General features: G+C 51.1%; 34 protein-coding genes and 2 tRNA genes. 14 read left to right on the top strand and 22 right to left on the bottom strand.

The genetic code is table 11. The features are described 5' to 3' along the window. Positions 1-123 precede the first annotated feature (123 nt). Positions 124-237 carry a transposase gene (locus AS151_RS20550; protein WP_084639369.1) on the bottom strand — a complete coding sequence of 38 codons (114 nt, stop codon included), beginning with the start codon at positions 235-237 and terminating at the stop codon, positions 124-126. Between AS151_RS20550 and tnpA the strand changes: the two genes are divergently transcribed. Continuing rightward, on the top strand, positions 237-569 hold the full coding sequence (tnpA, locus tag AS151_RS20545; RefSeq protein WP_084639368.1) for an IS200/IS605 family transposase: 333 nt from the start codon (positions 237-239) through the stop codon (positions 567-569). The genes AS151_RS20550 and tnpA overlap by 1 nt on opposite strands. Before the next feature lie 353 nt (positions 570-922). Here the strand turns inward: tnpA and AS151_RS03250 are convergent, their stop codons facing one another. The 5 genes from AS151_RS03250 to pheT all read right to left on the bottom strand — a co-directional run bounded on the left by AS151_RS03250 (position 923) and on the right by pheT (position 6,740). After that, on the bottom strand, positions 923-1,798 hold the full coding sequence (locus AS151_RS03250) for a 6-carboxytetrahydropterin synthase (protein ID WP_071515632.1): 876 nt from the start codon (positions 1,796-1,798) through the stop codon (positions 923-925). 82 nt (positions 1,799-1,880) lie between these two features. Next, positions 1,881-3,200 (bottom strand): cytochrome P450, encoded by a 1,320-nt coding sequence (locus tag AS151_RS03245; RefSeq protein WP_071515631.1) that lies wholly within the window; start codon positions 3,198-3,200, stop codon positions 1,881-1,883. A 132-nt stretch (positions 3,201-3,332) separates the two neighbouring features. After that, entirely contained in the window at positions 3,333-3,842 is a 510-nt protein-coding gene (locus AS151_RS03240; RefSeq protein ID WP_071515630.1) for a Rieske (2Fe-2S) protein, read from the bottom strand. A gap of 91 nt (positions 3,843-3,933) precedes the next feature. Further along, positions 3,934-4,203: a YciI family protein gene (locus tag AS151_RS03235; protein WP_084639367.1), complete on the bottom strand. Its 270-nt coding sequence runs from the start codon at positions 4,201-4,203 to the stop codon at positions 3,934-3,936. An 83-nt stretch (positions 4,204-4,286) separates the two neighbouring features. Continuing rightward, complete coding sequence (gene pheT / locus AS151_RS03230) at positions 4,287-6,740, bottom strand: phenylalanine--tRNA ligase subunit beta (protein ID WP_071515628.1); 2,454 nt, start codon at positions 6,738-6,740, stop codon at positions 4,287-4,289. Positions 6,741-7,136: 396 nt separating this feature from the next. Here pheT and AS151_RS03225 point away from each other — a divergent pair, with 396 nt between their 5' ends. Further along, complete coding sequence (locus tag AS151_RS03225; protein ID WP_071515627.1) at positions 7,137-8,768, top strand: serine/threonine-protein kinase; 1,632 nt, start codon at positions 7,137-7,139, stop codon at positions 8,766-8,768. A gap of 21 nt (positions 8,769-8,789) precedes the next feature. Here the strand turns inward: AS151_RS03225 and AS151_RS03220 are convergent, their stop codons facing one another. Continuing rightward, entirely contained in the window at positions 8,790-10,412 is a 1,623-nt protein-coding gene (locus AS151_RS03220) for a CapA family protein (RefSeq protein WP_071515626.1), read from the bottom strand. 125 nt (positions 10,413-10,537) lie between these two features. Between AS151_RS03220 and rfbB the strand changes: the two genes are divergently transcribed. The 4 genes from rfbB (at position 10,538) to AS151_RS03200 (ending at position 14,606) form a co-directional block, all read left to right on the top strand. After that, entirely contained in the window at positions 10,538-11,626 is a 1,089-nt protein-coding gene (rfbB, locus tag AS151_RS03215) for a dTDP-glucose 4,6-dehydratase (RefSeq protein WP_071515625.1), read from the top strand. 175 nt (positions 11,627-11,801) lie between these two features. Then, positions 11,802-12,785 (top strand): zinc ABC transporter substrate-binding protein, encoded by a 984-nt coding sequence (locus AS151_RS03210; RefSeq protein WP_071515624.1) that lies wholly within the window; start codon positions 11,802-11,804, stop codon positions 12,783-12,785. Positions 12,786-12,956: 171 nt separating this feature from the next. Beyond that, positions 12,957-13,724: a metal ABC transporter ATP-binding protein gene (locus AS151_RS03205; protein WP_071515623.1), complete on the top strand. Its 768-nt coding sequence runs from the start codon at positions 12,957-12,959 to the stop codon at positions 13,722-13,724. Positions 13,725-13,754: 30 nt separating this feature from the next. Then, entirely contained in the window at positions 13,755-14,606 is an 852-nt protein-coding gene (locus AS151_RS03200; RefSeq protein WP_071515637.1) for a metal ABC transporter permease, read from the top strand. A 7-nt stretch (positions 14,607-14,613) separates the two neighbouring features. On the opposite strand, the gene AS151_RS03195 is transcribed toward AS151_RS03200, so the two are convergent. From AS151_RS03195 to acpP, 4 genes are all read right to left on the bottom strand, one after another. Then, positions 14,614-14,934: a hypothetical protein gene (locus AS151_RS03195; protein WP_071515622.1), complete on the bottom strand. Its 321-nt coding sequence runs from the start codon at positions 14,932-14,934 to the stop codon at positions 14,614-14,616. Positions 14,935-15,247: 313 nt separating this feature from the next. After that, the gene (gene tkt, locus AS151_RS03190) at positions 15,248-17,251 is read right to left on the bottom strand and encodes a transketolase (protein ID WP_071515621.1); all 2,004 of its coding nucleotides are present in this window, start codon (positions 17,249-17,251) and stop codon (positions 15,248-15,250) included. 255 nt (positions 17,252-17,506) lie between these two features. Further along, positions 17,507-18,781, bottom strand: a complete 1,275-nt coding sequence (fabF, locus tag AS151_RS03185; RefSeq protein WP_071515620.1) for a beta-ketoacyl-ACP synthase II — start codon at positions 18,779-18,781, stop codon at positions 17,507-17,509. 204 nt (positions 18,782-18,985) lie between these two features. Then, positions 18,986-19,234 (bottom strand): acyl carrier protein, encoded by a 249-nt coding sequence (gene acpP / locus AS151_RS03180; protein ID WP_071515619.1) that lies wholly within the window; start codon positions 19,232-19,234, stop codon positions 18,986-18,988. Between the two features lie 401 nt (positions 19,235-19,635). Between acpP and AS151_RS03170 the strand changes: the two genes are divergently transcribed. Further along, positions 19,636-20,532 (top strand): CoB--CoM heterodisulfide reductase iron-sulfur subunit B family protein, encoded by an 897-nt coding sequence (locus tag AS151_RS03170; RefSeq protein ID WP_071515617.1) that lies wholly within the window; start codon positions 19,636-19,638, stop codon positions 20,530-20,532. Between the two features lie 3 nt (positions 20,533-20,535). Here AS151_RS03170 and AS151_RS03165 read toward each other — a convergent pair whose 3' ends face one another. Then, on the bottom strand, positions 20,536-23,340 hold the full coding sequence (locus AS151_RS03165) for a GAF domain-containing protein (protein ID WP_071515636.1): 2,805 nt from the start codon (positions 23,338-23,340) through the stop codon (positions 20,536-20,538). 811 nt (positions 23,341-24,151) lie between these two features. On the opposite strand from AS151_RS03165, the gene AS151_RS03160 reads away from it, so the two are divergent. The 4 genes from AS151_RS03160 (at position 24,152) to larE (ending at position 28,642) form a co-directional block, all read left to right on the top strand. Then, positions 24,152-25,306: a quinone-dependent dihydroorotate dehydrogenase gene (locus AS151_RS03160; protein WP_071515616.1), complete on the top strand. Its 1,155-nt coding sequence runs from the start codon at positions 24,152-24,154 to the stop codon at positions 25,304-25,306. Between the two features lie 161 nt (positions 25,307-25,467). Then, positions 25,468-25,854, top strand: coding sequence for a hypothetical protein (locus AS151_RS03155; protein ID WP_071515615.1), 387 nt, complete (start codon positions 25,468-25,470; stop codon positions 25,852-25,854). A 1,095-nt stretch (positions 25,855-26,949) separates the two neighbouring features. Further along, positions 26,950-27,729, top strand: coding sequence for an ABC transporter permease (locus tag AS151_RS03150; RefSeq protein WP_071515635.1), 780 nt, complete (start codon positions 26,950-26,952; stop codon positions 27,727-27,729). 91 nt (positions 27,730-27,820) lie between these two features. After that, complete coding sequence (larE, locus tag AS151_RS03145) at positions 27,821-28,642, top strand: ATP-dependent sacrificial sulfur transferase LarE (RefSeq protein WP_071515634.1); 822 nt, start codon at positions 27,821-27,823, stop codon at positions 28,640-28,642. Between the two features lie 448 nt (positions 28,643-29,090). Here the strand turns inward: larE and AS151_RS03140 are convergent, their stop codons facing one another. The 8 genes from AS151_RS03140 to rimP form a co-directional block, all read right to left on the bottom strand. Further along, entirely contained in the window at positions 29,091-29,651 is a 561-nt protein-coding gene (locus tag AS151_RS03140; protein ID WP_071515614.1) for a DUF2996 domain-containing protein, read from the bottom strand. Between the two features lie 154 nt (positions 29,652-29,805). Further along, positions 29,806-30,081 (bottom strand): MoaD/ThiS family protein, encoded by a 276-nt coding sequence (locus AS151_RS03135; protein ID WP_071515613.1) that lies wholly within the window; start codon positions 30,079-30,081, stop codon positions 29,806-29,808. Positions 30,082-30,222: 141 nt separating this feature from the next. Next, complete coding sequence (gene thrC / locus AS151_RS03130; RefSeq protein ID WP_071515612.1) at positions 30,223-31,548, bottom strand: threonine synthase; 1,326 nt, start codon at positions 31,546-31,548, stop codon at positions 30,223-30,225. A gap of 323 nt (positions 31,549-31,871) precedes the next feature. Further along, on the bottom strand, positions 31,872-32,513 hold the full coding sequence (locus AS151_RS03125; RefSeq protein WP_071515611.1) for a low-complexity tail membrane protein: 642 nt from the start codon (positions 32,511-32,513) through the stop codon (positions 31,872-31,874). Between the two features lie 96 nt (positions 32,514-32,609). Next, complete coding sequence (infB, locus tag AS151_RS03120) at positions 32,610-35,756, bottom strand: translation initiation factor IF-2 (protein WP_071515610.1); 3,147 nt, start codon at positions 35,754-35,756, stop codon at positions 32,610-32,612. A 376-nt stretch (positions 35,757-36,132) separates the two neighbouring features. Then, complete coding sequence (locus AS151_RS03115; RefSeq protein WP_071515609.1) at positions 36,133-36,435, bottom strand: YlxR family protein; 303 nt, start codon at positions 36,433-36,435, stop codon at positions 36,133-36,135. A 73-nt stretch (positions 36,436-36,508) separates the two neighbouring features. Next, positions 36,509-37,735, bottom strand: a complete 1,227-nt coding sequence (gene nusA, locus AS151_RS03110) for a transcription termination factor NusA (RefSeq protein WP_071515608.1) — start codon at positions 37,733-37,735, stop codon at positions 36,509-36,511. Positions 37,736-37,939: 204 nt separating this feature from the next. Beyond that, positions 37,940-38,395, bottom strand: a complete 456-nt coding sequence (gene rimP, locus AS151_RS03105) for a ribosome maturation factor RimP (RefSeq protein ID WP_071515633.1) — start codon at positions 38,393-38,395, stop codon at positions 37,940-37,942. A 340-nt stretch (positions 38,396-38,735) separates the two neighbouring features. On the opposite strand from rimP, the gene AS151_RS03100 reads away from it, so the two are divergent. Then, the gene (locus AS151_RS03100; RefSeq protein WP_071515607.1) at positions 38,736-39,023 is read left to right on the top strand and encodes a YggT family protein; all 288 of its coding nucleotides are present in this window, start codon (positions 38,736-38,738) and stop codon (positions 39,021-39,023) included. Positions 39,024-39,034: 11 nt separating this feature from the next. Here the strand turns inward: AS151_RS03100 and accC are convergent, their stop codons facing one another. Next, complete coding sequence (gene accC, locus AS151_RS03095; RefSeq protein ID WP_071515606.1) at positions 39,035-40,396, bottom strand: acetyl-CoA carboxylase biotin carboxylase subunit; 1,362 nt, start codon at positions 40,394-40,396, stop codon at positions 39,035-39,037. Between the two features lie 266 nt (positions 40,397-40,662). Between accC and AS151_RS03090 the strand changes: the two genes are divergently transcribed. After that, positions 40,663-40,745, top strand: a tRNA-Leu gene (locus tag AS151_RS03090). A 142-nt stretch (positions 40,746-40,887) separates the two neighbouring features. Here the strand turns inward: AS151_RS03090 and AS151_RS03085 are convergent. Next, positions 40,888-40,961: transfer RNA gene (locus AS151_RS03085), tRNA-Val, on the bottom strand. 66 nt (positions 40,962-41,027) lie between these two features. Here AS151_RS03085 and AS151_RS03080 point away from each other — a divergent pair. After that, the gene (locus tag AS151_RS03080) at positions 41,028-41,186 is read left to right on the top strand and encodes a CPXCG motif-containing cysteine-rich protein (protein WP_071515605.1); all 159 of its coding nucleotides are present in this window, start codon (positions 41,028-41,030) and stop codon (positions 41,184-41,186) included. Positions 41,187-41,244: the final 58 nt, after the last annotated feature.

Here is a 41,244-nt window from a genome sequence, read left to right as displayed (position 1 = left end):
ACGTCCGGGCAGGGCGGAAAAATGCTCGTCGAGGGCAATGTCGCCGGGGATGGGTTAGCATAGCGAATCTATCTAGGCACACCCTATGAAGCGAGAATCTCACGAATAGAATTCGTGAGAGTGTCAATTGTCGTACCAGCGGTTGATGGACTTCAACTGCCGTCCATCAATGATGAAGCTATTGCCCTCAGTATCCACACAGGTCAGCCAGTTCTTTAAGCCGTGGTCAATCCCCAATGCCTTTTCAAAATCAACAGAGGACTCGACTTGCTCGTAGCGCTACACATCTACTGAACTATCACTTTGTCTGGATTCCCCGAAGGCGAAAGCCTGTGTTGCGAGGGGCGATAGCCAATCGTTGCAGGGAGTTGATATGGGATGCGGCGAAGGCTAATGATTGCCAGGTCGTATCCCTCGCCATTGAGCCAGATCGTGTGCATCTATTTATCAACTGTCCGTTAATGAAGATGCCTTCTATGTGGACATCTAGCTATTTTGTTTCAACGGCCGATCGTGTTAGCTGTGAGGTAATTCAGCGATATATTGAGGCTCAAGGGAAGAGTAGCTAGACTGAGCTGGGGGTAAAGCCCCAAGGTTGGCTGTATCCCCTGGCTGAAGCAGAGGGGTTTTATACCATTTCCTTAATAATATGCAAGAGATAATAGAGGAATTTTGGTAGGGGCGCAACGCGCGATCGCCCCTACCAGGGCAATTGAGGAATTCCAGACAATCGTTGTTTTTCAGAAATGGTATTAGTCTTCCCATGCTCTTTCTATGAAGAACCCCCTGGGAATTCCTTGCTAAGGGAAAAGCGCCCAGGGGGTGAGGATTTCCGCATTTTTTCCCCATCATCTGGGGAGGTTCTAGAAACGGGTCTGGGGTGGCAGTTGCATCTAGCTATCCGTGCCTACGTGGGGAATTGCTAGTTTCTGGCTAAAGCAGGTTCCTGCTGCTGGGAGGGAACGGCATCGGTTTCTGCCTGGCTAGCATAGACTTCGCAGGAATTATTGGGACTTTCGTATAGCTTAATTTTATAAAGTTGGGCGTCGGTTTGCTCTTGAATGGGGGTCTCCAGCAGCTGGCGAATGTAAACCGCAATATTTTCTGCGGTGGGCACCACTTGGGAAAAATAGGGAATATCGTAGTTCAGAAAATTGTGGTCGAACGGTTCCACCACATATTCTTCTACAATATTTTGCAGTTTTTCCAAATCGGCGACGGTTCCCAATCGGGGATGCATTTCTCCCTTCACCGTGACATCCAGGTGGTAGTTGTGACCGTGACCGTGGGGTCGGGCGCACTTGCCGTAGATTTCGTAGTTTTCTTCCAAGCTCAAATCCGGACGCGCTAGGCGGTGGGCGGCGCTAAAGTGGGTGCTAATGGTGAGATATGCTTCCATGCCGTCTCCGTAATATTCTGCCCAAAGTTGCGGGTGTTCGTAGACTTGAATTTTGACCAAGGGTAAGTGAGGGGACAAACGGTGCCAAATACTACGGGCTAAATTTTCCGTGGTTGGCAAGGTTTGCTGGAATTCCGGCCAAACATCGTTGAGATGGGAAAAATCCAGCTGCTCGGTGATTTCCTGACGAATGACGTGCTTGACCTCTGACAGGTTGAGGACCATGCCGTATTCGTCCAATTCGCCCACCATGGAAACGTACAGCACGTAGTTGTGTCCGTGTCCGGGAAAATTAGCAACGGGGCCAAATAAATCTCGGTTTTCTGCTTCGCTAAGTTCCGGCAGCCAATACCGATGGCTGGCAGAAAACTGCGCTCGGCGATTGATAATACATTTCATGAGAAATTGTAAAGGAACATTAACCAATTCCTTTTCTAGGATAAATCAACCCTTCCCTTTCTGGGGAAGATTGGCAGCATGGCTAGGAAGCATCAAGGCGATGGAAGTTCACCCGCAACCCATCCCGAGGACGAGGTGTCGGTGTAGAAACAATCTCTAAAGCCTTTTCGTCAAGCAGTTCCCATTGATAGTTGCGCAGCAAATGGGTGGCAAAAATTTTCATTTCCAACCGGGCAAATTCTTTACCCAAACATTCGCGGACACCGCCACCAAAAGGAACGTAACTAAACTGTTTGCCTTTCTCAGAACCATGAAAGCGATTGGGGTCAAATCGTTCCGGCTGCGGGTATACCCGAAGATCCTGATGGGTTTGGTCGATTTCATAAAGTACGTTCCAGCCTTGGGGAATGCGATAGCCGTGAAAATGGCACTCTTGCAAGACTTCTCGAAAACCACCGCCAACTGGCGGAATGAGACGCAGAACTTCCTGCAATACCTGTTCCAGATAGGTCATCTGTTTGAGTTTGTCTAAGGTTAAAGGTTCGCTGGCAGGGAATTGTTCTTGTTCGGCTCTGGCTTTGGCGAAAATACCTGGATGTTGTGCCATTAAGGAACAAAACGAGGCGAGGGAGGAGGTGAGGGTTTCGTGGCCGGCAAACAATAGCAACAGAATTTGGTCTTTTAATTCTGCCATGCTCAAGCGATCGCCGTTTTCATCCTCAGCTTGCAGCAGCAATCCCAAAGCATCGTTGCCCCAATCTTCTTGTTGTGGGCGCTGCTGGATAATATTTTCCAGTTCCACCAACAATTGGCGGCGACTTTGCCACGCTCGATAGAATTTCGTTCCCGGAAGGCGTAAGGGCAAAGAAAACAAACCTTGCACCCAAGTTTCAAATAAATTCCCCAATTGGCTTTGGCTACCCCGGTCTATCCCCACGAACAGCTTACAAGCAATATCCAACGTATAGTTTCTTAATTGTGGATACCAGGTCAACGTTTTTTGTTGTTCCCAATCCCGCAAATACTCCTGGGTGATGGCTTCCATGGTTTCGATGTAACCATCCAAAGCTCTGGGTTTAAAAGCCTGGCTTAACAGCTTTCGGCGTTGTTGGTGATGCCCTCCGGTTTGCAAGGCCAACGCCAACGGTCCCAGCAAAGCTTTCGTACTGGGGGGCCAGGTAACGGAAAAATATTTATTTTCGTTGGTCAGAACAAAGCGATTGGCTTCGGCCCCTTTGATAAATACAGTGGGCTTGCCAAACAAGCGGGTTTTAAAAATGGGTCCGTAACTTTGATGGCGCTTCTTAGCAAATTCCGAATCCCGTAAAAAGCTTACGGTCTTGCCAAGAATAGGCGCGCCTAAATCTCCGGGAGGCAAAGGGAGGGCTGTTTTTTGAGCCATAAAAACACTTCAATAATCAAGAGAAGGACAAAAACTAGAAGCAGATATATGTTTTCGGCTCTTAACGTAACATCAAAATTCGCCATCTGTCTGCGAGGGAGCTTCTAAGAAAAACAGCAATTGCCGGCGATTTTAGCTAACTTTCACTAAAACTTCTTCCCCCTCTACCTTGGTTTCGTAAGTAGCTAGGGGTTCCCGGGCCGGTCCTTCCAAAACGGCACCGTCAAAAGCAAATTCGGAACCGTGGCAGGGGCAAGAAAATTGCTGGGCTTCCGTTTGCCATTCCACTTCGCACTCCCGGTGGGGGCAAGTGGCGTTGGAGGCAAACAGTTGTTCGGGGTTGTCGGGATGGCGAACGACAATAATGGGGGTTTCGTTGATGGTGGCTGCTAGCCGACCTTCCGCATCTAGAGCAGCCAGGGTACCTACGGCTTGGAATCCGTTGCCATTGGCTGGGGCTTCCGTTTCGCTTTCTTGGGGATTTTCCGCAGTTTCCGCCGTGGCGGTGTTGTTGGCACGATCGCCATTGGTAGCTGGGGTTTGATTTTGCTGGTTGCCAGGGGTGCAAGCGGCTATCAAGCTAGGTAGGAAGGCAACCAACCAACCCAAGCCAAAGTAACTGAGAAAAGAACGGCGTTTCATAAATTGGGTTAGCTCCTTTTTGCCGACAGTCTCTATACTTTTAAATTGTAGAGATTTCTGTTCGAGTAGCAAGTTAGCTGGCAGCTGAGTGCTAAAAGGCCTGAATCCATTCTTTAACTTCGTATGCGGTCCAAATGCCGTTTTGCCAGTAGGGGTCCGACTCGATGAGCTGGCGAACGGTTTCTTCGCTGTCGGCTTCGTAGATGCCAAATACTTTGGTGTTGTCTTTGGTGGGTCCTAGGGTGATGAGGGTTCCAGCTTCTTTTTGCGCTCGCAAGCCGTCTAAATGGGCTTGACGGTAGGGCGTCCGTTTTTCCAGGGCATTTTCACAATAGCTGCCCCACATAATGTATTTCGGCATTGGCGTTTTCGATCGTTTCCTAACAAATGGGTTGGGGTAGCCGACCTCACTGGGGGCGGGTCTGACTACCCTACAACGTGATTTTAACTTCTCAAGGTGACGCCAAACTGGGAAGTCAGGCGATCGCGAATTTTCTGCTGCACCGGATCCACTTCTTCATCGGTGAGAGTGCGATCGCTGGCTCGATACAACAAACGAAAGGCCAAGCTGCGTTCCCCTTCCGGCACATTTTCACCACGGTATTCATCAAACAGCTCCACCGAAGCCAATAACTTCCCGCCAGCCTTGCGCATGGTTTGTACCAGCGACGCCACAGAAACATTCACCGGCACAAAAAACGCCAAATCCCGCTCAGTGGCAGGGAACGTCCCATACGCCTCAAATCGATTGATACGCTGGGCATAGTGTTTGTCAGCCCCCAACGCCGCCAGCAACACATCGCCGTCAAGCTGAAATACATACACCGGTACCGTCAATCCCCGTTCGGCAAGCAAGGTTGGGTGCAACTGACCGAAAACGCCGGCTTGCTGGCCGCGCAGGTGCAAAGAAGCGGTTCTGCCGGGGTGCAGGGAAACTTGATAACCGCTGCCGTCGTAGGGGCGATAGTCCCAAGAAATCCCCAACCGCTGGCAGGCATTTTCCAGAATTCCCTTGGCTTCGTACCATCCCAAAGGCTGTTCCTGACCGCTGCGTATCCAACGTCCTTGGGTCGGGTCACCTCCCATCACCCCAGCGATCGCATTTTTCTCCTGCAACTGGTCCCCTTGCTGGTAAAAAATCCGGCCAAGTTCAAATCCATGCAAAGCGCGGTTGCCCCGTTCCCAGTTGTATTGGAACGCATCCACTAACGCCGGCAGCATTTCCGCGCGCAAAGCCGAATACTCTGCCAGCAGGGGATTGGCAATTTCCACGCGGTTTTGATGGTCTGGTTTCACCAACGAATAATGGATCAGCTCCGTCAAACCGGCAGCACGAAAAGCCGCACGCATCTGCCGGGTGAGCTGCTGTTCGGCACCCAAATCCCCCGCCATGGCTGTTTTTGGTAAAGACGCCACCAAGCGGTCGTAGCCCACCATGCGTGCCACTTCTTCAATCAGGTCCACTTCCCGCTCCAAATCCCGGGCGCGATAGGGAGGAACCGTAACTTGCCAGGTGTCGCCTTGCGCGATCGCATCGCATCCCAAAGCCACCAAAGACCGTTCGATTTCTTGGCGACTCAACTCCGTAACTTCACCATCTTCCTGGCGTACGCAACCCAGCAGATCCCGCACCCGCGAAAGACGCAGGGGAATGGTATGGGTCATGTGGGCAACGCTACCGCGGCTATCGGCGCGGTCTTGCACGGTGACGCGACCCCCAGCCAACTCTACCATCAGGGCCAAAGCACGCTGGCAGGCATGGTCCAATTCCGCCTGGTTGACGCCCCGTTCGTAGCGCGTGGAAGCTTCCGTACGCAATCCGGCCGCTCTCGCCGAACGTCGTACGGTGACAGCATCGAACAAAGCGGCTTCTAGAAAAACATGGGTGGTGCTGTCGCTGACTTCCGTGGTTTCGCCCCCCATCACCCCAGCCAAGGCCACGGGTTGGTCGTTGGCGACAATGGCTAAGTTCTGGCTGCTGAGGGCACGTTCTTCGCCATCGAGGGTGCGCAGGGATTCCCCTTCCCGGGCGTAGCGAACGCCGATGGTGAGGGTTTGGCTGCCGGTTTCTTGCTGCAAGCGATCGCGATCGAAGGCATGTAGGGGCTGCCCCCACTCCCACAGCACGTAGTTGGTAATATCAACAATATTGTTAATCGGTCGCATGCCGGCAGCGTGCAGGCGTTGTTGCAACCAATCGGGGGAAGGACCCACTTGTACCCCTTCAATCAGGGTACCGATATACGCCGGGCAAGCTGGGGCGGTTTCCACCGAAATCCCTAGGGCCGGATTGGTTTGGGTGTCTGGAACTGGTGCCTCGGGCAAACGCAGGGATGTACCGGTAATGGCAGCAATTTCCCTAGCAATGCCCACCATGCTCAGGGCATCAGCGCGGTTGGCGGTGGAGGTGACATCTAAAATCACATCGTCCAATCCCAACCACGGACGAGCATCGCTGCCCACTTGGAGCGATTTGCTTTCGTCAAAAATATAAATTCCTGGAGATTCTTTTTCCAAACCCAATTCGGCTAGGGAACAAATCATCCCTTCTGAAGCCACGCCCCGCATTTTTCTGGGCTTAATGGTTAAATCGACAATGGGAAGATAGGTGCCGACTTGGGCCACCAGAACGTATGCCCCTGTACGGACGTTGGCAGCACCGCACACAATGGTGGAAGGACTGTCGGTGCCAATATCGACTTGGCAGACGCTCAATTTATCGGCGTTGGGATGGGATTGGCAATCGGTGACTCGACCGACCACCACACCCTCCGCCCACTGGCGGCGGTCTTCAATTTCCTCGACCTCAAATCCCGACATGGTCAAGGTTTCGGCTAGCTCTTGGGGGGACATATTGATGTCCACCAGCTCCTGCAACCATTTCAGAGATATACGCATCTTACGGCAGCACTGACGTTAGCCTGAATATTGTACCGCGCCTGGTTTTTTTTGACGGCGATCGCGAGGGAATGAATTCTGCCAACCGGCCAAATTTGTGGGGAAAGGGGATAGAATGGAAATGTTTTGCCACCCATATACGGCTGAGCGCATAGCCCCCTATAGCCAAGGGATAGAAATATACAGAACCACAAACTAGGTGGGGAAACTATGCCACAATGCTGTAGTTGTTTCGTTTTCATGGGAATTCTTATAGAGAAGTACAATCGTTGAAGAATCCTCGTTATCGGGTCGTGGTGGCCTTTATGGCATTATGGAGAAAATCTCCCGAGCGACGAGCAATTTTCTATTGCGGCTCTAAAGACACTTTTTATACATGATAGGCTGGTGAGTTGAATGAGCTATTGCGTCAATCCGATTTGTTCGGCACCGGAAAATCCGGAGGATGCCAAGACTTGTCGTGCCTGCGGGGGCAAACTAACCCTCAACGGGCGCTATCGAGTTTTGCAAGCTCTGGGTCAAGGGGGATTTGGGGCTACGTTTCTCGGCCGCGATCGCGGACTGCCGGGCAATCCCATTTGCGTTCTCAAACAGCTACGCCCGGCAGCTACTTCCACGCAGGTTATGGATATGGCGAGGGAGTTGTTCTTTCGGGAGGCCACCACCCTAGGGAAAGTGGGCGACCACCCACAGGTGCCGCGATTGTTGGATTATTTTGAAGAAAATACTCATTTTTATCTAGTACAGGAATACGTTGAAGGGGCTACATTAAAGCAAGAAGTCAAACGGGAAGGGGTCTTTAGCGAGGAAAAGGTCAAGCAGGTTTTGTACGAGCTGCTGCCTTTATTAAAATACCTGCACGGCCAAGAAGTCATTCACCGGGATATCAAACCAGCCAATATCCTCCGCCGCCAGATTGACAATCGTTTGGTACTCATTGATTTTGGGGCAGTGAAAGACCGGGTTACCCAAACGGCAATTGCTGCAGGGGAACAAAGTGCTTTCACTTCCTTTGCCATCGGTACGCCGGGATTTGCACCGCCGGAACAAATGGCTCTGCGTCCGGTATATGGCAGCGATCTTTATGCTTTGGGCGTGACTTGTCTGTTTTTGCTCACCGGCCAGTCGCCCAAAAAACTGGGATACGACCCCAATACCGGAGAAATTCATTGGAAAGACAAAGTTTCCGTTAGCCCCCACTTGGAAAACGTGCTGGCGAAAATGCTGGAAATTTCGGTACGCGATCGCTTCCAAAGTGCCGAACAAGTTTTGCAAGCCCTTCAGCAACCGCCACGGCAGGCACCGCCACCACCTCCCCAAGGCAAAAACGACAATCAAAACGACGATGACTTGAGTCAAGGTTTGGTTACCAATATTCGCCCTCCTTCTGCCCGGGAGGAAACGTATATTGCCCCCGAACAGACCCACATGTCCCAGGTAGAACGGCAAGCCCAATCCATTCGCGCGCGCCGCGATCGCAGCGATGGCCACCAAACAGGCGATCGCCGCAACCACTCGAAAATTACCCGCTCCCCTTCCCAATCGCAGCCGCCAGCCACCCAGCCCCAACGCACCGGTCGCACCAATCCGCCGACCAGCGCCCTGAAAAGAATGGATGCGCATACCCTGCGCACTGCCTATCGCCAAGGAAAGCGCGATTTTGTTTCCCTCGACCTCAGCGGCGTCAATCTGGCCAAAGCCAATCTTTCCAGCGCCCTGTTTCACCAGTCCAAGCTCATTCAAGCCAATTTACAAGGTGCCGATCTATCCAGAAGCAACTTCAGCCGCGCCCGCCTGAACAAAGCCAAAATGCGCAATGCCAATCTCACCGAGTCTTACTTGGGGTATGCCAATCTGGCCGGTGCTGACTTGCGTGGTGCTACGTTAACGGATGCTTACATGCGCTATGCCAACCTACGGGATGCAAACCTGTGCGGTGCCGATCTTTCTGGTGCGAACGTGACAGAAGAGCAAATTGCCATGGCCAAAACCAATTGGCTGACAGTCAAGCCCTATGGAAAGCGATGAAACTGTCCATAGGAAATTCGCCTACTTGCGCGCGTGGATAACCCCTTGTGCGTCAATTTTGACAGGCGTATGGGGAAAATCCTGTTGGGTGAGCTGGCGGATTAAGCGTACGCTGCGGGATTTGGGGTCAGGATGGGGAATGCCGCGAGCATCCAAACGAACCGGTAATATTTTTCCTGCCTGAAATTCGCCGTTGGGGTCAAGCTTGACTTCTAAAACCAAAGAATCTCCCAACTGGGCTTTGGTGGGAAGGGTCTGATAGCCCAGAAAATTACCCAAAGAATAGGCAACTAGGCGTCCTTGGTAGAGTTCCAAAGCACGCGGTACGTGGGGACCGTGTCCCAAAATTAAGTCAGCTCCCGCTTCAATGGCAGCTCTGGAAAAAGCCACCATATTGCCGCGGTTCTCACCAAAGAAATATTCCGTGCGATCGCGAACCCGCAAAGCCCCCGTTCCTTCGGCACCAGCGTGAACGGAAACAATAACAATATCAGCATGGGCATCTGCTTTTTGGATTGACACCCTCGCAGCATCTAATTTACGAATACTATTGTGTTGGTCGAAATAGCTAAACCCGATCCAAGCAATGGTGAATCCTTTCACCTCCACAAAAACACTGCGGTTTTTCTGCCCCACAGCTCGCATTTTTGCCTTTTGAATGTAATGAATAGTGTCTTGAAACCCTTTTTCTCCAAAATCAAAGGAATGGTTGTTGGCAATATTAAGAACATCAAACCCCGCCGCCTGCAACTCCCGCGCGTATCCTGGTGGCGTGCGAAAAGCAAAAACACGAGGGCTGGCAACATTTTTTGCCGCGATGGAATGGTTGGTCAAGGTACTTTCAAAGTTGCCAAATACCAAATCGGCATCCTGCAGCAGCGGCTGTACCGATTGCAGTAAAGTAGAGGGGTTCGGTGGCAGACGATTGGATCCAAAACTTTGGCTGGGAATAATATCTCCCACCGCTTTAATGGAAATGGTAATTTCTGGTTGGGCTTGGTTGACAGTATCCAAATAGCGGCGAAATTGATTTTCCAGTTCCAGGGATTCCCAGGAAGGCAACGTAGCTAGTCGCGGCGGTTCTTGTAGATTGAGGGTAACGGCTAGATGGTTGCTACCATACCGCAGCCGAGACGCCATTTCCGGCCAAATTTGCGATCGCCAGTAGGTAACAAGAGTTTCCATCCCCCCATGCAAGAAACGCACGGGGTCGTTGCCGCTTTGCCAAACGGTGCCCACCAACAATCCCATCATGCCGGCAATCAACCCTATCTGTTTGGCTTTTTTCTTGAAGATAGGTGGGGATGGGGCAACAGGAACGTGGTTTGGCTTCGGGGTTGGCTGTGAGGAAACGTTGACTTGAAAGCGATGCTGCCATACATGCGATTGCATGCCGTGCTGGCAGCCGTACACTTCAATAGTGGCGGGAAACATAATGCCCAAGCGATGGAACCCGCGATCCAAAACCTGCAAGCAAGGAGACTGCGGTGGGGGGTTTGTAGAAACTAAAAATACGTACAAGCAGTTTCCCCGGCGTTTCACAGCGACCTGGATCCCCCAAGCTTGCAAAGATTGGGCAATTAACAGGGCGATCGCTTTTTCGTTTCCCTGTTGGGCTAAGGTGACAATTTTGGCAGAACCCACAAGCACACTCCTCACACAACAACATCTTCAGCCGATAAAAAATTTTTCCGAACTCTTGTAGGAACACCCGCTAAAATTGGCTGTATTGTGGATAGATGAGCATTGTTTGAGCGTCTTTTTTTTTCATGGTAGATAGCAGCACAGTACAATTCATACGTTCTTCGCCTCGCCGCTTGTTGGTGACTGGCGGGGCAGGATTTATTGGTTCCAATTTTGTGCGTTATTGGTGCCACCACTATCCCCAAGACCGGGTGGTAGTGGTCGATGCCCTCACCTACGCGGGAAACTGGCAGAACCTTGCCGATTTAACCTCCCATCCCCAGTTTCGCTTCGTCAAAGGGGATATTTGCGATCGCTCCCTCATCGACAACCTGCTGGCAGCAGAAGCGATCGATACCATCGTTCATTTTGCTGCCGAATCCCACGTCGATCGTTCGATTTTAGCCCCCGATGCGTTTATTCAAACCAATATTGTGGGCACGTTTGCCCTGCTAGAAGCATTTCGCCATCACCATCCCTCCCAAGACCATCCCATCTTCGTTCATGTATCTACCGATGAAGTATACGGTAGTTTGAGTGGTGACGATCCGGCTTTTTGCGAAACCACACCCTATGCCCCCAACAGCCCCTATTCCGCTTCCAAAGCTGGTAGCGACCATTTGGTGCGTGCCTACTACGCTACTTATCAAGTTCCCACAATTATTACCAACTGTTCCAACAATTACGGCCCCTATCAGTTTCCCGAAAAATTAATTCCCCTGATGTGTATTAACATTCTATTGGGGCAATCCTTACCAGTTTACGGCGACGGGCAAAATATACGCGATTGGCTGTATGCCATTGACCACTGTCGGGCGTTGGATGGCGTCATTCACCAATCGCCGCCGGGAGAAACCTATAACATCGGTGGCAACAATGAGGTAAAAAATATCGATTTGGTGCGTATTTTATGTAAATTGATGGACGAACTAGCTCCCAATTTACCCGTATATCCTAGCGATCGCTTGATTACTTTTGTCAAAGATCGACCCGGTCACGACCGCCGCTATGCGATCGATGCCAGCAAAATTCAAACTCAACTCGGTTGGTCTCCCTCCGTCACCATCGAAGAAGGCTTGCGTCAAACCGTACAGTGGTACCTCGCCAATCGTAGCTGGTGGGAACCCCTGTTAGGCGAACAATACCAAGCCTATTACCGCCAAGTGTATAGCTAACCGAAATATTTCTTATAATCATCGCGATCGCAATTCTCCCAAACCAGGAAAATCCCAGGAGACGCAACCACCAAGACGAAAAAGCCACAGCTACCCTATTGCAAATTTCCCCTAGGCAGGCATAGAATAAAAATGATAATCATTATCACGACACGAGCTGCCTAGAGGTCACGATATGAAATTGCCACTATTTCCCACCTTCCTTTCAGTGCTTCTGGGAAGCATATCTTTAATGGGAATAGCCGGATGTGGTTCCAACTCCAACGTTGCCAACGACGCTACAACCACTTCCGAGACCGCCCAACCAGCAGCAGAAAGCGAACCATCCGTTACCGACACCATGCAAATAGCAGTTAGCATCCTCCCGCAAAAATACTTCGTCAAACGTATCGGCGGCGACACAACCAACGTTACCGTCATGGTTCCCCCAGACGCCAGCCCTGCCACCTACGAACCCAAACCCAATCAGCTACAAAGTCTCAGTCAAGCCGCCGTCTACTTTCGCATTGGCGTTCCCTTTGAAAATGCGTGGATGGAGAAAATGACCGCTGCCAACACCGACATGTCCGTAGTCGATACGCGTCAAGGAATCGACTTGCGACCTATGAATGCCCACCATCATCACAACGGACACCACCATCATACCAACAACGGCGGCGCTGAAAGCATGGAAAATCCCGACCCCCATATCTGGCTTTCGCCGCAACGGGTCAAAGTGCAAGCCCAAACCATTTACGAAACCCTAGCTAAGATGAACCCAGAAAATCGCAATACCTACAAAGAAAATCTAGATGAATTTTTAGCTGATATCGAAGAACTGGATGGGTACATTCAAGAGAAATTATCGGGTTTGGAAAACCGCAAATTTATGGTTTTTCATCCTTCATGGGGATATTTTGCCGCCGATTACAATTTGGAAATGATTCCTATTGAAGTGGGCGGTCAAGAACCTAGTGCTTCCGAAATGGCTGCCTTGGTGAAAACGGCAAAACAGGAAAATATTAAGGTGGTTTTTGCGCAGCCGCAATTTAACACCAAAGATGCCCAAACTATTGCTCAAGAAATTAACGGTCAAGTGGTTTCTCTCGATCCTTTAGCTCCCAATTGGTCGGAAAATTTACGGAAAGCAGCAGATACTTTTGCTGAAGTTTTGAAATAAGCTAGCTGTGATTTTCTTATACCCCCTTTGGCAGGCTCGGCGCTGTCTTTTTAAGGGGGTTTCGGATTTGAGTTCTAGCCGAGTTGCATTTTAGAGAAGCGGATTTCGTATCAAGTTCAATTATTGGTTTTGTTTTTATCTATGCAAAATACAGCGATTGAGTCTCTGTCTATGAATGCCACGCAATCTAAAGAAGTGATTTCTATTCAAGGTTTGTCGGTACGATACAACCGACATTTGGTTTTAGAGAATATTCATCTGTCGGTGAAAGAACGAGATTTTATCGGTTTGATTGGTCCCAATGGGGGCGGCAAAACGACTTTGTTTAAAGTTCTGTTGGGATTGGCAAAGCCAGTTTCCGGTCGCGTGAAAATTCTTGATAAAAATATTCGACGGGGTAGGCGATATATTGGTTACGTTCCCCAACTGGCAAAATTCGATCGCGATTTTCCCATTAATGTTTGGGAAGTGGTACGGATGGGGCGTTTGGGGAAACGTCCGTTGCTCAAAAGTTATACGGCTAAAGATGATGAAGTGGTAGCTCAAGTATTGCAGCAGGTGGAAATGTGGCATTTGCGCGATCGCCCCATGGGCGAACTTTCGGGAGGGCAGCAGCAGCGAACCTATATTGCCAGGGCGCTGGCATCGGAACCGGAAATTTTGCTGTTAGACGAACCGACGGCAAGTATTGACCCGCAATTGAGTGCGAGTATTTACGATTTGCTGGAAAAACTCAACGAAAATATTACGATTTTAATGGTTTCCCACGATATGGGCGCGATCGCTTCCCATGTAAAGAGTGTTGGCTGTCTCAACCGACATTTGTACTACCACGGGGAAAAATTGCTCACACCGGAAATGTTGGAGGAAGCTTATCAATGCCCCATTGATTTAATTGCCCACGGTGTTCCCCATCGGGTTTATCCAGAACATCCTTAGTTGTTTTTTTGAGATTTTCGATTGTTGTTTATGCTAGAAGCTCTACAGTTTGATTTCATGCGCAATGCCATTTTGGCAGGGATTTTGGTGAGTATTGCTTGCGGGATTATTGGTACGTTTGTGGTGCTTAACCGAATTGTTTTTATTAGCGGTGGTATTGCCCATGCTGCCTACGGCGGCATTGGGATGGGCTATTTTTTTCGTTTCAATCCGGTTTACGGGGCGATCGCGTTTAGTTTGCTGGCAGCTTTGGCGATGGGATGGGTTCACCGCCACACCCAGCAACGAACGGATACGATTATTGGGGTGATGTGGGCAATTGGTATGTCTGTGGGGATTATTTTGGTGGATTTAACGCCGGGATACAAAGCCACTTTGAGAAGCTATTTGTTTGGCAGTATTTTGGCGGTTCCCACTCAAGAATTGTGGTTGATGCTGGCGGTGGATGGGTTGGTTTTGGCAATTGTTTGGCTGTTTTATAAGGAACTGCTGGCGATTTCGTTTGACGAAACGTTTGCTATTATTCGCAATGTGCCCGTGGATGGGATTTATTTGCTGTTAATGAGCGCGATCGCGTTGACGGTGGTTATGATGATGCGGGTGGTGGGATTGATTATGGTGATTGCGTTGCTGACAATGCCGGCAGCTATTGGCAATCAATGGGTCAAGGAGATGAAAACGATGATGGTGGTGGCAAGTGGTTTGGGAATTGTGTTTACTGTGACGGGCTTGTGGCTGTCGTATGCCTTCGATTTGACTTCTGGGGCTACTATTATTTTGGTGGCAGGAGGGGGGTATACCCTGAGTTTGGCTATTAAGTCTCTATACCGGCAAAGCCACCGCCGCCTTTCCCAGGAAGCCAGCCAACAAGCACACAGGTAGGCAAGATTTAGGAAATTTTTTCGTGCAGTTGGGCGGTGGTTGCTTCGGTATAAGGTTCTACCAAGCTGGTGTTGGTACAGTAGCGATCGATAAAATCTTGGCACTGCTTTGGCGTATGGGGAACAATGGTCCAAAAGGTTCGTTTGTTCTGGGGGCAAACGATTCCCAGACAACCACGGAAATTGACCACAATTTTCCAATCTCGGTAGCTGATATGGCATTTGTCTGCGGGATACCAAATTTGCCATCCACGGATGCTAACCAATACATGCCCTGGGGCAAAATCAAGAACAATGCCTTCTCCTCCCGGACTTTTAACGCGAATCATAGACCATCTCCTCGGTGTAGCGGTCTTGATGAAGTTTTTAATTTTCTTCTCTATCCGAGATTATACGTAAATTGTACAGGGGTGTTTGAGACTTGTATCGCCCACCGCCTTTATCGCGATCGCAGGGTTGTCCCATCCATATCAACCTCAATGTCGTACCAAATCGCCTTTTACAGCGATCGCGATCGCTGCAGGACAATAAAAAAAGCCCTCCGATTTCGGAGAGCTGCCCTAAAATTGTTACAAAAATTTATAAATTTTCCGTGAAAATACGGTTGTAGGGGAAGCCCCCTACTCAGACAGAGTTTTGTCGTTAGCTGAGAATCGCTTTGGCTTTTGCTACCACGTTATCTACAGTAAAGCCAAATTTCTGCAAGCAGACCTTACCAGGCGCAGAAGCACCGTAGGTATCGATGGTCACCGTATCGCCTTCGCTGCCCACGTAGCGACACCAACCAAAGCTAGTACCAGCTTCCACAGCCACACGCTTGGTTACCGCCTTGGGAAGCACCGATTCCTTGTAAGCTTCATCTTGAGCCTCAAACAGCTCGAAGCTAGGCATGGAAACCACGCGGACTTTTTTGCCTTCCCCACGCAGTTGTTCCGCCGCTTCCGCACACAGGTGCAGTTCGCTGCCAGTGCCAATCAGAATAATATCGGGGGTTTCCTCGCCACCGGAAAGTACGTAACCGCCTTTGGCAGTTTTCTCGATAGAACTCCCTTCTAGATTGGGAACTCCTTGACGGGAGAGAGCCAGCAACGTGGGTCCGTCGCCGCGTTCCAGAGCCACTTTGTAGGCACCGGAAACTTCGTTGCCATCTCCGGGGCGGAAGACCACCAACTCAGGCATAGCGCGCAGAGCTGCCAAATGTTCGATGGGCTGGTGGGTAGGACCATCTTCGCCCACACCAACGGAATCGTGGGTCATAATCCAAATGGCTTGGGTCCCCGACAGGGCCGACAAGCGGATGGCACCGCGCATGTAATCGGAGAAGGTTAAGAAGGTGGCACCGTAGGGAATCAAACCACCGTGGCGACCGATGCCATTGCAAATAGCGCCCATGCCGTGTTCGCGGACGCCGAACCACAGGTTGCGATTGTGGTACTCACCTTTTTGGAAGTCGCCGGTATTTTTCAACAAGCTTTTGTTGGAACCGGACAAGTCAGCAGAACCGCCAAACACTTCCGGAACGGCATCGGCAACTGCATTGAGAACTTCTCCCGAATAGGCGCGGGTCGCCGCAGCTTTGTCTTCAGGTTTGTAAGTAGGCAGGTATTTCTCCCATCCTTCGGGCAACTTGCCAGCAATGCGGCGTTCTAATTCGGCGGCATCTTGGGGATACTTGGACTTGTAGGTAGCCCATTTTTGCTGCCATTCGGACTCCCACTGGGCACCGCGGTCGATGGCTTTCCGGTAGTGGTCGAGGGCTTCTTGGGGAATTTCAAACGGTCCGTATTCCCAACCCAACTGCTTGCGAGTGCCTTCAATTTCTTCTGCGCCCAAAGGAGCACCGTGAGCCGTGTTGCTATTGGCTTTGGTGGGTGCGCCGTAACCGATGGTGGTACGCACGCGAATCAGAGAAGGACGGTCGGTAATGGATTTGGCTTTTTCGATCGCTTGGTGGATGGCGTCGATGTCTTCGTTGCCGTCTTCTACGAATTCCACGTGCCAACCGTAGGATTCGTAGCGCTTGGTGACGTCTTCGGTGAAGGATTTGTTGGTTTCGCTATCGAGACAGATCAAATTGTCATCGTATAGGACAATTAATTTGCCCAAGCCCAAGTGACCGGCTAGGGAGCAAGCTTCCGCAGAAACCCCTTCCATGATGTCGCCGTCGCTGGCTAGGGCGTAGGTATAGTGGTCGATGATTTGGCAATCGGGTTTGTTAAAGACGGCGGCTAGGTGGGCTTCCGCATAGGCCAAACCCACAGCGTTGGAGATTCCTTGGCCTAGGGGACCGGTGGTGACTTCTACGCCGGGGGTGGCGAAGTTTTCCGGGTGCCCTGGGGTTTTGGATTCCCACTGGCGAAATTGTTTCAGATCTTCCAGTTCGATGCCTTCGTAGCCGGTAAGATACAGCAGGGCATACTGCAGCATGCTGCCGTGACCGCCAGAAAGTACGAAGCGATCGCGATCGAACCAGTTGGGATTTTTGGGATTAAATTTTAAAAAGCGGTCCCATAGAACAAAAGCCATGGGAGCAGCACCCATGGGCAAACCAGGGTGTCCGGAGCTGGCTTTTTCTACCGCGTCAACGGCTAGGAATCGAATGGAATTAATACAGAGTTTTTCTAGAGATTGGGTTGCAACTGCCATAATTTCTAGGAGTTAACGACAATTTTGGATGGGCTATTCCTCGTAGCCGAGGGAACAGGTTTTTTCCAGGAAACTAGCGTACAGACACCAACGCTGCAACAACATCGCGTTGGTGAAGCGTTTTCCCTTTCTATTATTTCACGAGTTGGGAAGCAGGAACGTCTTTCAATTGCCGAGATGGGGATCGAAATTGACCAGCTTTGGTTAGGACCCAAAAACACCATCGGTCGCGTTCCCCTTCTCCCAACCCAGGGGTTATTCTTGGTACTTGCCAAACACCAGGGTAACGTTATGGCCGCCAAAACCAAACGAGTTGGAAAGGGCGATGCGTACGTTCTGTTGGCGGCTTTGGTGGGGAACGTAGTCCAAATCGCACTCTGGGTCCGGTTCGTCGAGGTTCATGGTTGGGGGAATGCGATCGCTGGCTACGGCCATGGCTGTTGCCACCGCCTCGATGCCGCCGGCCCCCCCTAACAAATGACCGGTCATGGACTTGGTGGAACTTACCGCTACTTGGTAAGCGCGATCGCCCAACGCTTTTTTAATCGCTGCCGTCTCGGTTTTGTCGTTGGCTGCGGTACTGGTGCCGTGGGCGTTGATGTAATCCACATCCTCCGGGCGAATCCCCGCATCTTTCATAGCCAGAGAAACAGCTCTGGTGGCCCCTTCCCCATCGGGAACCGGAGAGGTCATGTGGTAGGCATCGCAAGTCATGCCGTATCCCAACACCTCAGCGTAAATGCGCGCGCCGCGGCTGAGAGCGTGTTCCAACTCTTCCAACAGCAAAATGCCGGACCCTTCTCCCATGACAAAACCATCGCGATCGCGATCGAACGGACGGCTGGCATGCTGGGGGTCGTCGTTGCGCACCGACAAGGCCCGAGCCGCAGAAAAACCGGCCACACTCAAAGGGGTAACCGCCGCTTCCGTACCGCCACAAAGCATGGCTTGGGCATAACCGCGCTGGATCAACCGAAAGGCATCGCCCACAGCATTGGAACCAGCCGCACAAGCAGTCACCGGACAGGAGTTGGGTCCCTTCGCTCCGGTGTGGATAGCTACCAAACCCGCCGCCATATTGGCAATCATCATGGGAATCATAAAGGGACTGCAGCGGTCGGGGCCCTTAGACAAGTAAACCTGCTCTTGGTCTTCCAGGACTTTCAAGCCGCCAATCCCCGTGCCAACAATGGCACCCACCTGTTCTGCATTCAAATCATCGATTTGAAACTGCGAATCTTCCAGGGCCTGTTTGCTAGCGCCCACGGCAAACTGGGCAAAACGGTCCATCCGCTTGGCCTCTTTGCGTTCGAGATAATCTGTGGGGGTAAATCCTTTGACTTCTCCTGCTATTCGGCTAGCGTGCTTTGAGGCGTCGAACAGCGTAATTTCTCCGATGCCGATACGTCCCGATAGCAATCCCTCCCAATAGTCAGAAAGCGTATTACCAATCGGCGTAATCGCGCCCATGCCTGTTATGACAACCCGTCTTTTTGGTTCTTGCTCGAGTTCCCAATTGTTTCTCGTCATGTCACCTTGGTGGGTATTTCGCCCTTAAACAAAGCTTCAAAGCCACCGCACAATTTATTGACCCCAGATGCTTGGGTCATGATGCCAGTTCTTGGGAGGCTACGCGGTGGAGGTAGGCAAAAGGAGGGTACCAGCCAGCAGACAAGAGCCAAGCTTGCCTGCCAGCAGTTTCCCCGAGGGGGTGCGAACCGGCATGAGAACCCCTTAGGCGGAGGCTTTTAGTTGCTCGCTGATGTAATCGACAGCTTCCCGCACGGTGGTGATTTTTTCTGCAGCTTCATCGGGAATTTCAATGTCGAATTCCTCTTCCAGCGCCATGACCAACTCCACCGTATCCAAGGAATCGGCGTTGAGGTCGTTGGCAAAGTGCGCTTCTGGTTGTACGTCGTTGGCATCGGCTTCTAGTTGTTCGGCTACGATGGTTTTGACTTTGTTGAAAATTTCTTGATTCATAAAATTCTCCAGTTGGAAACTCTACTTCTTTACAATGAAAGAAGAATACGCTTGGGGGTGGTTCTCCCCGAAAAGCCGGCAGGTTCGCAAGCAAGGCCGGACCTACCTCTTGCCGGGCAGGTCCAGCTCGGACCGAGGCCGTAAAAACCCAGCTCGCGGGGCTACCATTTACTGGGATGCCCTCTGGTGGTTGGGCAACCGATCGCGAATTGGCAGAAAGCTGGTGTTCCTTGAGCATGGGGCTTGCTGCCCGATCGGAATACAATAGGGAAATGGTAGTAGGCTATACTTTCCCATCATATCGGAAACTGGGTTGGACCAAACCACTTTCATGAATTTTTCTCGCCAAGAAAATTTGCGATCGCGCTAGCGAGACCAACTGCTGTTTTTTTCGGTTTTCCATGTCTTTAAAATACGCTTATTTTCCCGGTTGTGTAGCTCAGGGTGCCTGCGACGAACTCTACCAATCCACCGGTGCTATTACCGAACACTTGGGCATCGAATTGGTGGAGCTCAAATCGGCGGCTTGTTGCGGGTCGGGAACGTTTAAAGAAGATTCCCAACTGTTAGAAGATACGGTTAATGCCCGCAATATCGCTTTAGCTGAGTCCCTGGGATTGCCCCTAATGACCCACTGCAGTACCTGTCAGGGGGTCATCGGCCATGTGGACGAGCGCTTGAAGGAAACGCAACCAACCGACCCCAGTTATATAGAGAAAATTAATGGTTTTCTTGCCGAAGAAGGCTGCTCGCCTTATCGGGGGACGACAGAAGTCAAACACCTGCTGTGGATTTTGGTGTCCGACTACGGACTCGATGCCCTTCGCGATCGCGTACGCAAATCTCTGCAAGGATTGCACTGCGCTGCTTTTTACGGCTGCTACCTGCTGCGGGCACAAAAACACCTGCCCTTTGACGACCCCCACAATCCCCAATCCATGGAAAATTTATTCCGCGTTTTGGGGGCCACACCAGTGGAATATCGCGGCAGAACCCAATGCTGCGGCTGGCCGCTATCCAGCTACGCCCCCGAAACCTCTTTTCAAATGGCAGGCAAGCATTTACAAGCAGCAGTCGCCGCCGGGGCCGATTGTATGGTTACCCCCTGTCCCCTGTGTCACTTGAATTTGGATTCGCGACAGCCGGAAGTCGCCGCTACTATGGGCGCGGCCATTGACCTGCCCGTTTTGCACCTGCCGCAGCTGGTGGGATTGGCCCTGGGCCTGTCCCCCAAGCAGTTGGGATTGGAACGGCACATGGTTTCCACCCAATCGGTTTGGCGCCAGCTGGGTTGGTAGAAACTATTCCCGATGGGATAGGGGCAAAACAGCGCGGGTGAGGATGCGTTGGTCTTCTAACTGGGAGACAAACAAATTCCCCCCGCCAATTTGCAAGATGCCACGGCAGACTTTCCAGTGCAATCCTGGGGGATGGTCCAGGGGCGACGGTTGCAGCCAGTCGCCGGGGTTTTCGGCTTGCAAAGCTTGGATGAGCTGCGGATCGAGCTTGCCGTTATCGGTAATGGATAAATCCAGCCAATGCTGGTCTACGGGGCGACACCACACGTCGATACGACCACCCACGGGAACCCGCAAGGTGGCTGCCAGAAGCAGTTCGTAAAGGACTAATTCTATTTTGAGTGGGTCCACCGCCACGATAAACTTGCCTTCGCTGTGGACTTGATACCAAATTTGCCGCTGCTTGATGGCCGGTTGCAGCCGCAAGAGGGCGCGTTTGAGCAATGTGGGCAAGGGAACGTTGGTCTGCCCTCCTTGCAGTTCCCACTGTTCCTGTTTGAGCAAGGGGGTCATTTGCTGGAATGACTGACCGATTTGCTGCCGAATTTGGGAGAAGGTTGTATTTGCTGACGATTCCGATTGGTTCATCTGCCGCAGTAGGGTGCCTACGGTACGGTACACTTTCTCCAAGCTGCGATGTTTGTACCAGTTGAGGCATTCCAGATTTTCTAAATGGGTTTGCTGCTTCTGGGTGAGGGTTTGGTAGCGGCGGAACCAGGCAAAATTGCGCACGATGGTTTCTACCACGCTGGTATAGCTGATGGGAATGGCCGCGTCGCGGGCATCTCCAACCACCACCATGCCCATGGGTTCGTACAGGCTTTCGGTATGCAAAGCCATGACCCACACTTGGTCGATGGTGGCTGGTAACCAGTCGCGGGTGGTATCGGGCAAATCTTCCATCGCAAACGGACCCACCAGGGCATCGGTGGAAAAAGCCCACTGCACCAACATATCGTTTTGCACGTCGATGGTGGTTTCGCCGTTGAGGGCGTAGTTGCGATCGGCAATGACTGTCGCCAGAATTTCGCCAGTGGCACTGCCTGGCGACCAGGCGATGAGGGCGGTGAGGGGGGCGTTGAGAAAGCTGGCGATGGATTGTAAGGCGGAACGGTCTAAATATTCTCCTTTGTGGGTTTGTTGCAGGCCGCTCAAAGTGTTGCTTAAGGTGGCATACAAATGCTGCTGGCGTTCGTTGTTGCGGTGTAGCTGCCACTGATGGAGGATCAGACCGATTTGCTGAGCGACCACCCGCAGCAATTCTTGTTCGGAGGGTTCCCAGGTGCGCGGCGATTGGTGGGTGACCAAAATCAGACCTTCTAGGGCGGCTGAGGTGTTTTTGCGAGGGGACTTTTGCTCTTCCCCACAGGTACACAACAGGATTGACTGCACGCCAACTTGTAAAAAGCGATCGCGCCAAGCTACCAAACGCAAATCTTCCTGCCAGTTTTCAATATCGATGGGTTCTTGGGCTTTTTTTAGCAACTGTGCATCTACGTCATCGAGGGCTGGTAGGGGCGAATCCAGGCGGCGGCGGTTATCGTGGCTTTGATAGCAAATATCAAACTGCAACAGGTCGTCGTTGTACAACAAAATCATGACCCGCTCTACCCGCAGGCGTTTGCTGAGTGCCTGGGCGCATCTTTGCAGGGCTTGTTCCCAGTCGTCGTCGCTGTAGATTGCCTGGGCAATGCCGGAGGTGAGGGTGGCATCCAGCCGGGTTTGTTCCATAGCTTCTTCCAGCTGGTATAAGGGATAGGTAAAGGCGATGAGCTGGGCGGCACCGCGCAGGTATTCTTTTTCTTCGTCTTGCCAAATGCGCGCTTCGTCTCCTTCTACTGACAGAAATCCCAATAGTTCTTCCTGACAAATAATTGGGGCTGCCAACAGCGATCGCGCTTGGATTTGATGCATCAAGCGGGTGGTGGCGTCGGCTTTCAGGGAAGAGAGGGCTTCGCCAATGGCTACCACTTCGTCGGCACGCAAGGATTGGTAAAATCCCCGCACTTCCTGCACGCTTATGCCAGTGGCGGATTCGGTGTTGGGTTGGCGTTGGTTAGAAACTTGACTTTGCCGGTTGGTGGTGCGACGCCAAAAATATCCCCGTTGGGTTTCCAACCAATATACGTTGGTGTGGGTGGGATGGAGAAATCGGTGGGTCTGTTCGACAACTTTCTCTAGGGATTCGTCGAGGTTCAAACAAGAACGCAGCTCCGAAAGCAATTTTAAAATCGGCTCGTGGGGATGTTTGATTTGAGCGCGCTGTTTTTCGATTTCCCGTTGGTGTAAGGCAGCGCCCAATTCCCCTAAAACAATGGACAAACGTGCTTTTTCGTCGGGTTGTGGGGAAATACCCCACAGTTTTGACCCCATCAGGATGACGCCGTAGCATTGGTCTTTATACCGAATTGGAACAATGATGGTGCCTTGAACGCCCAAGTTTTCCGCAATTTGCCGCCATTTGCCTGCCCGCCGCTCTACGCGCAAATCCGGAACGCCCACTGGTCTTTGCTGAATCACCACTTGTTCCAACAAATCGCCGGGGTTGAGGTTGGTTTTTTCGTTGAGAAACTTAGCATTGGGCACTGGCGCTACCCCACCACAGCCTTCTAATTGGTGCGTCAGGCGATCGTACAAACCAATCCAAAGCAGTTCGTAGCTAAATTCGGATTGTAAGTACTCGACGGTCGTTTGCGCCAGTATGTCAATTTGCTCTTCTTCCCGCAGTCTCTGGAGGGCACGCCCTAGAGCAACAAGTTGCTTGCTGTAAATACGGGAAATGTCTCGCCTGTACGTCTGTTGACCCATTAAATTTATGCCCGATTTGACATCTGAATAACAAACAGGAATTGCGAAGTTGGGATGGTTCTCCAACAGCTTTTCCATCTAGCTATTGCCAGCTACCCACCCTCTCGATAGTAGACGTTAGGTTCCCCCTTTGAGTTCGTTATGGCAGCTGGTTGGAGAAATCCCCGGTTTTATTACTTTATTTTGAATCGAAAACGGCTACCAACTGCTACTTCCTATATGGGTAATTTCCTTAACATTATGCGACTTCTTTGAAATTCATATCTATAGCCATCATGGCAAAATATGGGTGGGATTATGGCGGCGCGAGACACTGACCACCTTTTGCCCCACTCAAACATCCTTTCGATGTCGCAACCATATGCTCTACTTGCAGGGGAACATCTTGGACCCCACAGTAAGCACATTGTCTACCCCACTTCTGACACAGGTATTCGGTAAGTTCGTACTGGTAGAGGGTTCCCTCTGTTTCCCAAACCTATTCAGCGCCAGCAACTTTCTCTAGCTCGAGCGAGCTATAATATAATTTGCTGTGGTTGGTTGCCTTCCCTACAATTTTATACGTCTGCACCCTGAGTGGCTGTTTTGTCCCTAGCAGACTCTTTGGCAAATATCTTTTAGCTGGCTGTTTCGATGCATTGGGCAGGGATGGCCGCGGCGATCGCGCATACAGCCATCATAATCTGCTTTTTGACAGACAACAAGTTCAATCGGCCAGAAAAAAGGTAGACCACCTTCTAGATTTCTTATTATTTCCCTTTTGGCTTCCTCGATGGCATGTTGATAGGGTTTGATAGGTTTGGATGTAACTGTGGATATCTACAAACAGGCTCTACGCCCTTTTTTGTTCTCGTTTTTAAAAACCGATCCGGAATTTCTCCACCACCAAACCATGCGGTTTCTCGCTTGGTTGGACCGCTCCCCTCCCGATCCTCTGGCGCGGCGGATACGCGACTATTTGGCTCATACCTATGGTTTTGAGGATGCGCGCTTGCGGCAAACGGTGTGGGGCATCCCCTTTGCCAATCCTTTTGGGCTGGCGGCTGGGTTCGATAAAGATGGTACGGCGGCTGGGGTTTGGTCGCATCTGGGGTTTGGGTTTGTGGAGTTGGGTACGGTGACTTGGCATCCCCAACCGGGCAATCCTCCCCCGCGTATGTTTCGCTTGACCTCGGATTTGGCGGCGATCAATCGCATGGGGTTTAACAACCGCGGTGCCCAGGCACTGGCTGCCCAGCTACAACAACGCTGGCAAGACGCTTCTTCCCCGATTCCGGTGGGGATTAATTTGGGTAAGTCGAAGGTAACCCCTCTGGAAGCGGCGGCGGCGGATTACGAGCGCAGTTATGAGGTGTTGCAGGGGTGGGGAGATTATTTTGTGGTGAATGTTTCTTCTCCCAACACGCCGGGGTTGCGATCGCTACAGGCTGGCGATCGCTTGGCCCCTATATTGCAGGCTTTACAAGCCAAAAATCAAACCAACAAGCCTTTACTGGTGAAAATTTCTCCGGATTTAACCTGGCAAGAACTGGCAGATATCTTAGAGCTGGTAGAAGCTTACCACATTGCTGGTATTGTTGCTACCAATACCACTTGCGATCGCGCTGGGTTGCAGACAACAACCATTGCCGCCACTGGCAATCCTGTGGCACAAGAAACCGGTGGTTTGAGCGGCGCTCCTTTACGTTCGCGTTCTACGGCAGTGATTCGTTGGATTTGGCAGCAAACTCAAGGAAAAATACCGATTATCGGCGTTGGTGGCATTTTTTCGGCAGATGATGCTTGGGAAAAAATTACTGCTGGTGCTACTTTATTACAAGGGTATACTGGTTTGGTCTACGAAGGTCCGACTATGGTTGGTCGCATTTTACAAGGACTTGGTCAAAAACTGGATGCGGGTGGCTTTTCCCATATCGGTGAAGCGGTAGGGAGTGCTACCCAATTTCCCCAAACCAAGTCCCATTAAAATGCGCAAGCGATGGTTCAAAGGACCGGCTTTGCCATCAACCTCGTTGGCGTTTCTACCAATCCGAAAAAAATCGAGCTTTTGTATTGGCTAATACAAACTTTCTTCTCAGTTTGTATCTATAGTTTTCTCTATATCTACTTGTGTTTTTTGGGGGGACAATGAACGCAAAACATTTTCCGATTGCTTTTTTCTCGGCTGTTGCTATTGTTTCTAGCTTGGCTTGGGTGAGTCAAGAACCGGCGGCAGCCTGTATTTTACAAAAGAGTGGCGGGATTGTTACTTCCCAAAATTCTCCGAATTCGCTAAATACGCCATTTTCCGATATTGACCCGAAAACTTGGGGCATTGCAGGTGCTTCTATTGCAGCACTTGGTGGCTTCATTGCCGCTGGCGTTTCCTATCAAATGAAAAAGCGCCAAGCAACTGCTGAAGATGGTTTCGAGTTCGAGGCTGAAAGCGAGTTGGCACTGGCCACTTCTTCGCAAACAGATCGCGAAGAATCAGAAAAACTCAGTTCGGAACGCGAACCAGCCGTCACTCGCTAATTATTCATCAGCCGCAAACTCGCTTCGCTTTCTCCCATGCCTCCAACAACGCCTTTGTTGGGGGTTTTTTAGCAGGAAGTTACTTATACCATTTCTAAAAAACAATGATTTTCTGGGAGTCTCTAATTGCCCTGGTAGGGGCGCTTCGCGAAGCGCCCCTACTAACGCGTTGCGCCCCTACAAAAACACACCATTTATTTATTGCAGGTTTTTCAAGAGATCGCTTAACAAAAATTTAGGAAACTATTTTCGCGCTGCCTAGATGTTTGAGTGAAGGAAACTCAAGCGAACCTTCCCCTGTAAAAACCGAATAATTTTTTAAACTCTTAGAATTATTATAGTTCCAAAATTAAGACCTGTCAATATATCAAAACCATCTCCATCAAAAATTAACGATTGTTTCTTAGGGGAGGAACGACCTTTAGAAAGCTAGGGATGTAGTCATTTTTCCTTATGTTTTTTTCGATTTTTTCGTTATGCACCAATGTGGGGCATCTCCAAGCAAGGCACCAGTTTGGTTAGCAAATTTTTTTCCCACTATTTTTCCAAATATGGTATTCTTTTTCTGGACACTCTTAGATAATGGGAATAGACGAAAATTTTTAAATAAAACATACTATCCCCATTATTTAAATTATAAGTCAATTCCTCTCCAAAATCAATCCCCAGTCACCAAAAAAGTTTCACTTTCACCATTTTGCGATTTCAAAGCCAAAATCCATTGAGAATAGATGTAGATATTGAAGTGCAGAATGAAAGAATCCCCTGCTCCCTTGTTAAGGGAAACGGTCTAGCAAAATTCTGAAATTGCTGTAGAGGGATTTGTATAAATTTCTACTCGTAGATTTTTCCTTAAGTCGTTAAGCTTTTGTAGAGGTGTTTTTGTAGGGGGCGCAACGGGTGAGCGCCCCTACCAAGACAATTGATAGCTTTTCGTTAGAAAGTTTTTGTTTTTCAGAAAAGGGATTCCGAAGAGCTAGGCTGTGCAACGAGCATTTTCTTCAACAAACGATTCTAGCGATCGCCTTGGTGTTGTACAATGAGAAATCGAGTGCAACAGGCCCTCTTTCCATTGTGGCCAAGCGAGGGATGGTTATGAACTTTCAAAGAATTTTGACCCTGGCTACCAATGTATTTGCCGAAACCATTCGCGATCGCGTTTTGTACCTAATTGGATTGTACGCGATCGCTCTGCTAGCGGGAGCTCAAATGCTGCCCCAACTAGCCGCCGGCACGGGAGATAAAATTCTACTGGATTTTGGTCTCAACATCATGAGTTTCCTAGGGCTAATTATCACCATCTTTGTTGGCACCAACCTCATCAACAAAGAAGTCGATAAAAAAACCATGTTGGTCTTAATTTCCAAGCCCATTGCCCGTTGGGAACTCATCGTCGGCAAACACTGGGGACTATCCTTTGTTCTAGCCATTTTGGTCTTTGCCATGACCATTATTTACCTGTTGGTTTTATGGCTCAAACAGGTACCGTTTGAACTAGGCAGTTTGTTGCTAGCCAGTTTGTTTTTATTTTTGCAGCTGGCTCTCATCACCGCCGTCGCGATTTTTTTTGGTGTATTCACCAGTTCTTTGCTAGCGACCCTCCTCACCTTTGCTATTTACTTAATGGGTCATTTTACGCGGGATTTATTGGAATTTGGAGAAATTAGCGAAAGTCCCGGTTTGCAAAACCTCGCCCAAGGACTGTATCTCATTTTGCCGGATTTGGCACGTTTGGACCTCAAAAACCAAGCTGTATACGGTATCGAAGCGTTACCGCAAGCTTCTACCTTAGCCACCAACGTTGCCTATGGCATTGTCTACGTTATTTTACTACTCGCGATCGCCTCTTGGATTTTTGCGCGCCGGGAATTTTGAAACAAACAACAACATTGGCTGCAAAGTCAGAAAAAACATGCCAAGCTAGAAAAACAACATCGAATCGCCTATGACTAACCCAATCAAACCTATGCTGGAACAAAAACTAGAACAACTACGCCGTTTGTTCCAACAAATGGATCGGGCTTTAATTGCCTATTCCGGCGGCATTGATAGCACCCTAGTAGCCAAAGTCGCCTACGACGTGCTGCAAGAGAAAGCCTTAGCTGTAACTGCCGTCTCTCCTTCCCTGCTGCCAGAAGACCTAGAAGATGCCAGAGTGCAGGCAGCCACCATCGGCATTGCCCACGAGGAAGTGCAAACCCAAGAAATGGAAAACCCCAACTACACTTCCAACCCTGTCAACCGCTGCTATTTTTGCAAGAGCGAACTGCACGATACCCTCAAACCCATGGCACTGCAGCGGGGATATCCTTACGTAGTAGATGGCGTCAACGCCGACGATTTAGCCGACTATCGCCCCGGCATTCAGGCAGCCAAAGAACGCGGCGCGCGCTCTCCCCTAGCGGAAGTGGGCATCACCAAAACCGAAGTGCGCGAACTTTCCCAGCAGTTGGGATTGCCTTGGTGGGATAAACCGTCGCAACCCTGTTTATCTTCCCGTTTTCCCTACGGTGAAGAAATTACCGTCGGTAAGTTACAGCGCGTTGGTAGAGCGGAACGCTACCTGCGACAGTTGGGATGGAAGAATTTGCGGGTGCGCTCGGAAGGGGAAACCGCTAGAATCGAACTACCCCCAGAACAGATAAAAGAATTCGTTTTTACCACGGAACTACCGCCCTTGGTAGCAGCTTTTCAAGAATTTGGTTTTCTATATGTGACTTTGGATTTGGAAGGCTATCAAAGCGGCAAGCTCAACCGGGTTCTAGAAATGACCCAGGCTGCCAGTTAGTTTTTTTAATTTTTTTAGAAACCTGCAACAGATCATCGGATCTTTTGGTAGGGGCGTTCCCACAGCGCCCCCGATTGGGGAAATTGGGATATTTCAGAAATTATTGTTTTTCATCTCAAATCCGACTATGGGCAAACCACAATGATTCTGCAGGGGCAACTCTGGTGTGGTTGCCCCTTTCGTGGGAGGGCACTACCCTGACGTTTTTGTGGGTCTACATATATCGGATTTGGGATTGGAAATGCGATCGGAATTCGATCGAATCCCCACTCCAGAGAAGAGAGGGGGATTTGCTGATTAATACCAAATCTGATGTGCACAAACCCACAAAAATGTAGGGGGAACGCCCCCGTGCCTACCCCTACAAAAGGAACCCACAGCGGGGGTGACCCCGACAAAAAAATTGTGGTTTTTCCATGTCGGATTTGGTATGAGATAGCGGGTGCCATTAGTTGCGCGCCAGCCATTTTTGGGCGTTCAAACGCTGAATGACACCAAAGACTAGTAACTGCAAGCTTACCTTGCGATCGTCAATGAGAAAAGGTTCGATGGTACTGGCTTGGCTGGAACTGTCAGAACAGGAAAAACCTTTCACCCCTTGAATGTCGGCTTTGGGAAAATAAACGCGAAACTGGCGCTTGCCTTGATTCCAGCGACCAACCACCTGCCAGCAGTCTTCTTTGGGGTTGGCACCGAACAGGGAAACTTTTTGTTTGGTCAGGTTGAGTTCAATATCTTCCAAACCTTCTTTCATTAAGGCTTCTTTGAGGGCTGGCAAATAATCTTGATGCATGAAATCGGCAAAGGGTTTGTCTTCTACCGAAGGTTCTTTTTTCTTACCTTTTGCCGCACCTTTCGCACCACCTTTGGCGGAACCTTTGGCAGCAGAAGTTTGACCAGAAGCTGCTTTGGCTTTGGTTTGTTGTTCCCCTTGGGAATCGGCAGCAGAGGTGTTTGATTCTGGTTTTTGCTCCGATTTTTGTTGTTGGTTATTGTTTTTTTCTGCCATTGTTAATCGATCCTTATCAAACGTTGGGCAACGGTTCGTATAGCTAGGATGCTATGTTTTCCTGTTATCTATCCTAATAGAGAAGCCGGGGATACCTACCAAAAATATGGCAGATTACCCGGCTTGCGAGAACTTAATTTCACCAAGGGGGCAATTATCCCCCAGCTACGGCAGGCACGATGCTGACTTCATCGCCGTCGTTCAGCGTTGTTTTCACGTTATCGAGAAAGCGAATATCTTCGCTGTTGACGTAGAAGTTCAAGAACCGTCGGGGAACGCCATTTTCGTCGCAAAGACGTTCTTTGATACCGGGGCAGTTGCTGTCTAGCTCGTCAATGAGTTCGGAAATATTGCTGGCGTTGCATTCCAAGGTGGATTGGTTGTTGGTGAATTTTTGTAGGGGAGTAGGAATGAGAACTTTTACGGACATAGGGATTTTACGTGCAGAAACGATTGACTTCGATCGTTAAGAGAAATTTTTTACAGTAGCTTTTGTACAGTAGCTGCTGTTGTTTGTAGCACTCGATTCAATAGATGTTGGCTCGAGCCAATAGGGACCAAACTATTTACCTTATACCAAAATTTGTTCCCAGTCAAGGCGTTCTAGGGTGTGGGAACGTTCTAAAGCACGCTCGAAGCTTTCCAGTTTTGGATCGATGGTGAGGGGTTCGCCGATGTATCCGTGGACGGCTTCTTGGGTTTTCAAGCCATTGCCGGTGATGTAGGTGACGGTGGTTTCGTCGGGGTCGATTTTGCCGGCTTCGGCGAGTTTCTTCAAGACGGCGACGGTGGTACCGCCGGCGGTTTCGGTGAAGATGCCTTCGGTTTCGGCGAGCAGTTTGATGCCTTCGATAATTTCGGCGTCGGTGACGGTTTCGATTTCGCCGCCGGTTTGACGGGCAACATCTAGGGCGTATACGCCGTCAGCTGGGTTGCCGATGGCAATGGATTTGGCGATGGTGTTGGGTTTGACTGGGGTAACGAAATCGCGACCTTCTTTGAAGGCTTGGGCGATGGGAGAGCAGCCTTCGGCTTGGGCACCGCTGAAGCGTACGTGTTTGTCTTCCACCAGACCGGTTTGGATGAATTCTTGGAAACCTTTGTGAATTTTGGTGTATAGGGAACCGGAGGCGAGGGGAACGACGACGCGGTCGGGGAGCTGCCAGCCCAATTGTTCGGCGACTTCGTAGCCTAGGGTTTTGGAGCCTTCGGAGTAGTAGGGGCGCAGGTTGATGTTGACAAACCCCCAACCGTGGGTGTTGGCTACTTCGGAACACAGGCGGTTGACCTGGTCGTAGTTGCCTTTGACAGCCATTAGAGTCGGACTGTAGATGAGGGTTCCCAGCACTTTGCCGGCTTCTAGGTCGGCGGGGATGAAAACGCAACAGTCAATGCCGGCGTGGGCAGCGATCGCGGCGGTGGAGTTGGCGAGGTTGCCGGTACTGGCACAGGATACGGTGGAAAAGCCGAGTTCTTTGGCTCTGGTGAGCGCTACGGAAACCACCCGGTCTTTGAAACTGAGGGTGGGCATGTTCACCGCATCGTTTTTAATGTAGAGATTTTTGATGCCGAGGCGTCGCCCCAAACGATGGGCTTTGACCAAGGGGGTCATCCCTGTGCCCACATCAATGGGATGGTCGGTGGCAATGGGCAGAAAAGGACGGTAGCGCCAGATGGATTTGGGACCCGCTTCGATAGCTTCCCGCGTCACGGTCAGGCGTAGCGCTTCGTAGTTGTATTTCACTTCCACGGGTCCGAAGCAGAACTCGCATACGTGCATGGGTTGGAGTTCGTACTCGGCACCACATTCTTTGCATTGCAGCTTCTCGAAGCCGGCTACCGTACCGTCTTCGTGCTGGGGATGGTTGTGGAGTGTTTTGTCAATTGCCTGGGTCATCCGTCAAATCCCTCTCTACGTCTCGATTCAGTGGTCTGGTTTGTGCTTTGTTCGCAAATACTGGCTTCGATAGTACCACAGGGGATAGGCGGCGTCAAAAATATCCGACTAATTTTGTCGGGTATTTTAAGTGCCCAGTTTGGTAGGGGTAAAGGCGTTTCTCTCTAAGTGGTTTGTAAAAAAAACAGCAAATGAGTGAAAATTTTTGTGTATTTTATTTGACGATTTGTAATATTGGGTGGGCAAAACGACCTGCTTGGGGGCATTGAAAAGATGGAAAATCAAAAAACCCAAACCCGAGTGTTGGGTTTGGGCGGTGGCGGTTAGGAAGTTGGTTTGGAGGGGGCGGTTTCTGGCGGTTCTTTGACGGGCAACACACCTCGCTGGAGCTGCCAGCCGACAATGGTAAAGTGGTTCTGAATTTCTTCTACAGATAGTGGGGGTGTGTTGGTAAAGGTGGCTGCTGGGGTGAGCAAAACTTCCAGAACGCTGAAGGGAACTTGGGTAAAGAGGTTGACCAGGAAAAATGCGATCGCGGCAACCAACAGTCCCACTCCCCGCCATGGAGGCATCCAAGCTACGACAGAGCTGGCAACGGGGGCCCAAAGATAAATTGGCCACAGCACAATCGCGATCGCGACTGCCACCAACAAAGGCAGCAGCCAACCGAGAAAACCGCGCCGTTTCCTCGCCAAAAAACGGTTTAAAATCTGTCGCTTTTGTGCGGAAAGTTGCTGCGGCTGCGTCGCCACCACCAGCACGCTATAGATGTAAAAAGGACGCGCCACCTGCATCCACAGCACCAATAACAAGCCAGGCAACGATACCAAGGCAAATTCCACCGCCACCGGCAACCCGGGGTCGCCAACGGCCAGTCCCAACAGGCAAATCCCCAAAAACAAAGGAACCGCAGCAATGCCCGTTAGGTGCAACCAAAGATAGGGATCGAGACGAAATGCATTCATAAGCAATATCTAAAAAACCATAGAAAAAAAGCGATCGCTACCACAAGCGATCGCCCTTGAATTTACCATTGTCAGGTACCCAAGCACCAATCTCCTCTATTCAGAAAGAGTGCGACGCTTGGTTGCCATGCGATAGCACTCAATGCTATCCCCTTCCTTCCAATCGTTGAAGTTATTGGTACCGACACCGCACTCGTAGCCGGACTGAACTTCCTTGACATCATCTTTCACGCGCTTGAGGGAATCAATATTGCCCTCATAAAGCAACTCATTGCCGCGTTTGACCCGGAGCTTGCTGTTGCGTACCAGCTTGCCCGAACGGACATAGCAACCAGCCACCGTACCGCGTCCCACCGGGAACACAGCGCGCACCTCGGCTTCGCCCAAGTCTTCTTCCACCAACTCCGGTTCCAGCAACCCTTCCATGGCTGCCTTCACATCGCTGAGCAGATTGTAAATCACGTTATATTCCCGTACATCCACACCGGCGCGGTCGGCCGCCGTACGACTTCCCGGGGCAAAAGTCGTGTTGAACCCAATAATCACGGCATCGCTGGCTGCCGCCAAATCCACATCTGCCTCCGAAATTTCCCCAGGTGCTGCCAGCAACAAGCGAATTTGCACCTCTTTTTGCGGCAATTGCTTCAAGGAAGCACGGATAGCCTCCACCGAACCTTGCACGTCTGCCTTCAGGATCAAGTTGAGCTGCTTCAGCTCCCCTTCCTTTACTTGTGCCGACAGGCTGCCCAGGGTAACACCGCGAGACAGAATGCGGGACTGGCGCTGTTCTTCCGCCCGTTTTTCTGCCAAAGCCCGGGCATCTTTTTCATTTTCAAACACTTCAAAATCGTCGCCGGCAGAGGGAACATCGTTCAGTCCCAAAATCTGTACCGCCGAGGAAGGACCGACTTCTTCCACGCGCTCGCCGCGATCGTCAATGGTTGCCCGTACCCGACCAAAGGTAGGTCCGACCACCAGAGCATCGCCAACGCGCAGGGTACCATTTTGCACCAACAAGTTCGCCACCGGACCACGGGATTTGTCCAAATGGGCTTCAATCACCGTTCCCCTGGCCGGACGATTGGGATTGGCGGATAGCTGTTCAATTTCCGCTACCAACAGCAACATTTCCAGCAGGGTTTCCAAGTTTTCCCCACTCACGGCGCTCACGGGCACCATAATGGTTTCGCCGCCCCATTCTTCGGGAACCAAACCGTGTTCCATGAGTTCTTGCTTCACCCGGTCTGGTTGCGCCCCTTCTTTGTCAATTTTGTTAATAGCTACCACCAGGGGAATGCCAGCGGCTTTGGCGTGGCTGATGGCTTCCACCGTTTGCGGTTGCACGCCATCGTCTGCCGAGACCACCAAAATGGCAATATCGGTTACCCGGGCACCCCGGGCACGCATGGCCGTAAAGGCTTCGTGACCGGGGGTATCTAGAAAGACTACCTTCTCAGTACTACCGTTGTGTTCCACTTCTACGTGGTAGGCACCAATATGTTGGGTGATGCCACCGGCTTCGCCACTGGCCACGTTGGTTTTGCGAATGGAATCGAGCAAGGTGGTTTTGCCGTGGTCCACGTGACCCATGACGGTAACCACTGGGGGACGCAATTCCAGGTGTTCCAGGTCGGATTCTTCCAGGAACTCGGATTTGCGCGCTGCCGATTCTTCGGCTTCGGTTTTCACTTGGACGCCAATTTCCGAGGCCACCATTTCGATGGTGCTGGTATCCAAGCTCTGGGTGACGTTGGCGGCAATGCCTTTCATAAACAGCCGCTTGACGATTTCCGTTTCGGGAACCACCAGCAGTTCGGCGAGTTCCTGAACGGTCATATCGCCTTTGACGGTAATTTCCTCGGGGCGTTGCTTCTGTTCGCTTTGTTGCTTGGCAGCGCGGCGACTGGCAGCGGTACTTTCGCTTCCCTTGTCGCTGCTGGATTTTTTCTTCGGTGCTGCTGGTTTGCTGGGTTTGGGTGGTCCGGCTTTCGCTGCCGGCTGGTTGGGTTTGGGCGGGCGCTCCATGGACCGATTGACCGTGGAGTTGCCTTCATCGACGCTGAGGGAGCTGTCAATGTCTTCTTCATCTTCGTCTTTAATGGGTTTGGGTCGTTTGGCTTTTTTCGCCGGTTTGGCTTTTTCAGCACTTTCCCGTTCCGGCTCGCGCTTCTCGCGTTTTTTGTTTTTCTTAGAAGAGCGCGGGGGTTTGGGTCGCTTCGCTTGTTTTTCGGTTTCTGAGGTGGTTGTTTCCGAATTTTCTTCGGAATCGGAGGCAGATGTGTCTTCGGTTTCTTGTTCTTCTACACCTTCAGGAGGTTGTTTGGGGGGTTTGGGTTTGGGGCGTGTTGGTGTGGCAGCTGCTTCCGATTTTTGTGGGGAGGCAGGGCGGGAAGGTTTGCGACTGCCGGTGGTAGCTTGACCCGAGTCGCTACTTTCTTTGGCGGGTTTGGCAGGTTTTTCTGGTTTTTCTTTTGCTGCTGGTTGGGCAGGAGCTTCCGGTTTCTTGGGTTTGGGGACCGGACGCTTGAGCTGGGGCGTTGGTTTTTCCGACTGGCTTTGACCAGATTCAGCAGCTCCCTCGGATGGGTTTTCGGGTTGGCTGGCTTTGGGTTTTTGGGGAGGATTGGGTCGCACGGGAGGTGGTGTTAGTTGGGGTGCTTCGGCAGCGGCTGGCTGCTGCGATCGCTCGGTTTCGGGTTGTTTGGGGGCTTGAGGCGGTGTTGGTTGTTCCACGGGTTTGGCTGGTTGGGCAGCGGACGATTCGGCTGGGGATGCGGTGGCGGAACCGTTGCTTGGCGTTGCGGGAGGTTGGGATGGCTTGGCTTCGGTGGTCTCGGTGGCAGGGGTTTCCCCATCTCCATTGCCGGTTTCTGTCTGGTTTGAGGTGGCTGGTTGTGCCGGTGGGGATTCGGGCTCTGGGGAGACTGGGGGCCTGGGAGGTTGGGGTTTTTGCGGTGGGGCAGCTGGCGAGGTCGCTTCCGAGGTGGTGTGCTTGCGAATTTCCAAGATTTCCTGTTTGTGATTTTCTTTACTGTGGCCGTGGGTGAGGTCGGCGACATGGCGGCCATCCCCGGCCGAGACATATTGCGATGCGTAGGTGCGAATCCGTTCGGCGTCGGATTCGCTGATGGTGCTGCTGTGACTTTTGACGGCTATGTTGAGTTGTTCGCAAACGGCCAAAATGTCTTTATTGTCGAGATTCAATTCTTTGGATAGTTCGTAAATTCTGACGCGATTGTTCATTCCTTTTTCCCCTCTCAGGCCTACCAGTTGTACGGAAGTGGGAGTAGCGAGCAGGGGAATGGAAATTGGTGCACCGTCGGCGCGAGCCTATAACCTAAATCCCTACTGCTTCCTCCCGGATGGATTTTGGGTTGTACCTCCAGCTCACCATCACGGGCGATGGCGGTTTGGATAATGGCATTTGAGAATGCCTCATGGTATTTTTTTGTGGTTGTTGGTGTTTGCCTTATGGCGGATAGCATGGCTCGCTCGGGGCGAGATGCCGGTACGGTTGGATATGGGTTGTAAATAATGATGGTTCGGATACAAAATCAATTGGCAATCGTGGGTTTGCGGTTGGTTGGTGGCACGGCGATTGCTGGTTGGGGGGAGCTACTTAGGTATGGGGTTGGCTGCCAGTAGCGATCGCGTTGGTCTGGAATCGGTTTTGGGAGGACTGCAATCTTTGCCAGAGGGTTGGGTAAATCTCGGGAGGGACTTTGGCTTTCAAAGCTTTTCCCAAACGATTTTTTTTCTGTGCGGCTTGCAGGCACGCTGGGTCTGGACAAATGTAAGCAGAACGTCCCATCCCTTGGTCTAATTGTACCTGATGGGACGGGTAAACCCGAACCACCCGCCAAAAAGACTCTTTTGGTCCAACGCGACGACAGCTAATACAGCGACGGTAATTTGATTTCACCAAGACAAGCTACGGAATACGAGGTTTTGACTAGAAAACGTCCGCCATGCTTTCCGTCGGCGCGCTGTCCTACTTATTCTTCTATCGTAGGAATCGCTGGCTCGACTACCTCGGTGCTGGAAACGGCGGCTGGTGCTTGCGATGGGCTTTCGGCTGCTTCTGGTTTGGGTTGGTAGTTGGCGGAATTCTTAATGTCGATTTTCCAACCCGTCAGCCGGGCGGCGAGGCGGACGTTTTGTCCTTCTTTGCCAATGGCCAAGCTCAGTTGCGATTCCGACACCAGAACCAGGGCTTGACGGTTTTCCGGATCTACCAATTGTACCTCATCAATCTTGGCAGGGGATAGGGCATTGGCAATATAAGTGGCGGGGTCAGGGGACCAGCGAATGACGTCGATTTTTTCGCCGCGCAGTTCGTTGACCACTACCTGAATGCGGGAACCGCGCGCCCCAATACAGGCACCAACGGGGTCTACATCCAGTTCTAGGGTATCCACGGCGAGTTTGGACCGCGCCCCCACGTGGCGGGATGGCGGATTGGCTTCCCGGGCTACGGAAACGATGCGAACAATTTCGTCTTCGATTTCTGGAACTTCGTTGGCAAACAGATAGGCAACCAGGTTGGCATCGGTACGGGAAACCAACAGTTGGGGTCCGCGGTGCATGCCTTCGCTGACTTTTTTCAAGTACACCCGGAAGGTGGCGTTGGCGCGGTAGTTATCGTTGGGAAGCTGTTCTCGTTTGGGGAGTTCTGCTTCTACTGGCGGTCTACCAAAGCCGCTGCTGACGGCGAGGATTACGGATTGGCGCTCGAAGCGCAGGACGCGCCCCTGTAAGACGCTGTGTTCCAGTTCGCGGAATTCTTCTTGAATGAGTTTGCGCTGTTGGTCGCGCAGTTTTTGTTTGAGGACTTGCTTGGTTTGAATGGCGGCCATGCGCCCGAATTCCCCTTGTTGGGGGGTGACATCCAAAACGACTGTGTCTTCCAGTTGGGCTTCTGAGGCGACTTCTTGGACTTCTTGCAGGGAAATTTCGTGGTCGCTGTTTTGTACTTCTTCCACGATTTTTTTGGTGGCGAGGACGCGAAATCCTTCTTCTTCTACGTCCATTTCCACTTCAAAGTTGTCGAAGTAATCGTCGTCGAAGTGGTGTTCGTTCATTTCCTGGGTACGGCGGTAGCGTTCGTACCCTTTGAGCAAAGCTTCCCGCAGTGCAGCTTGTACGGCGTTTTTGGGCAGATTGTGTTCTTGGCTGATGCTTTCGATCATGGCACTCAGCCCTGGTAACTTGACCATGGACATGGTGGTCTTCCTCCTAATTGTGAGGTGTATGCGAAGTAGTGGTTGCTGGTTCAGACCCTCGAAAAGGTCACCACCTAGGAAATTGGCTGTGCCATAGGTGGGGAGCGCTCGATGGCTCTGGTAACCAGGATGGATGGTGGGAAGGTTTTGATTGGTGAAATGGTGGTATTGGTAGGTTGGTGGTGAAAAGGGAGTCAACGGCGGTCAGTCGCTCAGTTTGACTTGGACGACCAAATGGCGGGGAATAGCGATCGCGCGGCCTTTTTGGTTGATATATACGGACTCTTCATCGCGACGAATTAACTTGCCAGTCCACTCCTGATGCCCCTGATAGGGTTCGCTGGTATATACCAATACGTCGAACCCGCGAAACGATACAAACTCGCGATCGGTGCTTAACTGGCGCGATACACCGGGACTAGAAATTTCCAAAACATAGGCACCGCTAATCAACTCGGTGGTATCCAGGGTGCTTTCCAAAGCACGACTCATACGTTCGCAGTCGTCGATGCTGGTCCCATCTGTGGGATTGCGAATGTCAACGCGCAGGACGGGGGGACGTTGGTTGGTTTGAAATACTGCCCCCACTACTTCTAAATCTAGCGATTCGGCGATAGGAGTGGCGATTTCGATAACTCGATTGATAATGGGGTGACTCATGGATGTAATGCAGCACGGACTAAGGATGCCTCGAACCAAGCAGGCAACAAGCAAGGGGAAGGAACTCGATCGGGGATGCTTGGCAGCCACCAATGGTCCTGCAATCCCAGCGATCGCAAAAAAAAGTGGGTTCCGACCCACTTTCATAGGAAATGATGTCTTCCGCTGGTGGCGAACCGTTCCCGATCCGCCATCACTCCATAGTTTAGCTTTTTGCCATGTGAAATGGCAAGTTGCTCTGTCCCCAGACAGTGGTAGCTGCTTCCGCCGTCAGCTGCCTTCGAGATCCAGCCCCCAATGACCTACAATAGACAAACGCAGCGTTTACAAAACTTCATCCATGACTTCTGTAACTATTCTTTCCTGGACCCTCGGCATCCTCTTCGCCCTCATGACCCTTCTGTTCATCTTCCGCATTGTGCTCAGCTGGTACCCACAAATCGACCTCAAACAATTTCCCTTCCGTTTGGTCGCTGCCCCCACAGAACCCTTTTTAGCCCCCACCCGTAAAATCGTTCCACCTCTGGGAGGTGTTGACATTACCCCCATCATCTGGGTGGGAATTTTCACGCTGCTGCGGGAATTGCTTTTGGGGCAGCAAGGTATTCTAACCATCATGGCTTCCTAAAACCACTGTGGTTATCCCTCTTGCCGGCTAGCTTGCATAAAATTTTCCACAAATTTTGTCGAAACATTCCCCGCCAGAAACTCCGGCGTTTCTAAAATTTGCTGGTGAAAACCAATGGTGGTGGGAACCCCTGTAATTGCACACTCGCGCAATGCCCTCCGCATGCGTACGATCGCGCTTTCCCGATTGGGTGCCCAAACAATCAACTTGCCAATCAAAGAATCATAATACGGGGGAATCTCGTAATCCGTATAAACATGGGAATCCATCCGCACGCCAATCCCTCCTGGCGGCAGGTAGGCGCTAATTTTTCCAGGGCAGGGGCGAAAATCGTATTCCGGGTCTTCCGCATTGATGCGGCATTCAATGGCATGACCGTTGAGAACCACTTGGTCTTGGGTCAGCGACAGGGGATCTCCTTGGGCAACGCGAATTTGCTCGGCAATCAAATCCACCCCGGTAATTGCCTCGGTCACGGGATGTTCCACTTGAATGCGGGTATTCATCTCCATGAAATAAAACTCTCCCGTTGCCGACAGCAGGAATTCCACCGTTCCTGCCCCCACATAATGAATCGAACGCGCCACCCGTACTGCTGCTTCTCCCATGGCTTGGCGGAGTTCGGGAGTCAGTGCCGGGCTGGGAGCTTCTTCCAAAAGTTTTTGGTGACGCCTTTGGATAGAACAATCCCGCTCTCCCAGGTGAATGGCGTTGCCGTGGCTATCGGCGAGGATCTGAATTTCTACGTGGCGGGGTTGTTCGACAAATTTCTCGATGTAGACGCCGCCATCGCCAAAGGCAGCTTCGGCTTCCCCTTGCGCGGCTTGAAAGAGTTTGGGCAATTCTTCGTCGTCGTTGACCAACCGCATACCGCGACCGCCCCCCCCGGCGGTGGCTTTAATCATGACGGGATAGCCGATTTCCCGGGCAATGGAAAGGGCTTGTTTTTCGGAGGTGACCAATCCTTCGCTGCCTGGTACTGTGGGAACTTTGGCTTTTTTGACGGTTTCTTTGGCGGTGGATTTATCCCCCATGAAGCGAATGGAGTCGGCGGAAGGACCGATGAAGTGGATTTGATGGTCGGTACAGATTTCGGCAAATTTGGCGTTTTCTGCTAAGAAACCATAGCCGGGGTGGATGGCAGCCACGTCGCGGGTGAGGGCGGCTGAAATGATGTTGGGGATGTTGAGGTAGCTTTTGTTGCTGGAAGGTCCGCCGATGCACACGGCTTCGTCGGCGAGTTGCACGTGCAGGGAGTTTACGTCAATGGTGGAGTAGACGGCAACAGTGGCGATTCCCATTTCCTCACAAGTGCGGAGGATACGCAGTGCAATTTCTCCCCGATTGGCGATTAGGATTTTGGAAAAGTTCATGAACTTCTTCTAGCAACTGTTGGTTTCGAGCAAGCAACAAAAAAGCCATTTCCGCCCCGTTTTGGTGGTTTGGCTGGCCACGCGGGCATTGTGCCGCTTGCGGGATTTGGCCAATGCCCGAATGACTATCCTATCATGGAGAGGAAAGCCTATGATGGTTTCTCGCGGTTGCTCCATCTAGAAATCAAGAAATTTGGTTTGAGGTCTTTTCACACAAGCAGCGATCGCTTATAATGAAAGATGGCAACCAAATTGGAACCGTCCATGCGGATGTGGTGGAATCGGTAGACACGCACGCTTGAGGGGCGTGTGGCGTTAAGCCATGCGAGTTCGAGTCTCGCCATCCGCATTGGTTAGTTTGCTGTTTGCAGGAAAATCAATATATTAATTGCTGAGGGATAGGCTCTCGGCTCGCCCTCAGCATCATTTTTTGTTGCTTGAGATATCCATGAAATATCTCAAGTCTTTTTTGTTTGCAGGAAAATAAAAAATGGACGCAACTGGACTCGAACCAGTGACCTCCACGATGTCAACGTGGCGCTCTAACCAACTGAGCTATGCGTCCTCACTGGGCATGGTTTAATCTAGCACGACCCAACGGGATTGTTCAAGAGGAAAAGAAAATTTTTTTATGGAAAGCACGGCAGAGTACATTTGTGCCTTTTGCGGCGAAGCCAATCCCACGTTTGTAGACTTGAGTGCCGGCAGCCAGCAATCTTACGTGGAAGACTGCCAGGTTTGCTGCCAACCCAACGTTCTCTACATTTACCAGCATGAATCGGGAGCTTGAAAGCCCTGACTTTTTAAAGCAGGGATGAAAAGCGACCCGTGCGGCTTTAGCCGCCGTC

Source organism: Geitlerinema sp. PCC 9228 (genome assembly GCF_001870905.1).
Classification (GTDB): domain Bacteria; phylum Cyanobacteriota; class Cyanobacteriia; order Cyanobacteriales; family PCC-9228; genus PCC-9228.
This window is presented reverse-complemented; position numbering and strand designations above follow the sequence as displayed.

Excerpts from the sequence above, each read along its gene's own strand:
- tnpA (WP_084639368.1), top strand. The coding sequence starts at position 237 with ATGCCTTTTCAAAATCAACAGAGGACTCGACTTGCTCGTAGCGCTACA.
- AS151_RS03250 (WP_071515632.1), bottom strand. The coding sequence starts at position 1,798 with ATGAAATGTATTATCAATCGCCGAGCGCAGTTTTCTGCCAGCCATCGG.
- AS151_RS03245 (WP_071515631.1), bottom strand. The coding sequence starts at position 3,200 with ATGGCTCAAAAAACAGCCCTCCCTTTGCCTCCCGGAGATTTAGGCGCG.
- AS151_RS03240 (WP_071515630.1), bottom strand. The coding sequence starts at position 3,842 with ATGAAACGCCGTTCTTTTCTCAGTTACTTTGGCTTGGGTTGGTTGGTT.
- AS151_RS03235 (WP_084639367.1), bottom strand. The coding sequence starts at position 4,203 with ATGCCGAAATACATTATGTGGGGCAGCTATTGTGAAAATGCCCTGGAA.
- pheT (WP_071515628.1), bottom strand. The coding sequence starts at position 6,740 with ATGCGTATATCTCTGAAATGGTTGCAGGAGCTGGTGGACATCAATATG.
- AS151_RS03225 (WP_071515627.1), top strand. The coding sequence starts at position 7,137 with ATGAGCTATTGCGTCAATCCGATTTGTTCGGCACCGGAAAATCCGGAG.
- rfbB (WP_071515625.1), top strand. The coding sequence starts at position 10,538 with ATGGTAGATAGCAGCACAGTACAATTCATACGTTCTTCGCCTCGCCGC.
- AS151_RS03210 (WP_071515624.1), top strand. The coding sequence starts at position 11,802 with ATGAAATTGCCACTATTTCCCACCTTCCTTTCAGTGCTTCTGGGAAGC.
- AS151_RS03205 (WP_071515623.1), top strand. The coding sequence starts at position 12,957 with ATGAATGCCACGCAATCTAAAGAAGTGATTTCTATTCAAGGTTTGTCG.
- AS151_RS03200 (WP_071515637.1), top strand. The coding sequence starts at position 13,755 with ATGCTAGAAGCTCTACAGTTTGATTTCATGCGCAATGCCATTTTGGCA.
- AS151_RS03195 (WP_071515622.1), bottom strand. The coding sequence starts at position 14,934 with ATGATTCGCGTTAAAAGTCCGGGAGGAGAAGGCATTGTTCTTGATTTT.
- tkt (WP_071515621.1), bottom strand. The coding sequence starts at position 17,251 with ATGGCAGTTGCAACCCAATCTCTAGAAAAACTCTGTATTAATTCCATT.
- fabF (WP_071515620.1), bottom strand. The coding sequence starts at position 18,781 with ATGACGAGAAACAATTGGGAACTCGAGCAAGAACCAAAAAGACGGGTT.
- acpP (WP_071515619.1), bottom strand. The coding sequence starts at position 19,234 with ATGAATCAAGAAATTTTCAACAAAGTCAAAACCATCGTAGCCGAACAA.
- AS151_RS03170 (WP_071515617.1), top strand. The coding sequence starts at position 19,636 with ATGTCTTTAAAATACGCTTATTTTCCCGGTTGTGTAGCTCAGGGTGCC.
- AS151_RS03165 (WP_071515636.1), bottom strand. The coding sequence starts at position 23,340 with ATGGGTCAACAGACGTACAGGCGAGACATTTCCCGTATTTACAGCAAG.
- AS151_RS03155 (WP_071515615.1), top strand. The coding sequence starts at position 25,468 with ATGAACGCAAAACATTTTCCGATTGCTTTTTTCTCGGCTGTTGCTATT.
- AS151_RS03150 (WP_071515635.1), top strand. The coding sequence starts at position 26,950 with ATGAACTTTCAAAGAATTTTGACCCTGGCTACCAATGTATTTGCCGAA.
- larE (WP_071515634.1), top strand. The coding sequence starts at position 27,821 with ATGCTGGAACAAAAACTAGAACAACTACGCCGTTTGTTCCAACAAATG.
- AS151_RS03140 (WP_071515614.1), bottom strand. The coding sequence starts at position 29,651 with ATGGCAGAAAAAAACAATAACCAACAACAAAAATCGGAGCAAAAACCA.
- AS151_RS03135 (WP_071515613.1), bottom strand. The coding sequence starts at position 30,081 with ATGTCCGTAAAAGTTCTCATTCCTACTCCCCTACAAAAATTCACCAAC.
- thrC (WP_071515612.1), bottom strand. The coding sequence starts at position 31,548 with ATGACCCAGGCAATTGACAAAACACTCCACAACCATCCCCAGCACGAA.
- AS151_RS03125 (WP_071515611.1), bottom strand. The coding sequence starts at position 32,513 with ATGAATGCATTTCGTCTCGATCCCTATCTTTGGTTGCACCTAACGGGC.
- infB (WP_071515610.1), bottom strand. The coding sequence starts at position 35,756 with ATGAACAATCGCGTCAGAATTTACGAACTATCCAAAGAATTGAATCTC.
- nusA (WP_071515608.1), bottom strand. The coding sequence starts at position 37,735 with ATGTCCATGGTCAAGTTACCAGGGCTGAGTGCCATGATCGAAAGCATC.
- rimP (WP_071515633.1), bottom strand. The coding sequence starts at position 38,395 with ATGAGTCACCCCATTATCAATCGAGTTATCGAAATCGCCACTCCTATC.
- AS151_RS03100 (WP_071515607.1), top strand. The coding sequence starts at position 38,736 with ATGACTTCTGTAACTATTCTTTCCTGGACCCTCGGCATCCTCTTCGCC.
- accC (WP_071515606.1), bottom strand. The coding sequence starts at position 40,396 with ATGAACTTTTCCAAAATCCTAATCGCCAATCGGGGAGAAATTGCACTG.
- AS151_RS03080 (WP_071515605.1), top strand. The coding sequence starts at position 41,028 with ATGGAAAGCACGGCAGAGTACATTTGTGCCTTTTGCGGCGAAGCCAAT.